This window comes from Pseudomonas sp. MWU12-2037 (assembly GCF_023242345.1).
In the GTDB taxonomy this organism is placed as follows: domain Bacteria; phylum Pseudomonadota; class Gammaproteobacteria; order Pseudomonadales; family Pseudomonadaceae; genus Aquipseudomonas; species Aquipseudomonas gingeri_D.
This window is the reverse complement of record NZ_JALLIZ010000021.1, coordinates 55,709-111,981: the sequence shown is the minus strand read 5'-3', so window position 1 is coordinate 111,981 and position 56,273 is coordinate 55,709. Positions and strand designations below refer to the sequence as shown.

54 protein-coding genes (2 of these 54 running past the window's edge) are annotated in these 56,273 nt (G+C 61.3%); 28 read left to right on the top strand and 26 right to left on the bottom strand.

Annotation, left to right across the window (positions count from 1 at the left end; genetic code table 11):
* From M5B42_RS27555 to M5B42_RS27545, 3 genes are all read right to left on the bottom strand, one after another.
* Positions 1-109: the start of an ABC transporter permease subunit gene (locus tag M5B42_RS27555; RefSeq protein WP_248747574.1), read on the bottom strand. The gene continues 755 nt to the left of window position 1, outside the view; the window shows 109 of its 864 coding nt (coding positions 1-109); it begins with the start codon at positions 107-109; its stop codon lies beyond the left edge, outside the window.
* Positions 88-894: an alkaline phosphatase family protein gene (locus M5B42_RS27550; protein WP_152737198.1), complete on the bottom strand. Its 807-nt coding sequence runs from the start codon at positions 892-894 to the stop codon at positions 88-90. Before M5B42_RS27550 ends, M5B42_RS27555 begins: the two co-directional genes overlap by 22 nt.
* Positions 895-1,080: 186 nt before the next feature.
* Entirely contained in the window at positions 1,081-2,148 is a 1,068-nt protein-coding gene (locus tag M5B42_RS27545; protein ID WP_103499360.1) for an ABC transporter substrate-binding protein, read from the bottom strand.
* 372 nt (positions 2,149-2,520) lie between these two features.
* Between M5B42_RS27545 and M5B42_RS27540 the strand changes: the two genes are divergently transcribed.
* A complete protein-coding gene (locus M5B42_RS27540) occupies positions 2,521-3,234 on the top strand; it encodes a UTRA domain-containing protein (protein ID WP_103499359.1) in 714 nt (237 codons plus the stop codon).
* Positions 3,235-3,285: 51 nt separating this feature from the next.
* Here the strand turns inward: M5B42_RS27540 and M5B42_RS27535 are convergent, their stop codons facing one another.
* From M5B42_RS27535 to minC, 7 genes are all read right to left on the bottom strand, one after another.
* Positions 3,286-5,457, bottom strand: a complete 2,172-nt coding sequence (locus M5B42_RS27535) for a mechanosensitive ion channel domain-containing protein (protein ID WP_248747584.1) — start codon at positions 5,455-5,457, stop codon at positions 3,286-3,288.
* A 63-nt stretch (positions 5,458-5,520) separates the two neighbouring features.
* A complete protein-coding gene (locus M5B42_RS27530; RefSeq protein WP_178129737.1) occupies positions 5,521-5,697 on the bottom strand; it encodes a hypothetical protein in 177 nt (58 codons plus the stop codon).
* 198 nt (positions 5,698-5,895) lie between these two features.
* The gene (locus M5B42_RS27525) at positions 5,896-7,185 is read right to left on the bottom strand and encodes a M18 family aminopeptidase (RefSeq protein WP_100940888.1); all 1,290 of its coding nucleotides are present in this window, start codon (positions 7,183-7,185) and stop codon (positions 5,896-5,898) included.
* Positions 7,186-7,244: 59 nt separating this feature from the next.
* On the bottom strand, positions 7,245-7,880 hold the full coding sequence (locus M5B42_RS27520; protein ID WP_248747573.1) for an RluA family pseudouridine synthase: 636 nt from the start codon (positions 7,878-7,880) through the stop codon (positions 7,245-7,247).
* Positions 7,881-8,071: 191 nt separating this feature from the next.
* Entirely contained in the window at positions 8,072-8,326 is a 255-nt protein-coding gene (minE, locus tag M5B42_RS27515) for a cell division topological specificity factor MinE (RefSeq protein WP_007898843.1), read from the bottom strand.
* A 3-nt stretch (positions 8,327-8,329) separates the two neighbouring features.
* Positions 8,330-9,142: a septum site-determining protein MinD gene (gene minD, locus M5B42_RS27510; RefSeq protein ID WP_100940886.1), complete on the bottom strand. Its 813-nt coding sequence runs from the start codon at positions 9,140-9,142 to the stop codon at positions 8,330-8,332.
* Between the two features lie 203 nt (positions 9,143-9,345).
* Positions 9,346-10,083, bottom strand: coding sequence for a septum site-determining protein MinC (minC, locus tag M5B42_RS27505; RefSeq protein ID WP_248747572.1), 738 nt, complete (start codon positions 10,081-10,083; stop codon positions 9,346-9,348).
* A gap of 121 nt (positions 10,084-10,204) precedes the next feature.
* On the opposite strand from minC, the gene M5B42_RS27500 reads away from it, so the two are divergent.
* Positions 10,205-11,137, top strand: a complete 933-nt coding sequence (locus M5B42_RS27500; protein ID WP_152737193.1) for a lipid A biosynthesis lauroyl acyltransferase — start codon at positions 10,205-10,207, stop codon at positions 11,135-11,137.
* Positions 11,138-11,207: 70 nt separating this feature from the next.
* Positions 11,208-12,386 carry a patatin-like phospholipase family protein gene (locus tag M5B42_RS27495; protein ID WP_103498751.1) on the top strand — a complete coding sequence of 393 codons (1,179 nt, stop codon included), beginning with the start codon at positions 11,208-11,210 and terminating at the stop codon, positions 12,384-12,386.
* Positions 12,387-12,521: 135 nt separating this feature from the next.
* Here the strand turns inward: M5B42_RS27495 and M5B42_RS27490 are convergent, their stop codons facing one another.
* The 3 genes from M5B42_RS27490 to M5B42_RS27480 all read right to left on the bottom strand — a co-directional run bounded on the left by M5B42_RS27490 (position 12,522) and on the right by M5B42_RS27480 (position 15,627).
* The gene (locus M5B42_RS27490) at positions 12,522-13,331 is read right to left on the bottom strand and encodes a Cof-type HAD-IIB family hydrolase (RefSeq protein ID WP_248747571.1); all 810 of its coding nucleotides are present in this window, start codon (positions 13,329-13,331) and stop codon (positions 12,522-12,524) included.
* Positions 13,332-13,547: 216 nt separating this feature from the next.
* A complete protein-coding gene (locus M5B42_RS27485; RefSeq protein ID WP_248747570.1) occupies positions 13,548-14,336 on the bottom strand; it encodes a VacJ family lipoprotein in 789 nt (262 codons plus the stop codon).
* Positions 14,329-15,627 carry a serine/threonine protein kinase gene (locus M5B42_RS27480; RefSeq protein ID WP_177100396.1) on the bottom strand — a complete coding sequence of 433 codons (1,299 nt, stop codon included), beginning with the start codon at positions 15,625-15,627 and terminating at the stop codon, positions 14,329-14,331. Before M5B42_RS27480 ends, M5B42_RS27485 begins: the two co-directional genes overlap by 8 nt.
* Positions 15,628-15,863: 236 nt before the next feature.
* On the opposite strand from M5B42_RS27480, the gene M5B42_RS27475 reads away from it, so the two are divergent.
* Positions 15,864-16,223 (top strand): hypothetical protein, encoded by a 360-nt coding sequence (locus tag M5B42_RS27475; protein WP_248747569.1) that lies wholly within the window; start codon positions 15,864-15,866, stop codon positions 16,221-16,223.
* 193 nt (positions 16,224-16,416) lie between these two features.
* On the opposite strand, the gene M5B42_RS27470 is transcribed toward M5B42_RS27475, so the two are convergent.
* Together M5B42_RS27470 and M5B42_RS27465 are read right to left on the bottom strand one after the other, a co-directional pair.
* Complete coding sequence (locus M5B42_RS27470) at positions 16,417-17,967, bottom strand: beta (1-6) glucans synthase (protein WP_248747568.1); 1,551 nt, start codon at positions 17,965-17,967, stop codon at positions 16,417-16,419.
* Between the two features lie 213 nt (positions 17,968-18,180).
* A complete protein-coding gene (locus tag M5B42_RS27465) occupies positions 18,181-18,741 on the bottom strand; it encodes a hypothetical protein (RefSeq protein ID WP_248747567.1) in 561 nt (186 codons plus the stop codon).
* 393 nt (positions 18,742-19,134) lie between these two features.
* Here M5B42_RS27465 and M5B42_RS27460 point away from each other — a divergent pair, with 393 nt between their 5' ends.
* From M5B42_RS27460 to M5B42_RS27450, 3 genes are all read left to right on the top strand, one after another.
* Positions 19,135-19,983 (top strand): glycine betaine ABC transporter substrate-binding protein, encoded by an 849-nt coding sequence (locus M5B42_RS27460; protein ID WP_248747566.1) that lies wholly within the window; start codon positions 19,135-19,137, stop codon positions 19,981-19,983.
* 225 nt (positions 19,984-20,208) lie between these two features.
* Positions 20,209-20,520, top strand: coding sequence for a DUF485 domain-containing protein (locus M5B42_RS27455; protein WP_103498758.1), 312 nt, complete (start codon positions 20,209-20,211; stop codon positions 20,518-20,520).
* A complete protein-coding gene (locus M5B42_RS27450; RefSeq protein WP_248747565.1) occupies positions 20,517-22,175 on the top strand; it encodes a cation acetate symporter in 1,659 nt (552 codons plus the stop codon). Before M5B42_RS27455 ends, M5B42_RS27450 begins: the two co-directional genes overlap by 4 nt.
* A gap of 192 nt (positions 22,176-22,367) precedes the next feature.
* Here the strand turns inward: M5B42_RS27450 and gltA are convergent, their stop codons facing one another.
* Positions 22,368-23,657 (bottom strand): citrate synthase, encoded by a 1,290-nt coding sequence (gene gltA, locus M5B42_RS27445; protein WP_103498760.1) that lies wholly within the window; start codon positions 23,655-23,657, stop codon positions 22,368-22,370.
* A gap of 363 nt (positions 23,658-24,020) precedes the next feature.
* Here gltA and sdhC point away from each other — a divergent pair, with 363 nt between their 5' ends.
* The 10 genes from sdhC to brnQ all read left to right on the top strand — a co-directional run bounded on the left by sdhC (position 24,021) and on the right by brnQ (position 37,039).
* Entirely contained in the window at positions 24,021-24,395 is a 375-nt protein-coding gene (gene sdhC, locus M5B42_RS27440; RefSeq protein ID WP_103498761.1) for a succinate dehydrogenase, cytochrome b556 subunit, read from the top strand.
* Entirely contained in the window at positions 24,389-24,757 is a 369-nt protein-coding gene (sdhD, locus tag M5B42_RS27435; protein ID WP_103498762.1) for a succinate dehydrogenase, hydrophobic membrane anchor protein, read from the top strand. Before sdhC ends, sdhD begins: the two co-directional genes overlap by 7 nt.
* Positions 24,758-24,760: 3 nt before the next feature.
* A complete protein-coding gene (gene sdhA, locus M5B42_RS27430; protein ID WP_100940872.1) occupies positions 24,761-26,533 on the top strand; it encodes a succinate dehydrogenase flavoprotein subunit in 1,773 nt (590 codons plus the stop codon).
* 12 nt (positions 26,534-26,545) lie between these two features.
* Positions 26,546-27,250, top strand: coding sequence for a succinate dehydrogenase iron-sulfur subunit (locus M5B42_RS27425; protein ID WP_100940979.1), 705 nt, complete (start codon positions 26,546-26,548; stop codon positions 27,248-27,250).
* Positions 27,251-27,543: 293 nt separating this feature from the next.
* Positions 27,544-30,375 (top strand): 2-oxoglutarate dehydrogenase E1 component, encoded by a 2,832-nt coding sequence (locus M5B42_RS27420; protein WP_103498763.1) that lies wholly within the window; start codon positions 27,544-27,546, stop codon positions 30,373-30,375.
* A 42-nt stretch (positions 30,376-30,417) separates the two neighbouring features.
* Positions 30,418-31,641 carry a 2-oxoglutarate dehydrogenase complex dihydrolipoyllysine-residue succinyltransferase gene (gene odhB / locus M5B42_RS27415; RefSeq protein ID WP_100940870.1) on the top strand — a complete coding sequence of 408 codons (1,224 nt, stop codon included), beginning with the start codon at positions 30,418-30,420 and terminating at the stop codon, positions 31,639-31,641.
* A gap of 110 nt (positions 31,642-31,751) precedes the next feature.
* Complete coding sequence (gene lpdA / locus M5B42_RS27410) at positions 31,752-33,191, top strand: dihydrolipoyl dehydrogenase (protein WP_103498764.1); 1,440 nt, start codon at positions 31,752-31,754, stop codon at positions 33,189-33,191.
* A gap of 197 nt (positions 33,192-33,388) precedes the next feature.
* The gene (gene sucC, locus M5B42_RS27405; RefSeq protein ID WP_103498765.1) at positions 33,389-34,555 is read left to right on the top strand and encodes an ADP-forming succinate--CoA ligase subunit beta; all 1,167 of its coding nucleotides are present in this window, start codon (positions 33,389-33,391) and stop codon (positions 34,553-34,555) included.
* The gene (gene sucD / locus M5B42_RS27400; RefSeq protein ID WP_019692317.1) at positions 34,555-35,436 is read left to right on the top strand and encodes a succinate--CoA ligase subunit alpha; all 882 of its coding nucleotides are present in this window, start codon (positions 34,555-34,557) and stop codon (positions 35,434-35,436) included. The genes sucC and sucD overlap by 1 nt, the downstream gene beginning before the upstream one ends.
* Positions 35,437-35,725: 289 nt before the next feature.
* Positions 35,726-37,039, top strand: a complete 1,314-nt coding sequence (gene brnQ, locus M5B42_RS27395) for a branched-chain amino acid transport system II carrier protein (RefSeq protein ID WP_177100388.1) — start codon at positions 35,726-35,728, stop codon at positions 37,037-37,039.
* Positions 37,040-37,310: 271 nt separating this feature from the next.
* Here brnQ and M5B42_RS27390 read toward each other — a convergent pair whose 3' ends face one another.
* The gene (locus M5B42_RS27390; RefSeq protein WP_152737183.1) at positions 37,311-37,556 is read right to left on the bottom strand and encodes a hypothetical protein; all 246 of its coding nucleotides are present in this window, start codon (positions 37,554-37,556) and stop codon (positions 37,311-37,313) included.
* Positions 37,557-37,722: 166 nt separating this feature from the next.
* Between M5B42_RS27390 and M5B42_RS27385 the strand changes: the two genes are divergently transcribed.
* From M5B42_RS27385 to M5B42_RS27370, 4 genes are all read left to right on the top strand, one after another.
* On the top strand, positions 37,723-38,199 hold the full coding sequence (locus tag M5B42_RS27385; protein WP_248747583.1) for a PaaI family thioesterase: 477 nt from the start codon (positions 37,723-37,725) through the stop codon (positions 38,197-38,199).
* Entirely contained in the window at positions 38,196-38,651 is a 456-nt protein-coding gene (locus M5B42_RS27380) for a PaaI family thioesterase (protein ID WP_248747564.1), read from the top strand. Before M5B42_RS27385 ends, M5B42_RS27380 begins: the two co-directional genes overlap by 4 nt.
* A gap of 89 nt (positions 38,652-38,740) precedes the next feature.
* Positions 38,741-40,645 (top strand): molecular chaperone HtpG, encoded by a 1,905-nt coding sequence (gene htpG, locus M5B42_RS27375; RefSeq protein ID WP_248747563.1) that lies wholly within the window; start codon positions 38,741-38,743, stop codon positions 40,643-40,645.
* A gap of 66 nt (positions 40,646-40,711) precedes the next feature.
* Positions 40,712-41,440: a dienelactone hydrolase family protein gene (locus M5B42_RS27370; RefSeq protein ID WP_152737181.1), complete on the top strand. Its 729-nt coding sequence runs from the start codon at positions 40,712-40,714 to the stop codon at positions 41,438-41,440.
* A 174-nt stretch (positions 41,441-41,614) separates the two neighbouring features.
* Here M5B42_RS27370 and M5B42_RS27365 read toward each other — a convergent pair whose 3' ends face one another.
* The 8 genes from M5B42_RS27365 to M5B42_RS27330 all read right to left on the bottom strand — a co-directional run bounded on the left by M5B42_RS27365 (position 41,615) and on the right by M5B42_RS27330 (position 50,598).
* Entirely contained in the window at positions 41,615-42,499 is an 885-nt protein-coding gene (locus M5B42_RS27365; protein WP_248747562.1) for a pirin family protein, read from the bottom strand.
* Positions 42,500-42,561: 62 nt separating this feature from the next.
* A complete protein-coding gene (locus M5B42_RS27360) occupies positions 42,562-42,978 on the bottom strand; it encodes an OsmC family protein (protein ID WP_248747561.1) in 417 nt (138 codons plus the stop codon).
* Between the two features lie 122 nt (positions 42,979-43,100).
* Complete coding sequence (locus tag M5B42_RS27355; protein ID WP_248747560.1) at positions 43,101-43,523, bottom strand: hypothetical protein; 423 nt, start codon at positions 43,521-43,523, stop codon at positions 43,101-43,103.
* A gap of 185 nt (positions 43,524-43,708) precedes the next feature.
* The gene (gene fabB, locus M5B42_RS27350) at positions 43,709-44,929 is read right to left on the bottom strand and encodes a beta-ketoacyl-ACP synthase I (protein WP_152737178.1); all 1,221 of its coding nucleotides are present in this window, start codon (positions 44,927-44,929) and stop codon (positions 43,709-43,711) included.
* Positions 44,930-44,940: 11 nt separating this feature from the next.
* Positions 44,941-45,456 (bottom strand): 3-hydroxyacyl-[acyl-carrier-protein] dehydratase FabA, encoded by a 516-nt coding sequence (fabA, locus tag M5B42_RS27345; RefSeq protein ID WP_027898655.1) that lies wholly within the window; start codon positions 45,454-45,456, stop codon positions 44,941-44,943.
* 236 nt (positions 45,457-45,692) lie between these two features.
* The gene (locus tag M5B42_RS27340) at positions 45,693-47,588 is read right to left on the bottom strand and encodes an ATP-binding protein (RefSeq protein ID WP_248747559.1); all 1,896 of its coding nucleotides are present in this window, start codon (positions 47,586-47,588) and stop codon (positions 45,693-45,695) included.
* Positions 47,585-48,496 carry an ABC transporter substrate-binding protein gene (locus M5B42_RS27335; RefSeq protein ID WP_248747558.1) on the bottom strand — a complete coding sequence of 304 codons (912 nt, stop codon included), beginning with the start codon at positions 48,494-48,496 and terminating at the stop codon, positions 47,585-47,587. The genes M5B42_RS27340 and M5B42_RS27335 overlap by 4 nt, the downstream gene beginning before the upstream one ends.
* A 23-nt stretch (positions 48,497-48,519) precedes the next feature.
* On the bottom strand, positions 48,520-50,598 hold the full coding sequence (locus M5B42_RS27330) for a TonB-dependent receptor (RefSeq protein WP_248747582.1): 2,079 nt from the start codon (positions 50,596-50,598) through the stop codon (positions 48,520-48,522).
* A 240-nt stretch (positions 50,599-50,838) separates the two neighbouring features.
* On the opposite strand from M5B42_RS27330, the gene M5B42_RS27325 reads away from it, so the two are divergent.
* The 3 genes from M5B42_RS27325 to sixA are packed head-to-tail and all read left to right on the top strand — an operon-like array spanning position 50,839 to position 52,670.
* A complete protein-coding gene (locus M5B42_RS27325) occupies positions 50,839-51,864 on the top strand; it encodes an NAD(P)H-dependent glycerol-3-phosphate dehydrogenase (RefSeq protein ID WP_177100378.1) in 1,026 nt (341 codons plus the stop codon).
* Positions 51,865-51,888: 24 nt separating this feature from the next.
* A complete protein-coding gene (locus M5B42_RS27320) occupies positions 51,889-52,224 on the top strand; it encodes a DUF4389 domain-containing protein (RefSeq protein WP_248747557.1) in 336 nt (111 codons plus the stop codon).
* The gene (gene sixA / locus M5B42_RS27315) at positions 52,221-52,670 is read left to right on the top strand and encodes a phosphohistidine phosphatase SixA (RefSeq protein ID WP_177100376.1); all 450 of its coding nucleotides are present in this window, start codon (positions 52,221-52,223) and stop codon (positions 52,668-52,670) included. Before M5B42_RS27320 ends, sixA begins: the two co-directional genes overlap by 4 nt.
* Before the next feature lie 3 nt (positions 52,671-52,673).
* On the opposite strand, the gene M5B42_RS27310 is transcribed toward sixA, so the two are convergent.
* On the bottom strand, positions 52,674-53,489 hold the full coding sequence (locus M5B42_RS27310; RefSeq protein ID WP_248747556.1) for a pentapeptide repeat-containing protein: 816 nt from the start codon (positions 53,487-53,489) through the stop codon (positions 52,674-52,676).
* A 222-nt stretch (positions 53,490-53,711) separates the two neighbouring features.
* Here M5B42_RS27310 and M5B42_RS27305 point away from each other — a divergent pair, with 222 nt between their 5' ends.
* The 4 genes from M5B42_RS27305 to M5B42_RS27290 form a co-directional block, all read left to right on the top strand.
* On the top strand, positions 53,712-54,155 hold the full coding sequence (locus M5B42_RS27305; protein WP_103498777.1) for a hotdog fold thioesterase: 444 nt from the start codon (positions 53,712-53,714) through the stop codon (positions 54,153-54,155).
* A 111-nt stretch (positions 54,156-54,266) separates the two neighbouring features.
* Positions 54,267-55,076, top strand: a complete 810-nt coding sequence (locus M5B42_RS27300; protein ID WP_177100372.1) for an alpha/beta hydrolase — start codon at positions 54,267-54,269, stop codon at positions 55,074-55,076.
* The gene (locus tag M5B42_RS27295; RefSeq protein ID WP_152737174.1) at positions 55,073-55,927 is read left to right on the top strand and encodes an alpha/beta hydrolase; all 855 of its coding nucleotides are present in this window, start codon (positions 55,073-55,075) and stop codon (positions 55,925-55,927) included. The genes M5B42_RS27300 and M5B42_RS27295 overlap by 4 nt, the downstream gene beginning before the upstream one ends.
* Before the next feature lie 147 nt (positions 55,928-56,074).
* A protein-coding gene (locus M5B42_RS27290) for a DUF4892 domain-containing protein (protein ID WP_248747581.1) crosses the window boundary here: on the top strand, positions 56,075-56,273 show its 5' portion. The gene runs 620 nt beyond the window's last position; the window shows 199 of its 819 coding nt (coding positions 1-199); the start codon lies at positions 56,075-56,077; the stop codon falls past the right edge of the window.

Sequence of the window (56,273 nt, the reverse complement as noted above, 5' to 3'; positions counted from 1 at the left end):
CCAGCGGCGCGATCTCGAACACGATAAAGAACAGGGCAAAGGGCACCAGGCAGAGCACGGCGAGCCATTTGCCACGGGTGAGTGAATTCACTTCAACAACTCCCGGCATACAGGTTTGTCATGGGGGACGCCCAGCAGCTCGCAGATCGTGCCGCAGAGCTGCGTCTGTAGGGGCGTGGCGTCGGGGTTGAAACTGAAGGCATCGCCGAGGACGAACAGCGGCACTTCGCGTTCTTCGGCCAGCAGGCCGTTGTGCGAGCGGTCGTTGTTCATGCCGTGGTCGGCGGTCACCAGCACCTGGTAGCCGGCGTCGAGCCAGCCTTGCAGGTAGTCGGCCAGGATGATGTCGGCGGAACGCGCGCTGTTGCGGTATTGCGCGGTGTCGAGGCCGTGCTTGTGACCGGCGTCGTCGATGTTCATCGGGTGCACCAGCAGGAAGTTCGGCGCGTGTTGCAGGCGCAGGCTTTCGGCATCGGCGAACAGATGGGAATCGGGGTAGTGGTCGACCCAGTAGAAATGGCCGTGCTGGATCGCCAGGTTTTCATCCCGGGTGTGCCGGTCACGGGCGGCGACGAAGGGCGTGCGGTTGTACAGCTCGCTGACCCAGTGATAGGCCGCCGCGGCGGTGCTCAGGCCGGCGTCGCGGGCGTAATGGAACACGCTGCGCTGGTTGGACAGGCGCGAGACGTGGTTGTGCACGATGCCGCTCCGGATCGGAGCCACACCGGTCAGAATGCATTCGTAGAGCGGTCTTGAGAGCGAGGGCAACTCGCATTCCAGTTTGTACAGCGCCGCGCGTCCTGCGCCTGCGTAAGCCTGGAGATGGCCCATGGCATGGCGGGCGACCTCATAGTTCAGGCCATCGAGCACGACCAGGATAACGTTGTGCGGCATAGACCGGGCCTCGTCATGAAGGGGAATATCAACCTCCCCCGGTAGGAGCGAGCTTGCTCGCGATGGACGTCAACGATAACGCGGGAAACCTGATGCCCCGCGGTGTACCGGCGACCCTCGCGAGCAAGCTCGCTCCTACAGGGGAGCCCATTGTTCCCGCTATCGTGCGGGAACAATGGTTGTGGGTTATTGCATGTTGATGATGACTTCTTCCTGCCACTTCTGCGGCAGTGCCTTGGAAGTTTTTTCCCATGCATCGGCGTCTTTGATCGGCGTGACTTTCTTGTACTGCTCGTTAGGCAGCAGCTTGGCCTTCACGTCTTCCGGCAGGGTCAGGTGTTCGGCACGGATCGGACGGGCGTTGCCGCGCGCCAGGTTGATCTGGCCGGCGTCGCTGAAGATGTACTCACGCGCCAGTTTGGCCGCGTTCGGGTGCTTGGCGTATTTGTTGATGATGGTGGTGTAGCCGGAGATCACCGAACCGTCCGATGGAATCAGCACCACGTAGTCATCCGGGTTGGCCATCTTGGCCTTGTAGCTCAGGCCGTTGAAGTCCCAGACCACGCCGACTTCGACTTCACCCTTTTCCATGGTGGCGATGGTCGGGTTGGCGAGCGACAGGCGACCCTGCTTGGCGATCTCGGCAAACATCAGCAGCGCGGGCTGGATGTTCTTCTCGTCACCACCGTTGGCCAGGGCAGCGGCCAGTACGCCGTTGGCGGCCTGGGCGGCGGTGCTCACGTCACCGATGGAAACCTTGTATTTACCGGTCTTGAGGTCAGACCAGCTTTTCGGCGCTTCGGAGCCGTGCAGCAGCTTCTTGTTGACGATGAACGCGATGGTGCCGGTGTAGGCCAGTGCCCAGTTGCCGTCCTTGTCCTTCGCCCAGGCCGGAACCTGTTCCCAGGTGCTTGGCTTGTAGGGTTGGGTCACGCCCTGCTTGACCGCGATCGGGCCGAAGGCGGCACCGACGTCGCCGATATCGGCGCTGGCGTTGTCTTTCTCGGCGGCGAACTTGGCCACTTCCTGGGCCGAGCTCATGTCGGTGTCGATGTGCTTGAGGCCGTACTTGTCGCTCAGGTCTTTCCAGGTGCCGGCCCAGTTCGCCCAGTCATCGGGCATGCCGACGCTGTTGACGGCGCCTTCTTGCTTGGCGGCGGTTTCCAGTGCTTTCAAATCGGTGCCAGCAGCCATGGCCGAGGTGCACAGGGCAATGGTCGAGCCTAACAGTGATGCCAGGAAAAGCTGTTTCATCCGAAGCTCCTTTGGGCGTTTTCAACGCGGCGATTTTTATAAAAAGTAGTGCGGTGGTTTGAATCGTTTGGTCTAGGTCAGCAATACCTGAGCCAATTTAAGCTTGCTGGATGACACTTTGATGTCGGCATCAGTCCTGCAAGGTTTTTTATCGGTGGTGTTCATGACCACCCCGTTAAGCGTAGACCATGGTTAACTAGCTGATATTAAAGGGTTTGATCATTATGGAACGACCGTCCACGTGCACCGTTTCGTCGCTTTGTCACATATCAGTCATCTGTATTGCCTAGGCTGGGCATTACAACTGGAGACCGCGATCCCGTGCGGTTGTGCCCTAAAACAGTGCTGGTCTAGTCCAGATAGGTAACGTTGATGCGTGAAGAGGCTCCAAAGGCGGTGACAGCCATCGGTCAGGCCCTGCATGAGCAGATCGGACACGGCTTGTTGCCACCGGGTAGCAAATTGCCCGCCGAGCGCAAACTCAGTGAGTTGTTCGGTACCACCCGGATCACCGTGCGTGAGGCCTTGTTGCAACTGGAGGCCCAGGGGCTGATCTATCGCGAGGAGCGCCGGGGCTGGTTTATTTCGCCGCCGCGCCTGGCCTATAACCTGATGCAGCGTAGCCACTTTCACGCAATGGTCAGTGCCCAGGGGCGGGTGCCGTCGACCCAGGTGATTTCGGCGCGTTTGCAGCCGGCGTCGGCGGCGGTGTGTGACTGGTTGCAGTTGCCGGCCTTGTCCAGCGTGATCCAGATCTGCCGGGCGCGGCGGATCGATGAGCGGCTGGTGCTGTATGTCGAGCATTACCTCAATCCGCAGTATTTCCCGGGGATTCTGGAGTTTGATTTGAACCAGTCGATCACCGAGCTGTACGCCCGGCATTACGACCTGCATTACGGGCGGGTCAGGTTCGAGATTGTGCCGACGTCACTGCAGGTCGAGGCGGCCGCGGCGTTGCGGGTGTCGGTGGGGAGCCCGGGCTTGCGGATTGCCCGGGTCAACTATGACCAGCATGAACGGCTGATCGACTGCGATCTGGAGTTCTGGCGACATGATGCGATTCATGTCGGGGTGGATGTGGTTTAGCTATTCCCCCCTGTAGGAGCGAGCAAGCTCGCTCCTACAGGTTCGTGGCGCTCAGGATTTCGGTGCGGCTTCCGTTTCCGGACCGCCACCGGCGGTCACCACCTGCACACTCAAGCGCGGGGTCGCCAGGTCCAGTCCGGCCTCATCCATGGTGCGCTTGAGCGCCAGGTTGAAGGCCCGGGAAACCTCCCACTGCCGGATCGGCGCGGTCTTGAAGCGGGCACGCAGGATCGCGCTGCCGGACTCGAAACTCTCTACCCCCTGGATCTCCAGCGGCGACCAGATATTGCGCCGTTGCAACGGGTCGCTGCGCATCTTCTGGCCGACATCGCGCATCAGCTTGATCGCGTTGTCGATGGGCATGTTGAACGGGATCGCCACCCGGAAGATCGCGTAGCCGAACTCCCGCGAGTAGTTCTTGATGCTCTTGATCTCGCTGAACGGAATGGTGTGGACGATCCCGTCGATATCCCGCAGCCGCACCGTGCGGATGGTCAGCCCCTCCACCGTGCCGAGGTGGCCGCCGACGTCGACGTAGTCGTCGATGGCCAGGGAGTCCTCGATAATGATGAACAGGCCGGTGATCAGGTCCGCCACCAGCGACTGCGCACCAAAGCCGATCGCCAAACCGATCACACCGGCACCGGCCAGCAGGGGCGTGACGTTCATGCCCATGTTCGCCAGGGCGACGATCAGCGCAATGATGAAGATCGCCACGAACAGCACGTTGCGGATCAGCGGCATCATGGTCTGCGCCCGGGCATTGGCCAGGCCTTTGCGCGAACGGGTCAGGGCATGATGCACGGCGGTGTCGCTGAGAATCCACACCAGCCAGGCGAAGATCAGCGTGCCGCCGAGGCTGAACAGCCTGACGCTGACCTCATGCCCCTCGCCCTCGGTGAAGCCGATCAGCGACATGCCCCAGACCCGCAGGCCCAGTTCGATAAACACCAGCCACACCGCCAGGTGCACCAGGGTGTAGCCGAAGTTGTTCAGGCGCTCGGAGTACAGGGCATGGCGCTTGTGGCCGCGATGGGGCTTGAGGGCGTGGCGGCGCACCAACCCGTTGATCACCATGCACAACACCACCAGCACGGTGCAGATCAGCGACTGGCGCAGGGCCGTGCTGGTGTCGCCGGCCGAGATGAAGGTGGCGAACAGCGAGATCGCCACCAGGATCAGCGCCGGGACGAACCAGAAGGTGCCGAGGATCGCCAGGGTGTCGCTCAGGGCGCGGCGGTTCAGGCGCCGGGACAGCGGCTGGTTGCGGATCAGGTGGGCGATGGGGCGGCGGAACCGCACGATGAACAGTCCAGTGGACAGCGCCGCCATGACATTGGCGAAGGTCGCGGCGGTGTGGGCCAGGTGGCTGCCGAGGCTGGCGATCATCCGTGGGTCGCTGAGGGCCTCGCCAAAGGCGGCGAAGCTGCCGATCAGCCACAGCGGCCGAAAGGCCCGGCGGCGGAGGATGTACAGGGCCTGATGGCGATGCTGGCCGTCGAGCACGGAGAAGGCGATCACGCAGATGGCCGAGAACAGGGTGCCGACCACCAGGGCGTAGGCCAGCACCATCGCCAGGTTCTTGCCCAGGGACGAGGGCAGGGCGTAGCTCATGTACACGGTGATGAGCAGGGCGATCAGCCAGGGCCCGAGCTTGCGCAGGGCGAAGCGCAGCAGGTCGACGGTGCGCGGGTGTTGTGGCAACTCCTCGCTGAGGCCGAAGCGCAGGCGCACCTGGCGCCCGAGCCAGATCATGGCCCAGGCGAGGAAGCTCCAGAGCGCAAGGATCAGGGCGAAGGCGAAGACCATCGGCACCCACTCGCTAGCGGGCAGCGTCAGGTCCATCAGTTCACCCTTGGCCAGGTCGAATTCTTCCGACCAGCGACTGAGGGGGCTGTCGTCACCGGAAAACTGTTTTTCGAAGCCGGCGAGGGTGCTGCCGATCAGCCCCAGCACGCCTTCTTCGGTGGCCGGTTGGGCTTTCCTGGTGCTGTCGCGCAGCTTCTTCAGGTCGCTCAGCAGCTTGGCGCGTTGCTGGTCGTTCTCCAGGTTCTTGATTACCTCATCCAGGGATTGCGCCAGGGGCTCGCTGGGGACCGGCTGGGTTTTTTCCGCGCTGGCCAGCAGGCTCGGCAGGCCGGCTGCGTCGGCGCTGACCGATGGCAGGAGGCTCAGCAGACAGATGAATAAAACGACGGGCAAGGCGAGAAGGCGGGCAAACACTGGGCAGTCAACCATGGACGATACGGGTCGACGAAGTGTACGTCAGCCGTGGGGCCAATGCATTTAATCGGTCAACTGGGCGAGGATCTTGTAGACCACGGTGCCGAGGATGAACAGCATCCCGACCCAGATCAGCAGGACCCCGGCGTTGCGCTCGCGAAAGTTGAAACCGACGGCCAACATCAGCATGCCACCCAGGATGGGAATCAGCATGGTGTGGAAAGCGAAGGGCGTGATCATGACAACGACCTGATCGAGGGGGATACCTTGAGTCTAGGTCGGTTTGGCGGGTGTGTATCAGACCTGGAGGATAACGCTGAACTGTAGGAGCAGGGCTTGCCCGCGAATCGCAAGGACGCCGCGGTGTATCAGGGTAACCGCGTTATCGTTCTTCGCGGGCAAGCCCTGCTCCTACAGGTGTTGTGTCGCTCTCGGGTTCTATGGCAACTCGCGGCTGGCGTAGAACGCGCTCAACACTTTCACCAGGTGCGCCAGGTCATGGCTGCCGGCCAGTTCGCGGATCGAGTGCATGGCGAAGGTCGGCAGGCCGATGTCCACCGTACGCACCCCCAGGTGGCTGGCGGTGATCGGGCCGATGGTCGAGCCGCAACCCATGTCGCTGCGCACCACGAAGCTTTGCACCGGCACTTCCTCGGCCATGCACAGATGACGGAAGAACCCGGCGGTTTCGCTGTTGGTGGCGTAGCGCTGGTTGCTGTTGACCTTGATCACCGGCCCGGCATTGAGCTTCGGACCGTGGTTGGCGTCGTGCTTGTCGGCATAGTTGGGGTGTACACCGTGGGCATTGTCCGCCGAGACCAGCAGGGATTTCTGGATGGTCCGTACGAACTCGTCGCCTTCGGGCAGCAGGCGGCGCAGGGTCTGTTCCAGCATCGGGCCGTCGGCGCCGCAGGCGGAGCAGGAACCGACTTCCTCATGGTCGTTGCAGACCAGCACGCAGGTTTCTTCGCTGTCGGCGGTGAGCAGCGCTTGCAGGCCGGCGTAGCAGGACAGCAGGTTGTCCAGGCGCGCACCGGCGATAAAGTCGCCGTTCAGGCCGATGACCGCGGCGGCCTGGGTGTCGTAGAAACTCAGCTCGTAATCGAGCACCACGTCGGCATTGAGGCCGTGTTCGCGGGCCAGTTGCTCGGTGAGCACGGCGCGGAAGTCGACCCGCTCATCACCGGCGAACTGCGCGAGGATCGGCGGCAGCTCGTTCTGCGCGTTGATCGCCCAGCCCTGGTTGGCCTCGCGATTGAGGTGGATCGCCAGGTTGGGGATGATGGCGATGGGCAACTTGAAGTCGATCAGTTGGCTCTCGACCTTGCCGTCGCGGCGGAAGGTCACGCGTCCGGCCAGGGACAGGTCGCGGTCGAACCAGGGGGCGAGCAGGGCGCCGCCGTAGACTTCGACACCCAGTTGCCAGAAGCCCTGGCGTTGCAGTTCCGGCTGCGGCTTGACCCGCAGGCACGGGCTGTCGGTGTGGGCGCCGACCAGGCGGATGCCGCCCAGCAGCGGCGAGGCACGGCCGAGCTTGATGGCGACAATCGAAGAGTCATTGCGGGTGACGTAGTAGCGACCGTTGGCCTCGGTGTGCCAGGTCTCGCGCTCGTCGAGACGCTGGTAACCCGCCGCTTCCAGGCGCTGAACCAGGCTGGAAGTGGCATGGAACGGGGTAGGGGAGGCCTTGAGGAAGTCGATCAGGCCTTGGTTCAACTCTTCGCGCATAAGTAGCTCCAGACAGCAGTGCCAAGAGTTTACCGTATTTGCGGAGGGTTCCCACACACTCAGAAGGGGGCCGGGCACTCGAAGCGCAGGCGTTCGCCGCTTTGCGGGTGGGTGAAACCCAGCATGCTGGCGTGCAGGCACAGCCGTGGCCAGGCGGCCAGGGCCTGTGGATGGGCGTACAAACCATCGCCCAGCAACGGGTGACCGATGGACAGCATATGCACCCGCAGTTGGTGCGAACGCCCGGTGATCGGGGTCAGTTCCACCCGGCACCAGTCGCCGCAACGCTCCAGGACTTTCCAGAAGGTCAGCGCGTGCTTGCCGAACTCGTGGTCGACCACGTGGCGCGGCTTGGTCGGCGGGTCGTAGCGCAGGGGCAGGTCGATGCTGCCGCTGTCCAGTTCCGGTTGGCCCCAGCAGAGTGCGGTGTAGGCCTTTTCGGTTTCCCGGTCGTGGAACTGGCGCGACAGTTCGCGGTGGCTGTCCGGGTCGCGGGCCAGCAGGATGATCCCCGAGGTTTCCCAGTCCAGGCGATGGACGATACGGGCTTCGGGGTAGCCGTTTTCCTGCAGGCGGGTAATCAGGCAGTCCTTGTTGTCATCGGCCCGGCCAGGGACGGAGAGCAACAGGGTCGGCTTGTTCACCACCAGTACGGCGGCATCCTGATGGAGGATATGGATATTGGACAGCGGCATTAAAACAGTCTCGTAACAAACGCCAACGGCGACCCGAGGCCTAGCCTCCTGTAGGAGCGAGCTTGCTCGCGATGGTAGCCGGGACACCGCTGGGCATCAGCTGCCCCGCGTTATCGTTGACGTCCATCGCGAGCAAGCTCGCTCCTACAGAAAGGCCAGGTCCCGGGCCGCCGTGGCTCCGGCCGGATCGATCAACGATCGGGCAGGGTGATATTGAGTTCCAGGATCGAGCAGCTGCCCTGGTTTTCCAGCGCCACGTGCACGTCGTCGGACCCGATATTGACGTACTTGCGGATGACCTCCACCAGTTCCTTCTGCAAGGCCGGCAGGTAATCCGGGGTGCTGCGTTGGCCGCGTTCGTGCGCCACGATGATCTGCAGACGCTCTTTCGCGACCGACGCGGTGCTTACTTTTTTGCTGGCACGAAAGAAGTCAAAAAGGTTCATTGCTTAGTTGCCTCCAAACAGGCGCTCGAAGAGTCCTTTCTTCTTCACATCGAGGAAGCGATGTTCCACGGTCTTGCCCAGCAGGCGGTCGACCGCGTCGCTGTAGGCCTGGCCCGCATCGCTCTGGTCGTCGAGAATCACCGGCACGCCCTGGTTGGAGGCCTTGAGCACCGCCTGGGATTCGGGGATCACGCCCAGCAGGGTCACCGCGAGGATGTCCTTGACGTCTTCGACGCCGAGCATCTCGCCGTTGCTGACGCGCTCGGGGTTGTAGCGGGTCAGCAGCAGGTGTTCCTTGATCGGCTCTTCGTTGTTCTCGGCGCGGCGCGATTTGCTCGCCAGCAGGCCGAGCATACGGTCGGAGTCACGCACCGAGGACACTTCGGGGTTGGTCACGACGATGGCTTCGTCGGCGAAGTACATGGCCAGGTGGGCACCGGTCTCGATACCGGCCGGGGAGTCGCAGACGACGAACTCGAAATCTTCCTTGAGGGCCATCAGGACCTTTTCCACGCCTTCCTTGGTCAGCGCGTCCTTGTCCCGGGTCTGGCTGGCGGCCAGCACGTAGAGGTTTTCCAGGCGCTTGTCCTTGATCAGGGCTTGCTGCAGGTTGGCTTCGCCCTGGACGACGTTGACGAAGTCATACACCACGCGACGCTCGCAGCCCATGATCAGGTCGAGGTTACGCAGGCCGACGTCGAAGTCGACGATCACTGTCTTGTGGCCCCGCAGCGCGAGGCCGGTACCGATGGCGGCGCTGGTGGTGGTCTTACCCACACCACCCTTGCCGGATGTAACCACGAGAATCTTGGCCAAGGTGTATCACCCCTAAAGGAAAAAAGGACTTTCAGCCCCTGAAGAACGTCACTAAAAAATAACTGTAGTCGTGTAGCGTCGGTTGGAAATCGAGGAAAAGTCTGAAGAGCCTCGGGTTATTCTTACCTTTCGCGATTTCCCACACCGTTCGAGCTGTTTTCGCTACGAGAAGGTGACATTTTGGAAATGGCGGCAAGTATCCGTTAAAGCCGGATGATGTTCAACACGTCGCCCGACAAGCTGACCTGAACAGCGGTGCCCCACAAGGGATCGCGGCGCAAATCCTCGGAAACCTTGTACTGGCCGGCGATGGAGATCAGTTCGGCACTCAGTTGCTGGCAGAAAATCCGCGCCTTGGTATCGCCCTTGATGCCGGCCAGGGCGCGACCGCGCATGGGGCCATAAACATGGATGTTGCCATCGGCGAGAAGTTCCGCGCCGGGGCTGACGGAAGAGATCACCACCAGGTCGCCGCCCTGGGCGTAGATCTGCTGGCCGCCGCGTACCGGCGAGGTGATGATCTTCGTCGGTTTGATGGTCGGCTCGGGTGGTTTTTCCGGTTTTTTCTTTTCCAGGCCTTCAGTCGGGTCGACCGGCCGTTCGCGGGCGCCGGACGGCGGCAGTACCGGCAGGTCAATGGCAATCGCGGCGGCAATGTCTTCGATGCGGTTGGCGCGGATCGCCAGGGTGCGCAGGCCATGCTGGCGGCAGACGCGCATCAGCCCGGGCAGGTCGATGGGGCCCTGGCCGTCCGGCAGTTTGTCCAGCGCCAGCACCAGTGGGGTATTGCTGAAGAAGTTCGGGGCCTGGGCGACCTTGGCCGCCAGTTGCCGATCGAGGGCATCGAGGTTGTTCTGCGCCAGCTCCAGCACCGTGATGGCGAGCATACTGCCCTTCAGCTGGAACACGGGATCCTGGTCTAGCAGTTCGGTTTGGCTCATGGTCGGGATAACGCAGCTTGTCACTAAAAGTGCCGAGACTTATAACGAGAACGCCCTCGGGCCGCAAGCCGCCGCGAACCGTTGTAGAATGCGCGGCCTTGTTGTCTGTCCGGAATCACCCATGGATCGCCCGCGTTTTCGAGCTGCTTTTCTTCATCCCCGCTACTGGCTGCTATGGCTGGGGTTGGGCTTGCTGTGGCTGATTGTCCAGTTGCCCTATGGGCTCCTGTTGTGGCTGGGACGTTTTCTCGGGGCGGTGATGTATCGGGTGTCCGCCGACCGACGGACCATTGCCGCGCGTAATCTGCAATTGTGTTTTCCGGCGTTGTCCGACGCCGAGCGCGACCAACTGCTGCGGAAAAATCTCGCGTCCACCGGGATCGCCTTTTTCGAAATGGCCATGAGCTGGTGGTGGTCCAAGCCGCGCCTGGCACGGCTGGCTCATATCGAAGGCCTCGAACATCTGCAGAACGCTCAGCGTGAGGGCAAGGGCGTGATCCTGATGGCCCTGCATTTCACCACCCTGGAGATCGGCGCGGCCTTGCTCGGCCAGCGCCATACCATCGACGGCATGTACCGCGAGCACAGCAATGCGCTGTTCGATTTTATCCAGCGCCGTGGTCGTGAGCGGCACAACCTCGATTCCCTGGCGGTCGAGCGCGACGATGTGCGTGGCATGCTCAAGTTGCTGCGCGCCGGTCGGGCGATCTGGTACGCGCCGGACCAGGACTACGGGATCAAGCAGAGCGTGTTTGTGCCATTGTTCGGTATCCAGGCGGCCACGGTTACCGCCACCAGCAAGTTCGCCCGCCTGGGCAAGGCGCTGGTGGTGCCGTTCACCCAGCAGCGCCTGGCCGACGGCAGTGGTTATCGACTGGTGATTCATCCACCGCTGACGGACTTCCCAGGGGAAACCGAAGAGGCTGACTGCCTGCGGATCAATCAATGGGTCGAGGTGGCGCTGCGCGAATGCCCGGAGCAGTACCTCTGGGCCCATCGCCGTTTCAAGAGCCGGCCGCCGGGTGAGCCCAAACTCTATCCAAAACGCCGATAAAACCCTCCGGGTGTTGCGGCGGGGGGCAGGCGTGGTGTATCAGGATGTTACTGATTAATGGAGTGTCGCGATGAGCCCAGCTGAACCGGTCACCGGCCTGATTCTCTCTGGAGGGGGCGCGCGCGCGGCCTATCAGGTGGGGGTGCTGGCGGCGATTGCCGAGCTCTTGCCCGAGGGGGCGCCTAATCCCTTTCCGGTGATCGTCGGCACTTCGGCCGGGGCGATCAATGCGGTCAGCCTGGCCAGCGGGGCGATGGATTTCACCGCCTCGATCGAGCGCCTGACCGCGTTCTGGCAAGGGTTTCGCAGCCATCTGGTGCTGCGTAGCGATTGGCCGGGTGTGATACGCCAGGCCAGCCGTTTTGTCGGTCACAGCCTGTTGGGCATGGGTGCGCAAGTACCGGTGGCGTTGCTCGACAGCTCGCCCTTGCGCGACCTGCTCAATGACAAACTGCATCTTCCGGGTATCGACCACGCCATCGAGCAACAGCAGTTGCACGCCGTGGCGGTGACCGCGTTTGGTTATGAGTCCGGCCAGGCGGTGACCTTTTATCAGGGCAAGGGCGCTATCGACTCCTGGTTGCGCCATCGCCGGGTTGGCGTGCCGACCCGGCTGACGGTGGAGCACTTGCTGGCGAGTTCGGCGATCCCGCTGCTGTTTGCCCCGGTCAAGCTGGACCAGGAGTACTTCGGTGACGGTGCGGTGCGTCAGTCGGCGCCCATCAGTCCGGCGCTGCATCTGGGGGCGACCCGGGTGTTGGTGGTGGGGGTCAGTGGCAACCCGCGGGGTGTCGACACCGCCACGGAGCGGACGTATAGCGGACAGCAACCGAGCCTGGCGCAGATTGGCGGGCATATGCTCAACAGTACGTTTATCGACAGCCTGGAAAGCGATATCGAGTTGTTGCAGCGCTTGAATCAGTTCAGTCGGATGTTGCCGACACAACCGCGCAGCCTGGGCCTGGCGCCGGTGGATGTGCTGGTGATCGCACCGAGCCAGCCGATCGATGAAATCGCCGCGCGCCATCGTCATGAGTTGCCGGCGGCGTTGCGCTTTTTCCTGCGCGGGCCGGGGGCGACCCGGACCAGTGGCGCCGGGGTGCTGAGTTACCTGCTGTTCGAGGCGTCTTATTGCAGCGAGTTGATCGAGCTGGGGCGTCGTGATGCGCTGGCCAAGCGCGATGAGCTGTGCCGGTTCCTCGGGTTGCCGCAGGTCTCGCTGGTGGCACAGACGGCATCGGCGCTCTAGTTCCCGAGAACACGACACTACCTTGTAGGAGCCGGCTTGCTGGCGATGCGATCTGGTAGCCGACATCGTTGTTGCCTGGATAACCGCTATCGCCAGCAAGCCGGCTCCTACAGGGGACCGTGTTCAGTCTGTGGATTACGCTGTCAGCAGGTTCGCCGCCAGATAACGGGCCACTGATTCCTCGCTGCAACTGCCCAGGGTTTCATGCCCGGGCAGGGCCTGGAACACCTTGGCGTGAGCTGTGCCCATGACCAGCCCCTTGCCGATGCTCGAGAGCATTTCCACGTCGTTCATCCCGTCGCCAAATGCGATGCACTGGCTCAGCGGCACTTGCAGGAAGTCCGCGAGTTTCTTCAGGGCACTGCCCTTGGACACGCTGCTGGCCATCATTTCCAGGCAGAAGGGCGAGGAAAAGGTGCTGTGCACCTGATCGCCCACCAGGCGCTTGAGCTGTTCATCCAGGATCGCCAGGGCCTCATGGTCCTTGTCCTTGTGGATAAAGAAGACTTTCTCCACCGCCTCGATGGGGAACTCATCGCCAGTCACTACCGTGGGAGGAAAGCCTTCGTTCTGCATGAATCTCTTCAGCAACTGGCTATCGGCATTGGTGAACCATTGGGACTGGCCATACAGGTTGGTCACCAGGTTCGGGTCGTGCCGGGTGGCATCCAGCAGCGCTCGCACCGCCTGAGGTGACAGATGCTCGCTGGCGTCCAGGGTCTTGCAGGCACTGCTGACCCGTGCGCCGTTGGCGGTGATCAGGTGAACCTTCAGGTTGTAGGGCCGCAGGATCGCCTCGACATCGGGCTGGCTGCGCCCGGTGGCGATAACCACATGCTTGCCGGCCTCCAATAGGCGCTTGAGCACCCCATGGGAATAGTCGCCGATGCGGTCATCCGGTAGCAGCAGGGTGCCGTCCAGGTCGGTGGCGATCAGGTGGTACATGCTTATGTCCTTGTCAGGCCTGTTATCTGCAATCTTGAGAGCACCGTGCGCCTTGTAGGAGCCCGGCTTGCCGGCGATGGCGGCCGTAAGGGCAATGCAAGGCTTGAGGGCCTCATCGCCGGCAAGCCAGCTCCTACAGGTTTTGTGGCGCTTTAAAGGGTTTGTTATCTCAGCTTACCGGCAGCGCGACAGGTCCATCACCTGTAACATCCTGGCTTATTCGGCAATCTGCAACTTGCGCGCCTCGGTGTACACGTAGCGGACTTTCTCGTATTCGAACGGCGAGTTCAACTGACCGTAACGGAAGCTGGTGGTGTAGCGCTTGTCGATGGCCTCCAGCAGATAGATTTCCGGGTGGTCGGAACTGACCTGGGAAACGTTGAGGAAGTTGATCTGTGATTCGGCGGCGAAGTCGAACACCAGCCCCGTGGTATCGCGCAGGTTCGACGGCCCGAAGAACGGCAGCACCAGGTACGCCCCGCCCGGTACACCATAGAAGCCCAGGGTCTGGCCGAAGTCTTCGGTCTGGCGTGGCAGGCCCATCCTGGTCGCCGGGTCCCACAGGCCGGCGACGCCGATGGTGGTGTTGAGCAGCAGGCGCCCGGTGGTTTCCAGCGCGCGCTTGCCTTTGAACTGGAACAGGCTGTTGAGCAGGTTGGAAACGTCCCCCAGGTTACTGAAGAAGTGGCTCACCCCCTCGCGCAGGAAGGTCGGCGTGACGTAGCGGTAGCCATCGACCGCCGGCAGGAACACCCACTCGTCGAAGCGGTAGTTGAAGTGATAGACGTGGCGGTTCCAGGACTCCAACGGGTCGTAGACACTCAGGGCGTTGAGGGTCGAACGTTCGAATTCGCGCTGGTCCAGGCCCGGGTTGAACTTGAGCTTGGTCAATGGCTCGGTGAAACCGTCCGAGTCATGTATCACGGGGTCGTGGGCCTTGCTGTTGTCGGCCAGGGCAGGGGTTGCGCAGAGCAAGGCTGCGATCAACAAAAGAGATTTAGCCACGGAAGAACTCCAGCATGGCGTCGGCGTTGACGCGGTAATTGAGGTTGCCGCAGTGGCCGCCATGGGGGTAGACCGTCAGACGATTGCCAAAGGTGCTGCGCAGGAAACCCAGGTCGCCAGGGCCGAGGATGACGTCGTCGGCGTTGTGCATCACGGCGATTTTCGGGCTGTCGTGCAGGTAGTCCTTGAGGGCGTAGAGGCTGACCTGGTCGATCAGTTGCAGCAGGCTGCCGCCGTCGCTGCGGGCGCGCCACATCGGGATCACCTGTTCGGTCAGGTAGCAGTCGAAATCACACTGCAGGGCGCGCTTGAACATCGGCGTGAGGCTGGTGCCTTCGCTGATCGGGTATTTCGGCGGGGTGATCAGGCCGCGGCGGTTGATCAGGTCCGAGGTAAAGGCGATGTCCGCCGCCGAAAAGCGGAAGGTGGTGCCGATCAACATGGCCATCTGTTCATTGGTCAGGTGCTGCTTGGAATGCTGGAAGTCGTAGACCAGGGCGTCGTTGAGGTCGATGTAGCCCTTCTGCTGGAAGTAGCGGGTCAGCTTGCCCAGCACCAGCTCATAGAAGGTGGTGGTGTTGTTGATGCCCTTGACCTCGGTCTGGACCAGCTTGTCGAGGTTGGTGACCGAGGTGTAGAGGTTGACCGGCGGGTTGAGCAGCAGGACTTTCTTGAAGTTGAAGCTGCGCCGGGTTTCATCCAGCTTGCTGACGAAAGCGGCATCCAGGGCGCCGAGGCTGTAGCCGGTGAGGTAGTACTCGGTCACCGGCAGTTTCGGTTGTTGGGCGCGTACCGCCTGCATGACCCGGTACATGTCCTCGGCGTCTTCCTGGCTGATACCGGGGGTGGCGAAGCGCGAGGCGGCACTCATAAAGTCGAAGCTGGTGGGCGATGACAGCTGCACGACGTGGTAGCCGGCCTGGTAATAGAGCTTTTTCAGGTACTCGTTGATGCTGCTGTCATAACGTGCGCCGGTGCCGGAGATCAGGAAGATCAGCGGTGCCGGGTGATCCTGCTGGGCCAGGCGGTAGGTGAGTTTCTTCACCGCCCAGAAATTGTCCGGAAGGATGAAGTCGCGCTCGGGGCGCAACTTGAGGCTGTAGTCGGCCTGGTGGATGCTGTCGTCGTCGGGCAGTTTCGGCCGTAGCGCCGGTGGCGTGGTGGCGATGGTCGCTTCAAACGGGTTGGTCAGCGGGTAGCCATAACTGGCGGCGTCGACATCGACTGCCAGGGCGGACGCACTCAAGATGAGACCGCCGATAAAGGCAGCGAGGCGCAGAGAACGGAGCATGACTACATCCCTTTGAAGGAAAGCACTGAATGAGGTTCGCAGGCTATGACCATCGGGGTACTGCCGAAGTGCCATGTCCCGACGCTAAAAAAGCATTTTAGATGGGGGGGCGACGGGTAATTGCCTGGCAACGATACACTTTGCCGCAGTTTGCCGAACAGTTATATGTGGTGAGCGCTTGCATAGGTGGTTCTGGCGATTATGCTGGGCGCCGTTTTCGCTTATCGGAGTTGTCCATGTCTCGCCGTTTGCCGCTGGTTCTGCTGCTTATTGTCCTGCCGTTGTGGCTGGCTGCCAGTTATGGCGTGCGTTATGGATTGATGGAGGACGGGCAGTGGGTCGGGCTGTGCCTGGACGAGGCGTCGCGCTGGCAGTGCCAGGCGCGCTCCAACCTGGGCTGGTTGATCCACTTCAAGGCGCTGGGCTGGACGGCGTTGGTGGCGGCAGTGTTGGCTTTTGTCGCGCCGGGGCGTTTGGGTCGAGGCCTGGCGGTGCTGGCGCTGCTGGCCGGATTTCCGGCGCTGGCGTTGTACAACACCAGTCTGGCGGTGTTTGCGCTGGTGATGGCGGGGTTGCGGTTGGTGCGGGCGGCTTGATGGGGTGGTGGATACCGTCTTGACCCTTGCCTCATCGTTACGGTCAATGCGGTCATTGTGGGAGCTGGCTTGCCGGCGATGGCGTTCCCACGAACGGTGCAAGGCTTGAGGGCCTCATCGCCGGCAAGCCAGCTCCTACAAGGACGGTGTTTCAGCGCGCAATAGCGTCGAGCCCTGAAGTCGGGTTTGTCTGTTATTTGCGAACCCGCACACTACGCCACAGCGCGGCCACCATCAGCACGCAGACCAGCGCCCAACCCCAGGCCTGCTGGTTGGCCAGGCCTTCACGGTACAGCTGCGGGGCAATACCGGCGCCGATGATCAGCGCCAGCAGCCCCATCTCCCGACGCGGGCCGCGCACCGGACGCACCAGGAACACCAGCGCCGGCAACAGCAAGGCTGCGCTCGGGAAGCTGCGGTAGCGTGGATCGAATACCAACTCCAGCATCATCACCGCCACTGCAAAGCCCGAGCCTGCCAGCAGCCAGCCGGCGCGTTGCTCCAGGGATTTGGACAGGCCGGCGCGCCAGCCGGCCTGGCTACCCAGGGTCAGTGCCGCATGGGCCAGCACCAGCAGGTTCAACAGCACCAGCAGGCCGGCCCAGACCCACTCGCTGGTAAACCGGCTGGTGACCCACGCCAATTCGCCCCAGGCACCTATGGAGCAACCTGCCAGCGCCCCCAGCAGCGGCAACAACAGCGCCGCCCGGGTATTGCGCACTAGCCCGGCCAGCAGCAAGGTACCGAGGAATATCACCCCACCGAAACCCAACCACAGCGGCCATTGCGGCAGGTTCGAAACCGGCCCGGCCAACACGCCCTTGTCCTGGCGGTCGGCATCGAACAGCCCCCAGTAACCGCCGACCGCACCTTCGCTGCCGCGTTTCCACGGTTGGTCGAAGGCCTCGATCAGGTTGTAGTGCCAACCGTTCTGCTCGGCCAGGGTGACAAAACCGCGAATGAACTTCGCTTCGTTGACCCGGCTCGGCAGGGCGGTTTCACGCTGGCGGCCTTCGCTCGGCCAGCCGGTTTCACCGATCAGGATGTCCTTGGGGGCGAACCGCTTGCCGAATACCTCGCGGACCTGGGCGACATGTTCGATCGCGCGGTCGATCCCGGCAGGGTCATCTTCCCAGTACGGCAGCAGGTGAATGGTCAGGAAGTCCACGGCCGGGGCGACCTGCGGATGCTTGAGCCAGAATTCCCAGACGTCGGCATAGGTCACCGGCTGCTTCACGTTGGCCTTGACCTTGTGGATCAGCTTGACCAGTTGCGACTCGGTGATTTCCTTGCGCAGCAAGGCTTCGTTACCGACGATCACCGCGCTGACCACATCGGCGTTGGCGTTCGCCGAGGCGATCAGGGCGTCGACTTCCTGCTCCGTGGCCACGGGATCGCTGCTGACCCAGGCGCCGATCATCATTTTCAGACCATGCTTGCGTGCCAGTTCGGGAAGCTGTTCCAGGCCGGCCTGGGAATAGGTGCGAATACACTCGAAGTTCGTCGCCAGCAGCGCCAGGTCGGCATCCATGCGTTCGACACGAGGCTTGAACGGCTGGTCGAACGGCGATTGGTCCTTGGCGAACGGCGTATAGGAGGCGCATTGCAGCTTGTGGGTCGGCGTCGCCGCATCGGGCAGGATCACCGGCTGGCCGAGGCCATACCAGAAGCCGCAAAGTGCAAGAAGTCCGAGCAGGCTGGCGAACAAGAACGGGAGGAGCGGGAAACGGGCAGTGGCGGACATGGTCGGGCCGTATGGGAACAAAGCCGCGCATGTTACCCGGATTTCTCCGGGTCGAGGGCCCTCGCAGTATTTTGTCATGCAAAGTTTTGGCGCAGTAACGGCAGAAGTGAACTTGTGGTACGGGTTTCACGGCGAACTATCCGACATGGACTACATGGCGCCCGCTTTTATCTATCGCGGGCGCCATATTCTACGTCTTGTGGACAGGCGCTCTTATTGGGCTGAATCCGTTGGCGTCGAGCCTCCACTTGCAGGGCTATCAAATTTATACAGTTTGGAACATTTTGTATCATGAAACGAGTCGTCGAATATATATTCGATCTCAATAAGGCCCTGCCAGTCTGTTGCCGTATTTCTTGATACGTTAAGGCTATGCCACTGCGCATCCTGTATCATGGCGTCTGGAGACTTATACCAGGCGAGATACCCTGTTCCATTCGAGTCGTATTTTCCGATGCGAAAATTGATGTTTCCTTTGTTTCTTCCGTTGTTGGGGCTGATTTTATAAGCAATCGTCTCGACAAGAAAAGTATAGTGCCCATTGCTAGGTAAAAATCGAGCACTGACCTGCATATCCCCGTTATATCCATTGGCGGAGCACGGGATAGACCACTGAGTTTTACCGTCACGCGATTTGGACAGTAAAGCCTTGATTGCGCCACCAGGTGGTTCAGGCATGCCAGGTTTGGCAGACTCTTCTGCGTGGACGCTGAGCACAAGTGCAGAAGCACTGATGAATGATAGAAAGTAAGACAGTACTCTGATGATTTTCATTTTTTTCGCCCTTTTCATTGAGAGATATCCCCCCAAACTTGAGCGTCTGAATCCTGAATTGCTCGGCTTGATAGCGCGAAATCAACAGACTTACTCTTTTGATAGCAGGCTGTAGGGGTTCTGTCTAGGCTGAACGGTGTCAGTTTGTCATATTCATTTAATGACGGGATTTCCCCCAGCCCCCGATTGCTGGCGTTCTGATGTCGTTTCTCGTTGCCTTGAGGTCGCTGTCAGAGCAGGTCGATGGGCGAGGCGGGTTGATGATCAGGGTATCAGTACTCCGCTGATGATCGAACGGGTTTGGCGGTGAGGCGTGATGGGGGCGCTGTGCACCATAACAATACGTTGACGTCGCCCGGCAGTCGTCGGGTGCAGCATTTCGGGGAAGTAACGATGAAGATGCGACGACTCTTAGGCGCAGGTGCCGCTCTGGTACTGGCGATCAGTTCCAACCTGGCCGGTGCGGCGGCCAAGGAAGTATCCATCGGTTATGTCGATGGTTGGTCTGACAGCGTGGCCACTACCAACGTGGCGGCCGAGATCATCCGGCAGAAACTGGGTTATGACGTCAAGCTGCAAGCCGTCGCGACCGGGATCATGTGGGAGGGGGTTGCCACCGGCAAGCTCGATGCCATGCTTTCGGCCTGGTTGCCCGTGACCCATGGTGAGTACTGGGCCAAGAACAAGGACAAGGTGGTTGACTACGGCCCCAACTTCAAGGATGCCAAGATCGGTCTGATCGTGCCGGAGTACGTCACGGCCAAGTCCATCGCCGACCTGAAGACTGACACCACCTACAAGAACAAGATCGTCGGCATCGACGCCGGTTCAGGCGTGATGCTCAAGACCGACCAGGCCATCAAGGACTACGGTCTGGACTACAAGCTGCAAGCCAGCTCGGGGGCGGGGATGATCGCCGAACTGACCCGTGCCGAGAAGAAGAACGAATCCATTGTCGTCACCGGCTGGGTGCCGCACTGGATGTTCGCCAAGTGGAAACTGCGCTTCCTGGACGATCCGAAGGGCGTCTATGGCGCCGCTGAAACCGTGAACAGCATCGGCAGCTTGAAGCTGGAAGCCAAGGCGCCGGAAGTGGCGGCGTTCCTGAAGAAGTTCCAGTGGGCCTCCAAGGATGAGATCGGCGAAGTCATGCTGGCGATCCAGGACGGCGCCAAGCCGGATGTTGCGGCCAAGGACTGGGTCGCCAAGCACCCGGACCGCGTAGCCGAGTGGACCCAGTAACCCACCTGCCCGCGTAGTACCCCGAAAAGGCCGCATGATATTCCGTCATGCGGCCTTTTTGCGTCTGGGTGTCTGTCATCACCGCCTACACTGATTCAGAGCGTCTTCGCCTGAAAACTGGCGAAACGGTAATGTCGTTCTAATACTAAGGTCGTCTGGTTTCGCTTCCCCAGCCGCCTAAAGTGAAAAAGGTTTCATCTCATCTGTGCTGCGAGGATAAAAACAATGAACGACAGCATTTACCTCTCGATTCAAAACAGCCCCCGCTTCAAGGAGCTGGTCAGGAAACGGGAACGCTTCGCCTGGACACTGTCGGCGATCATGCTCGGACTTTACTCGGGTTTCATTCTGTTGATCGCCTATGGGCCACAGATCCTGGGCGCCAAACTCAGTCCCGGCTCTTCCATTACCTGGGGCATCCCGTTGGGTGTCGGACTGATCGTTTCGGCGTTCGTCCTGACGGCCATCTATGTGCGTCGCGCCAATGGCGAGTTCGACGACCTGAACAACGCGATTCTCAAGGAGGCCCAACAATGATCCGGCGTCTATTGGCAGTATTGGCCGGCTCGGCTTTCGCGCCCCTGGTCCTGGCGGCTGACGCCCTGACCGGCGAAGTGCACAAGCAACCTCTCAATCTGGCGGCCATCGCGATGTTCGTGGTGTTCGTCGGCGCCACCCTGTGCATCACCTACTGGGCCTCCAAGCGCAACAAGTCGGCTGCCGACTACTACGCGGCGGGCGGCAAGATCACCGGTTTGCAGAACGGCCTGGCGATTGCCGGCGACTATATGTCGGCGGCGTCCTTCCTGGGGATTTCCGCGCTGGTCTATGCCTCGGGTTATGACGGCCTGATCTACTCCATCGGCTTCCTGGTGGGCTGGCCGATCATCCTGTTCCTGATCGCCGAGCGCCTGCGCAACCTGGGCAAGTACACCTTTGCCGATGTGGCGTCCTACCGCCTCGGGCAAACCCAGATCCGTTCGCTGTCGGCCTGCGGTTCGCTGGTGGTGGTGTCCTTCTACCTGATCGCCCAGATGGTCGGTGCCGGCAAGCTGATCCAGCTGCTGTTCGGCCTGGACTACTACGTGGCGGTGATCCTGGTGGGGATCCTGATGTGCCTCTATGTGCTGTTCGGCGGCATGCTGGCCACCACCTGGGTGCAGATCATCAAGGCGGTGCTGTTGCTGTCCGGTGCCTCGTTCATGGCGCTGATGGTGATGAAGCACGTCAACTTCGACTTCAACATGCTGTTTTCCGAAGCGGTCAAGGTTCACCCCAAGGGTGAAGCGATCATGAGCCCCGGCGGCCTGGTGAAGGATCCGATCTCGGCCTTCTCGCTGGGCCTGGCGCTGATGTTCGGTACTGCCGGGCTGCCCCACATCCTGATGCGTTTCTTCACCGTGAGTGATGCGAAGGAAGCGCGCAAGAGCGTGTTGTACGCCACCGGGTTCATCGGCTACTTCTATATCCTGACCTTTATCATCGGTTTTGGCGCGATCCTGCTGGTCAGCACCAACCCGGCGTTCAAGGATGCGGCGGGCGCGCTGCTCGGTGGCAACAACATGGCGGCGGTGCACCTGGCCAACGCGGTGGGTGGCAACATCTTCCTCGGCTTTATCTCGGCCGTGGCCTTTGCCACCATCCTCGCGGTGGTGGCCGGTCTGACCCTGGCCGGCGCCTCGGCGGTGTCCCATGACCTGTATGCCAGCGTGATCAAGAAGGGCAAGGCCAACGAAAAGGATGAGATCCGCGTCTCGAAGATCACCACCATCGCCCTTGGTGTGCTGGCGATCGGCCTGGGCATCCTGTTCGAAAGCCAGAACATCGCGTTCATGGTCGGCCTGGCGTTCTCGATTGCCGCCAGCTGCAACTTCCCGGTGCTGCTGCTTTCCATGTACTGGAAGAAGCTGACCACCCGTGGCGCGATGATCGGCGGCTGGATGGGCCTGGTCAGTGCGGTAGGGCTGATGATCCTCGGCCCGACCATCTGGGTGCAGATCATGCATCACGAGAAGGCGATCTTCCCGTATGAGTACCCGGCGCTGTTCTCGATGATCATTGCGTTCGTCGGGATCTGGTTCTTCTCCATTACCGACAAGTCGGTGGCGGCGGAGAAGGAGCGGGCGCTGTTCTTCCCGCAGTTCGTGCGTTCGCAGACCGGTCTGGGGGCGAGTGGGGCGGTTTCTCACTAAGGGTTGTATAGGCTTCTCTATATAAGCTGTGTTGCAACGAAATGCCCCGGTCGAGAGGCCGGGGCATTTTTGTTGGCTGTCTCGGTCATTGTAGGAGCAGCCGGCATTGGGCAACCGGATGTCCACAAACAGAAACGGCCTCTATCAAGAGGCCGTTTCCGGTGCAGCTAAGGTGTCAGCGCGAGGCAAACCTTACTTGCGGTCTTCCAGCTTGGTGATGTCACGCGACTCGTAGCCGGTGTACAGCTGGCGCGGACGGCCAATCTTGTACGGGCTGGAGAGCATTTCCTTCCAGTGGGAGATCCAGCCCACGGTCCGCGCCAGGGCGAAGATCACGGTGAACATGCTGGTTGGAATGCCGATCGCCTTGAGGATGATCCCCGAGTAGAAGTCGACGTTCGGGTACAGCGAACGCTCGATGAAGTACGGGTCGGTCAGGGCGATCTCTTCGAGACGCATGGCCAGTTCCAGCTGCGGATCGTTGTTGATGCCCAGCTCTTTCAGGACTTCGTCGCAGGTCTGCTTCATCACGGTGGCGCGTGGGTCGCGGTTCTTGTAGACCCGGTGACCGAAGCCCATCAGCTTGAACGGATCGTTCTTGTCCTTGGCCTTGGCGATGAACTTGTCGATGTTCGAGACATCGCCGATTTCATCGAGCATGGTCAGGACCGCTTCGTTCGCGCCGCCGTGGGCAGGGCCCCAGAGCGCGGCGATACCGGCGGCGATACAGGCGAACGGGTTGGCACCCGAAGAGCCCGCCAGGCGCACGGTGGAGGTCGAAGCATTCTGCTCGTGGTCGGCATGGAGGATGAAGATCCGGTCCATGGCCTTGGCGAGCACCGGGCTGATCGGTTTGATCTCGCACGGGGTGTTGAACATCATGTGCAGGAAGTTTTCCGCATACGACAGGTCGTTGCGCGGGTACATCATGGGTTGACCCATGGAGTACTTGTACACCATCGCGGCCAGGGTCGGCATCTTGGCGACCAGGCGAATGGCGGAAATCTCGCGGTGCTGGGCGTTATTGATGTCCAGGGAGTCGTGGTAGAAGGCCGACAGGGCGCCAACCACGCCGCACATCACGGCCATCGGGTGGGCGTCGCGACGGAAACCGTTGAAGAAGGTCTTCAACTGCTCGTGCACCATGGTGTGATTCTTCACGGTGCTGACGAACTGGGCCTTCTGCTCGACTGTCGGCAGTTCGCCGTTGAGCAGCAGGTAGCAGGTTTCCAGGTAGTCGGATTTCTCGGCGAGTTGCTCGATCGGGTAGCCGCGGTGCAGCAGGATGCCGTTATCGCCGTCGATATAGGTGATCTTCGACTCGCAGGAAGCGGTCGACATGAAGCCAGGGTCGAATGTGAACCGGCCCGTGGCCGTCAGGCCCCGCACGTCGATTACATCGGGACCAACGGTGCCGGTTAAAATGGGCAGCTCGACGGGGGCTGCGCCCTCGATGATCAACTGCGCTTTTTTGTCAGCCATGTGGCCTCCTATTTATGCTTGAAATCATCAGACAGGCCCCCCACGCAGGGCCCGCACCACTATAGTGAGATAAATTCGAATGTCAATTTGCCAAAAGTCTTGTCGTAGGCGGCTTTGGGCGGACCTTTTCCTCGAAATTGACGGCTATTTACGCCTTTTATCCGGCTAACGCAATGCGCTATTAGGGGTAGTCCTTTGCGTTGTCATTAGTAGCCTAACTGTCTATACTCGGCACCCGACCGCCAGGGGCTTTTGGGCCTGTTTTACTGGGGGTCGTCACTCCCTGGGTGGTGGGTACCTGACCAGTGCACTTGCCCAACAACTTTGCCCTGATCGTTAGGGCTCATCAGTGAAAAAAAAGCCGTGAAAAGCCAACGACCTGTAAACCTAGACCTAAGGACCATCAAACTCCCCATAACCGGCGTTACGTCGTTTCTTCACCGTGTATCCGGCATCATTCTCTTCCTGGGCCTTGGCTTCATGCTGTATGCATTGGGCAAATCCCTGGGTTCGGAGGAAGGTTTCGCCGAGGTGAAGGCGTGCTTGACCAGCCCGCTGGCCAAGTTCATTGGATGGGGGCTTCTGTCCGCCTTGCTGTATCACATGGTGGCTGGTGTGCGCCATCTGATCATGGATATGGGCATCGGTGAAACGCTGGAAGGCGGCAAACTGGGCTCTAAAATCGTCATCGCCATTTCCGTGGTGCTGATCGTTCTGGCGGGAGTTTGGATATGGTAACCAGCGTTACGAACCTATCGCGTTCGGGCCTCTACGACTGGATGGCGCAGCGCGTATCTGCTGTCGTTCTCGCGGCTTACTTCATCTTCCTGATCGGATACGTCGTTGCGAATCCGGGCCTGGGCTACGCCCAGTGGCACGGGCTGTTCGCCCACAACGGGATGCGCATCTTCAGTCTGTTGGCCCTGGTGGCCCTGGGCGCTCACGCCTGGGTCGGCATGTGGACCATTTCGACCGACTACCTGACGCCGATGGCGCTGGGCAAGTCCGCGACAGCAGTGCGTTTCCTTTTCCAGGCAGTATGCGGCGTTGCGATGTTCGCCTACTTCGTCTGGGGTGTGCAGATTCTCTGGGGTATCTGATTCATGGCTAACATTCCAACGATTTCTTTCGACGCCATCATCATTGGCGGCGGCGGTGCGGGCATGCGTGCCGCGCTGCAACTGGCCCAGGGTGGTCACAAGACGGCCGTGATCACCAAGGTGTTCCCGACCCGTTCGCACACCGTATCGGCCCAGGGTGGCATCACCTGCGCCATCGCGTCCGCCGACCCGAACGATGACTGGCGCTGGCACATGTACGATACCGTCAAGGGTTCCGACTATATCGGTGACCAGGACGCTATCGAATACATGTGTCAGGAAGGCCCGGCTGCCGTTTACGAGCTGGACCACATGGGCATGCCGTTCTCGCGTACCGAGCAGGGTCGTATCTACCAGCGTCCATTCGGCGGTCAGTCGAAGGATTACGGTAAAGGCGGTCAGGCCGCACGGACTTGCGCCGCTTCCGACCGTACCGGTCACGCGCTGCTGCACACCCTTTATCAGGGCAACCTGAAAGCCGGGACCGTGTTCCTGAACGAGTACTACGCTGTCGATCTGGTGAAGAACCAGGACGGCGCGTTTGTCGGTGTGATCGCGATCTGCATCGAAACCGGCGAAACCAGCTACATCCGCGCCAAGGCCACCGTCCTGGCCACCGGCGGTGCCGGTCGTATCTACTCGTCCACCACCAATGCCCTGATCAACACCGGTGACGGCGTCGGCATGGCCCTGCGTGCTGGCGTGCCGGTACAAGATATCGAAATGTGGCAGTTCCACCCGACCGGCATCGCCGGCGCCGGTGTACTGGTCACCGAAGGTTGCCGCGGTGAAGGCGGTTACCTGATCAACAAGCATGGCGAGCGTTTCATGGAGCGTTATGCTCCGAACGCGAAAGACCTGGCCGGTCGTGACGTGGTAGCACGTTCGATGGTCAAGGAAATCATCGCCGGCAACGGCTGTGGCCCGAATGGCGACCACGTGCTGCTCAAGCTCGACCACCTCGGCGAGGAAGTGCTGCACAGCCGCCTGCCAGGTATCTGCGAACTGTCCAAGACCTTCGCCCACGTCGACCCGGTCGTTGCCCCGGTTCCGGTCGTTCCAACCTGCCACTACATGATGGGCGGCGTTGCCACCAACATCCATGGCCAGGCGATCACCCAGGACGCCGAAGGCGTCGACACCATCATCCCGGGCCTGTTCGCGGTCGGTGAAGTGGCGTGCGTATCGGTTCACGGTGCCAACCGCCTGGGCGGCAACTCGCTGCTCGACCTGGTGGTCTTCGGCCGTGCGGCCGGCCTGCACCTGGAAAAAGCCCTGACCGACGGTATCGACTACGACGACGCCACCGACGCCAACATCACGGCGGCACTGGCACGTCTGTCCGCTCTGAACGAACGTACCGACGGCGAAGACGTGGCGACTCTGCGTCGCGAGCTGCAAAGCTGCATGCAGAACTACTTCGGTGTATTCCGTACCGGCGAATACATGCAGAAGGGCATCGCCCAGTTGGCTGACCTGCGCACTCGTATTGCCAACGTCAAGATCAACGACAAGTCCCAGGCCTTCAACACCGCGCGTATCGAAGCCCTCGAGCTGCAAAACCTGCTGGAAGTGGCCGAAGCCACGGCGATTGCCGCTGAGCATCGCAAAGAGTCCCGCGGCGCCCACGCCCGTGAAGACTTCGAAGAGCGCGACGACGAAAACTGGCTGTGCCATACCCTGTTCTTCCCGGGTGAGAAGCGTGTGACCAAGCGTGCCGTTAACTTCTCGCCGAAGACCGTTCCGACTTTCGAACCAAAAGTCCGGACTTACTAAAGGGTGATCGATATGTTGCAAGTCGAAGTTTATCGTTACAACCCTGACACCGACGCCGCGCCGAAAACCCAGGTTTTCCAGGTCGACACCGGTGGCAAGGACTTGATGGTGCTGGACGTACTGGCCCTGATCAAGGAACAGGACGAAGGTTTCTCCTATCGTCGCTCGTGCCGTGAAGGCGTGTGCGGTTCCGACGGCATGAATATCAACGGCAAGAACGGCCTGGCGTGCATCACGCCGCTGTCCGCCGTGGTCAAGGGCAACAAGCTGGTGGTGCGTCCGCTGCCTGGTTTGCCGGTGATCCGTGACTTGGTCGTCGATATGAGCATCTTCTACAAGCAATACGAGAAGGTGAAGCCATTCCTGCAGAACGACACGCCGGCGCCGGCCATCGAACGTCTGCAGACGCCGGAAGAGCGCGAGAAGCTGGACGGTCTGTACGAGTGCATCCTGTGCGCTTGCTGCTCGACTTCCTGCCCGTCCTTCTGGTGGAACCCCGACAAGTTCCTGGGCCCGGCCGCCCTGCTGCAAGCGTACCGCTTCCTGGCAGACAGCCGCGACACCAAGACCACCGAGCGTCTGGCTTCGCTGGATGACCCGTTCAGCGTATTCCGCTGCCGCGGGATCATGAACTGCGTCAACGTCTGTCCGAAAGGCCTGAATCCGACCAAGGCCATCGGTCACATCCGTAACATGTTGCTGCAAAGCGGCGTGTGATTCAGCGGCTGTAACCTGGCTGTTGTAAAACGGCAGTTGTAAATAGTGGCACCGCTGTAACCGTAGAAAGGCCAGGGCGCGGGCTTCAACCCGCGCCCCGGCTATAACCAGAGCAACGGCTCATAAAGCTGTGGCTCTTATTTTTGAAGAAATGAGACCAGCAGGGGCATCCGGGCTGGTACCCGGACTATCAGCGTGATCCCAAGTGGCTTGTTCTGGTCTCGGCATTCGGACTGTTGCAAGCGTGCGTGGTGTTTTCGCCGGTGGTGTCCCCTAACCGAGGGTGACCAAGCATGCAAGAAAGCGTGATGCAGCGCATGTGGAACAGCGGCTATCTTTCAGGTGGTAACGCTGCCTATGTGGAAGAGCTCTACGAGCTCTACCTGCACGACCCTAACGCTGTGCCAGAAGAGTGGCGCACCAAATTTCAGACGTTGCCCGCTGACGGCAACGCTGCCACCGATGTTTCGCACTCGACAATCCGCGACCATTTCGTCTTGCTGGCAAAGAACCAGCGCCGCGCCCAACCGGTTTCCGCCGGCAGCGTGAGCAGTGAGCACGAGAAGAAGCAGGTTGAAGTGCTGCGATTGATCCAGGCCTACAGGATGCGTGGCCACCAAGCAGCCCAGCTCGACCCGCTGGGACTGTGGCAGCGTCCTGCACCCGCAGACCTGTCGATCAATCATTACGGCTTGACCAATGCCGATCTTGATACGACCTTCCGTGCCGGCGACCTGTTCATCGGCAAAGAGGAAGCGAGCCTACGCGAAATTCACGAAGCGTTGCAGCAGACATATTGCCGCACCATCGGCGCTGAATTCACGCATATCGTCGATACCGAGCAACGCCACTGGTTCCAGCAGCGTCTGGAAAGCGTGCGCGGCCGTCCGATCTTTTCCGCGGAAATCAAGAGCCACCTGCTTGAGCGCGTCACCGCCGCCGAAGGCCTGGAAAAGTACCTGGGCACCAAGTACCCGGGCACCAAGCGTTTCGGTCTGGAAGGCGGCGAGAGCCTGATTCCGATGCTCGACGAGCTGATCCAGCGTTCCGGTTCCTACGGCACCAAGGAAATCGTCATCGGCATGGCCCACCGTGGCCGTCTGAACGTGCTGGTCAACACCTTCGGCAAGAACCCGCGCGAGCTGTTCGACGAGTTCGAAGGCAAGAAGAAGGTCGAGCTGGGTTCCGGTGACGTGAAATACCACCAGGGCTTCTCGTCCAACGTGATGACCACCGGCGGTGAAGTTCACCTGGCGATGGCGTTCAACCCGTCCCACCTGGAAATCGTTTCCCCGGTGGTCGAAGGTTCGGTTCGCGCCCGTCAGGACCGTCGCAACGATGCGGCCGGTGACAAGGTTCTGCCGATTTCCCTCCACGGTGACGCGGCGTTCGCCGGTCAAGGCGTGGTCATGGAAACCTTCCAGATGTCGCAGACCCGCGGTTTCAAGACCGGCGGCACCGTGCACATCGTGATCAACAACCAGGTCGGTTTCACCATCAGCAACCCGCTGGACTCGCGTTCCACCGAGTACGCCACCGACGTTGCGAAGATGATCCAGGCGCCGATCCTCCATGTGAATGGCGATGATCCGGAAGCCGTCCTGTTCGTGACCCAGCTGGCCATCGACTACCGCATGCAGTACAAGCGCGACGTGGTGATCGATCTGGTCTGCTACCGTCGTCGTGGTCACAACGAAGCGGATGAGCCTAGCGGCACCCAGCCGTTGATGTATCAGCAGATCACCAAGCAGCGCACCACCCGTGAGCTTTACGCCGAGCGCCTGGTTCAGGCCAAGGTGCTGGACGAAGAGCGTGTCCAGGCGAAGATCGACGAGTACCGCAACGCCCTGGACAACGGTCTGCACGTGGTAAAAAGCCTGGTCAAGGAGCCGAACAAGGAGTTGTTCGTCGACTGGCGCCCATACCTGGGTCACGCGTGGACCGCACGTCACGACACCCGCTTCGATCTGAAGACCTTGCAGGAACTGTCCGCCAAGCTGCTGGAAATTCCGGAAGGCTTCGTGGTCCAGCGCCAGGTCGCGAAGATCTACGAAGACCGTCAGAAGATGCAAGCCGGCGGCCTGCCGATCAACTGGGGTTACGCCGAAACCATGGCGTACGCGACCCTGGCGTTCGAAGGTCACCCGATCCGCATGACCGGCCAGGACATCGGCCGCGGTACGTTCTCGCACCGTCATGCCGTGCTGCACAACCAGAAAGACGCGGGCACCTACATTCCGCTGCAGAACCTGTACGAAGGTCAGCCACGCTTCGACCTGTACGACTCGTTCCTGTCGGAAGAAGCCGTGCTGGCGTTCGAATACGGTTACTCGACCACCACGCCTGAGGCGCTGGTGATCTGGGAAGCCCAGTTCGGCGACTTCGCCAACGGTGCCCAGGTGGTTGTCGACCAGTTCATCACCAGTGGCGAGCACAAGTGGGGCCGTCTGTGCGGTCTGACCATGCTGCTGCCGCACGGTTATGAAGGCCAGGGTCCGGAGCACTCCTCGGCCCGTCTGGAACGCTACCTGCAGCTGTGCGCCGAGCACAACGTCCAGGTCTGCGTGCCGACTACCCCGGCACAGATCTACCACCTGCTGCGTCGTCAGGTCATCCGTCCGCTGCGCAAGCCGCTGATCGTGCTGACTCCGAAGTCGCTGCTGCGTCACAAGCTGGCAATCTCCACGCTGGAAGATCTGGCCGAGGGTTCGTTCCAGACCGTTATCCCGGAAATCGACGCCCTGGACCCGAAAAAGGTCAGCCGTCTGATTCTGTGCAGCGGCAAGGTCTACTACGACCTGCTGGAAAAACGCCGTGCCGAAGGCCGTGACGACATCGCTGTGGTGCGTATCGAGCAACTGTATCCGTTCCCGGAAGACGACCTGATCGAAATCCTGGCGCCGTACAAACACCTCAAGCACATCGTCTGGTGTCAGGAAGAGCCGATGAACCAGGGCGCCTGGTACAGCAGTCAGCATCACATGCGTCGCATCGTTGGCGGACACAACAAGTCGCTGGTACTTGAGTACGCCGGCCGTGACGCCTCTGCCGCACCGGCTTGTGGTTATGCATCGATGCACGCTGAGCAGCAGGAAAAACTGCTGCAAGATGCCTTTACTGTTTAACGCCTTCGCGCACCTGAAACCGAATTTAAGGAACCACAGATAATGGCTATCGAGATCAAAGCCCCCACTTTCCCGGAATCGGTTGCCGATGGCACCGTTGCCACCTGGCACAAAAAACCGGGCGAAGCTGTCAAGCGTGACGACCTGATCGTCGACATCGAAACCGACAAAGTGGTCCTGGAAGTACTGGCTACCGCTGACGGCGTGCTGGGCGCTATCGTCAAGAACGAAGGCGACACCGTTCTGTCCGACGAAGTCCTGGGCTCCATCGTTGAAGGCGGCGCTGCTGCTGCCGCTCCTGCCGCCGCCGCTGCTCCTGCGGCTGCCCAGGCTGCTGCTCCGGCCGCTGCTGGCGAAGACGATCCCGTGGCCGCACCGGCGGCTCGCAAGTTGGCTGAAGAAAACGGCATCAACATCGCTTCCGTTGCCGGCACCGGCAAGGGCGGTCGTGTGACCAAGGAAGACGTGGTGGCTGCTGTTGCCGCCAAGAAAGCCGCGCCTGCCGCTGCTCCAGCCAAGGCTGCTGCTCCGGCTGCCGCCGCCCCGGTGTTCGCTGCCGGCGACCGCGTCGAGAAGCGTGTGCCGATGACCCGCGTTCGCGCCACCGTGGCCAAGCGCCTGGTTGAAGCACAGTCGAACATGGCGATGCTGACCACGTTCAACGAAGTGAACATGAAGCCGATCATGGACCTGCGTTCGAAGTACAAGGACCTGTTCGAGAAGACCCACAACGGCGTGCGCCTGGGCTTCATGTCGTTCTTCGTGAAAGCGGCCACCGAAGCGCTGAAACGCTTCCCGGCAGTCAACGCTTCCATCGACGGCGCCGATATCGTCTACCACGGCTACTCCGACGTCGGTGTCGCGGTGTCCAGCGATCGTGGCCTGGTGGTCCCGGTCCTGCGCAACGCCGAGCTGATGAGCCTGGCCGAGATCGAAAACGGCATCGCCACCTACGGCAAGAAAGCCCGTGACGGCAAGCTGTCCATCGACGAGATGACCGGTGGTACGTTCACCATCACCAACGGTGGTACATTCGGTTCCCTGCTGTCGACGCCGATCGTCAACCCGCCACAAGCCGCCATCCTGGGCATGCACAACATCAACGAGCGCCCGATGGCGGTCAAAGGTGAAGTGGTGATCCTGCCGATGATGTACCTGGCGCTGTCCTACGATCACCGCCTGATCGACGGTAAGGAAGCGGTGTCTTTCCTGGTGACTATCAAGAACCTGCTGGAAGACCCGGCTCGTCTGCTGCTGGATATCTGATTGCGCCCAGGGGGGCAGGGCGCTGGCGCCTTGCCCGCTTGAACGATCAGCTTCGTCCCACGACGGTCCCCATGCGGGGCCGTCCGGTTTGATTCGATAAGGAATGACACATGACTCAGAAATTCGACGTGGTAGTGATTGGCGCGGGCCCTGGCGGCTATGTAGCCGCCATCAAGGCAGCGCAACTTGGTCTCAAGACTGCCTGCATCGAGAAGTACCAGGATAAAGAGGGCAAGCTGGCCCTCGGCGGTACTTGCCTGAACGTTGGCTGCATTCCATCCAAGGCGCTGCTGGACAGCTCCTGGAAGTACCATGAAGCCAAGGATGGGTTCGCCATCCACGGTATCTCCACCGGCGCCGTGAAAATGGACGTCGCCGCGATGGTTGGCCGCAAGGCCGGTATCGTGAAGAACCTGACCGGCGGCGTGGCCATGCTGTTCAAGGCCAATGGCGTGACTTCGATCGAAGGCCACGGCAAGCTGCTGGCCGGCAAGAAAGTCGAAGTGACCAAGCCTGATGGCACGGTTGAAGTGATCGAAGCCGAGAACGTGATCCTGGCTCCAGGTTCGCGTCCGATCGACATTCCACCGGCCCCGGTTGACCAGAACGTGATCGTCGATTCGACCGGCGCCCTGGAATTCCAATCCGTACCGAAGCGCCTCGGCGTGATCGGCGCGGGCGTGATCGGTCTGGAACTGGGTTCCGTCTGGTCCCGTCTGGGTTCTGAAGTGACCGTGCTGGAAGCCCTGGATACTTTCCTGATGGCTGCCGACACCGCCGTCTCCAAGGAAGCGCTGAAAACCCTGACCAAACAGGGTCTGGACATCAAGCTGGGCGCTCGCGTGACCGGTTCCAAGGTAAACAAGGGCAAGGAAGTGGTGGTGACCTACACCAACTCCGAAGGCGAACAGACCATTACTTTCGACAAACTGATCGTGGCCGTTGGCCGTCGCCCAGTGACCACCGACCTGCTGTCCGCTGATTGCGGCGTGACCCTCGACGAGCGCGGTTTCGTCCACGTTGACGATCACTGCGCCACCACCGTGCCGGGCGTCTACGCCATCGGTGACGTGGTTCGCGGCATGATGCTGGCACACAAGGCCTCGGAAGAGGGCATCATGGTTGTCGAGCGCATCAAGGGCCACAAAGCCCAGATGAACTACGACCTGATCCCGTCGGTTATCTACACCCACCCGGAAATTGCATGGGTCGGTAAAACCGAACAGGCTTTGAAAGCCGAAGGCGTTGAAGTTAACATCGGCACCTTCCCGTTCGCCGCCAGTGGCCGTGCCATGGCAGCCAACGATACCGGCGGTTTCGTCAAGGTCATCGCTGATGCCAAGACCGACCGCATCCTGGGCGTCCACGTGATTGGCCCAAGCGCTGCCGAGCTGGTACAGCAAGGCGCGATCGGTATGGAATTCGGCACCAGCGCCGAAGACATCGGCATGATGGTTTTCTCCCATCCGACCCTGTCCGAAGCGTTGCACGAAGCGGCGTTGGCAGTGAATGGCGGCGCCATCCACATTGCCAACAAGAAAAAACGCTAAGTAGATAATAAGAAACCACGGCGGTCTGCCCGTCGTGAGCCTTGTGCGCAAGACTCACCGCGGAACGTCCGCTGGACGCAGTCTTGCGTCGTCGGGCCGGGCAACCGGAAAACGACGCAAGCAGCAGTCACAGGTGGTGCGGCACTGCAATCAGTGCAGCACCGAATGCGCAGTACCTAACGAAGACGGTAAAAAGCATGAATCTTCACGAGTATCAGGGTAAGCAGCTGTTCGCTGAGTACGGCCTGCCAGTATCCCAGGGTTTTGCGGTAGATACCCCGGAAGCAGCAGCAGAAGCTTGCGACAAGATCGGTGGGACCGAGTGGGTTGTCAAAGCCCAGGTCCACGCTGGTGGTCGCGGTAAAGCGGGCGGCGTTAAGCTGGTTCGCAGCAAAGAAGACGCTAAAGCCTTCGCACAGCAGTGGCTGGGCAAGCGTCTGGTGACCTATCAGACTGATGCCAATGGCCAGCCTGTCACCAAGATCCTGGTTGAATCGTGCACTGATATCGCTAAAGAGCTGTACCTGGGCGCTGTCGTTGACCGTTCGAGCCGTCGCATCGTGTTCATGGCTTCCACCGAAGGTGGCGTGGACATCGAGAAAATCGCTCACGACACCCCTGAGAAAATCCTCAAGGCCACTATCGATCCACTGGTTGGCGCTCAGCCATTCCAGGGTCGCGAGCTGGCATTCCAGCTGGGTCTGGAAGGCAAGCAAGTGACTCAGTTCGCCAAGATCTTCGTTGGTCTGGCCAAACTGTTCAAGGATCACGACCTGGCCCTGCTGGAAGTGAACCCGCTGGTGATCAAGGCCGACGGCGATCTGCATTGCCTCGATGCCAAGATCAACATCGACGCCAACGCCATGTACCGTCAGCCCAAGCTGAAAACCTTCCACGATCCGTCCCAGGACGATCCGCGCGAAGCGCACGCTGCCAAGTTCGAACTGAACTACGTAGCCCTGGAAGGCAACATCGGTTGCATGGTCAACGGTGCCGGCCTGGCCATGGGTACCATGGACATCGTCAACCTGCATGGCGGCAAACCAGCCAACTTCCTCGACGTGGGCGGTGGTGCAACCAAGGAACGCGTAACTGAAGCGTTCAAGATCATTCTGTCCGACACCAACGTCGCGGCCGTACTGGTCAACATCTTCGGCGGCATCGTTCGCTGCGACATGATTGCCGAAGGCATCATCGGCGCTGTGAAAGAAGTCGGCGTGAAAATCCCGGTTGTTGTTCGCCTTGAAGGCAACAACGCTGAGCTGGGCGCTAAAGTACTGGCAGAAAGCGGTTTGAACATCATCGCGGCTACCAGCCTGACCGACGCTGCTCAACAAGTTGTCAAAGCTGCGGAGGGCAAATAATGAGCGTCCTGATCAATAAAGACACCAAGGTTATCTGCCAGGGTATCACCGGTTCGCAGGGTAGCTTCCACACCCAGCAAGCCATCGAATACGGCACCAAGATGGTTGGTGGCGTAACTCCGGGCAAAGGCGGCACCGAGCACCTGGGCCTGCCCGTGTTCAACACCGTGAAAGACGCTGTAGCCGCTACTGGCGCCACCGCCAGCGTGATCTACGTTCCAGCTCCTTTCTGCAAGGACTCGATCCTGGAAGCAGCATTCGGCGGCATCAAGCTGATCGTCTGCATCACCGAAGGCATTCCGACCCTGGACATGCTGGACGCCAAGGTCAAGTGCGACGAGCTGGGCGTGATCCTGATCGGCCCTAACTGCCCAGGCGTGATCACTCCAGGCGAATGCAAGATCGGCATCATGCCAGGTCACATTCACTTGCCAGGCAAGGTCGGTATCGTTTCCCGTTCCGGCACCCTGACCTACGAAGCTGTGAAGCAGACCACTGACGCCGGTTTCGGTCAGTCGACTTGCGTCGGCATCGGCGGTGACCCGATCCCGGGTTCGAACTTCATCGACATCCTGAAGCTGTTCCAGGAAGACCCGAAGACCGAAGCGATCGTCATGATCGGTGAGATCGGCGGTTCGGCTGAAGAAGAAGCGGCGGCCTACATCAAGGCCCACGTGACCAAGCCGGTTGTTTCCTACATCGCTGGTGTGACTGCCCCTGCGGGCAAGCGCATGGGCCATGCGGGCGCAATCATCTCCGGCGGCAAGGGCACTGCGGACGAGAAGTTCGCGGCTCTGCAAGACGCAGGCGTGAAAACCGTGCGTTCGCTGGCAGACATCGGCAAGGCCCTGGCCGAGCTGACCGGTTGGGCGGTCAAGTAAGCCTCGCGCTTAGCTGACGCAATACCGGCAAAGGCCACCTTCGGGTGGCCTTTGTGCTTTCTGGGTTTCATATGAAAACGCGACCCGAAAGTGTCGCTCGCAGGACATGATCGCCCTCAAATAGTGCGCCTTGCACCTGAGTTTGCTAGGATGCCCGCCTCTTTGCGTCCGCTGCCCACAAGGCCGCCGCGCGCTAAACGGGTCAACCCCATACGGGTCGACAGCATTTCCCTCACCCCACGGGAAATCCCTCTCTAAATTCCGATTCAGCAGTGTGGTATTTCCTGAAATGAAAGTGTTGAAAGGCCAGGACATCCTGGCACTTGGCTTTATGACCTTCGCCCTGTTCGTCGGGGCCGGCAACATCATCTTCCCCCCGATCGTCGGTTTGCAGTCCGGACCCCATGTCTGGATGGCGGCGTTGGGCTTCCTGATCACCGCGGTCGGCCTGCCGGTCATCACCGTGGTCGCGCTGGCCAAGGTCGGCGGTGCCATGGATGCCCTGAGCAGCCCCATCGGCAAGGTCGCCGGCGGTTTGTTGGCCGCGGCCTGCTACCTGGCGGTCGGCCCGCTGTTCGCCACCCCGCGCACGGCCACTGTGTCCTTCGAAGTCGGCCTGGCGCCGTTGACCGGTGAAAGCCCACTGGCGCTGCTGCTCTACAGCTCGGTGTACTTCCTGCTGGTGTTCTTCATCTCCCTGTACCCCGGGCGCCTGCTGGACACTGTCGGGCGTTTCCTCGCACCGCTGAAGATCATTGCCCTGGCGGCCCTGGGCATCGCGGCGTTTGCCTTGCCGGCCGGCGATATCGGCACGGCCACCCCCGAGTATGTCGCGGCTCCGTTCTCCCAGGGTTTCATCAATGGCTACCTGACCATGGATACCCTCGGCGCCCTGGTGTTCGGTATCGTCATCGTCAATGCCATCCGTTCCCGCGGTGTCGATTCGCCCCGGCTGATCACCCGCTACGCGATCATTGCCGGGTTGATTGCCGGGCTCGGCCTGGCGCTGGTGTATATCAGCCTGTTCCGCCTGGGTTCGGGCAGCCATGAAATCGCGGCCGGTGCCAGCAATGGCGCGGCGGTGCTGCACGCCTATGTGCAACATACCTTCGGCTCCCTGGGCAGCGGTTTCCTCGCGGTGCTGATCTCCCTGGCGTGCCTGGTGACGGCGGTGGGCCTGACCTGCGCCTGCGCCGAGTACTTCAGCCGTGTCCTGCCGCTGTCCTACAAGAGCCTGGTGATCATCCTGGCGGCGTTCTCGCTGCTGGTGTCGAACCTGGGGCTGACCAAGCTGATTGCCTTCTCGATCCCGGTCCTGACCGCGATCTACCCGCCGTGCATCGCCCTGGTGGCCCTGAGCTTCTGCCAGTCGTTCTGGCATGCCCAGGGGCGGATCGTCGGGCCGGTGATGCTGGTGTCGTTGCTGTTCGGCATGATCGACGCCCTCAAGGGCGCCGGGCTGGCGGACTGGATGCCGGCGCAGCTGTCGCACCTGCCGCTGAGCGAGCAGGGCCTGGCCTGGCTGGTGCCGTCGGTGGTGATGCTGGCGATTGCGGTGGTGATCGATCGCCTGCTCGGCAAGCCTGACGAAGTCCTGGCCTGATCGGCTCCCTTGCTGGCGATTGCGGTCTTGGGGTCTGCGTCGCCCAAGCTGGCCTCTTCGCGGGCAAGCCCTGCTCCTACAGTACGTCGTCGTCCACCGATTTTGCGAACGACACAACACTGTAGGAGCAGGGCTTGTCGGGACGCCGCACCGCCGCGAAGAGGCCCCAGAGTCTTCTACAGATTCCAGGCAAAATAAAACCCGCACTTGGCGGGTTTTATTTTGCGTGAAGGTTTTTGCCGGTGAGTCCTGGCAAGAACCTCCAGGGCAATCAGGAGCCGGTGGCTTCCTTGGATTGCTCTTCAACCGCCGCTTTGTTGGATTCAGCCTGAGCTTTGGCAGCTTCGGCGTTTTCCTTGGCGGCCTCGTTCACCTTATCCTGAGCTTCGTTCATGCTCTTCTGAGCTTCCTGAGCATGTTGGTTGGCGTCTTGAGCTTTGTCCTCGGATTTTTTATCGCAGGCGGCGAGACCGAGGGTAGCGGTCAACATCAAGGCAATAGCTAAAGTCTTACGCATGGGGGTGTTGCTCCTGTGTGGATATCACTGACTACTGGCCTTCAGAACACAGCCCCAAGGGATTAGTTCCTTGATTTTAAAAGATATATAAGTGCCGACCGAGCGGAACTTTTTCCTGATGTTTCGTTTTTATGGACGTTTTTCTCCGGATGAGAGCTATCAGTTCATGAGCCAGAACCCGATTTTCGAGCGTGCCACACGCTTTCTCAGCGCCATCCGCCACTGCCAGGTCCTCGGGCTGCGTTTGCACAGCGCCGATGCCACGGGGTTGACTGTGATCCTGCCCTACAGCGCCGAGATCGTCGGCGACCCGAACTCCGGGGTGATCCACGGCGGGGTGCTGACGACCCTGATGGACACCGCCTGCGGCATGGCCACCCTGTGTGTCCTGCCCGAGTTCGAGGTCTGTCCGACCCTGGACCTGCGCATCGACTACATGCACCTGGCGGCACCGCACAAGGACGTCTACGGTTTCGCTGAATGTTATCGGGTGACCCGCGACATCATCTTCGCCCGCGGTTTTGCCTATCAGGATGATCCCCAGCAACCCATCGCCCACGTGGTCGGCACCTTCATGCGCATGGGCAAGGGCATCAAGGGTGCCCACAGCTTCAGCGGCTCGCTCAACGGCGGTGCGGCATGAGCAACGACTTCAAGAAAATGTTGCAACAAGCCCATCAGCAGGGCGACTACGGGCAATTGCTGGAGCTTATCCCCTACGCCAAGTTGATCGGTATCCAGTGCTCACGCCAGGGCGACGAGCTGTTGTTCTGCCTGCCGGCAAACAAGGACAATATCGGCAACCCGTTGCTGCCGGCGATTCACGGTGGCGTGATCGCCGGTTTCATGGAACTGGCCGCCGCCCTGCACCTGCTGGTGTTTACCGGTTCGCCGGGGGTGCCCAAGGTCATCGACTTTTCCGTCGACTATCTGCGCGCCGGGCAATATCGCGACACCTACGCCCGATGCGATCTCTGTCGCCAGGGCCGGCGGGTGGCGAACGTCGCCATCACCGCCTGGCAAAGTACCGAGGCCGAGCCGATTGCCACCGCCCGGGCTCACTTCAAGATCGAGGAAACACTTCCGGGCACTTGAAATCCCCGTCATAGCCCCCAACTTTGATGACAACCCGCCGCCAACCCTTTCGGGGGCGGTCACTGCCATCCAATTGGAGTTTGATGACCATGAGTGTGGAAACTCAAAAGGAAACCCTGGGCTTCCAGACCGAGGTGAAGCAACTGCTGCACCTCATGATCCATTCGCTGTATTCCAACAAGGAAATTTTCCTTCGCGAATTGATCTCCAACGCCTCCGACGCTGTCGACAAATTACGTTTCGAAGCCCTGTCCAAGCCTGAGTTGCTGGAAGGTGGCGCGGAACTGAAAATCCGTGTGAGCTTCGACAAGGACGCCAACACCGTCACCCTCGAAGACAACGGTATCGGCATGAGCCGCGACGATGTGATCACCCACCTGGGGACCATCGCCAAATCCGGCACCGCCGATTTCATGAAGAACCTCTCGGGCGACCAGAAGAAGGACTCGCACCTGATCGGTCAGTTCGGCGTGGGCTTCTACTCGGCCTTTATCGTCGCCGACCAGGTTGAAGTGTTCAGCCGTCGCGCCGGCCTTTCCGCCAGCGAAGGCGTGCACTGGTCGTCCAAGGGCGAGGGCGAGTTCGAAGTCGCCACCGTCGAGAAAGCCGACCGTGGTACCCGCATCGTCCTGCACCTGAAGTCCGGTGAGAACGAGTTCGCCGATGGCTGGCGTCTGCGCAATATCATCAAGAAGTACTCCGACCATATCGCTTTGCCGATCGAGCTGCCGAAAGAAGTGGCCGCTGTCGAAGGCGAAGAGAAACCTGCCCCGGAATGGGAAACCGTCAACCGCGCCAGTGCCCTGTGGACCCGTCCGCGCACTGAAGTGACGGATACGGAATACCAGGAGTTCTACAAGCACATCGCCCATGACTTCGAGAACCCGCTGAGCTGGAGCCACAACAAGGTCGAAGGCAAGCTGGAATACAGCTCGTTGCTCTACGTACCGGCCCGTGCCCCGTTCGACCTGTACCAGCGTGAAGCGCCGAAAGGCCTCAAGCTCTACGTGCAGCGCGTGTTCGTCATGGACCAGGCCGAGTCCTTCCTGCCGCTGTACCTGCGCTTCATCAAGGGTGTGGTCGACTCCAACGACCTGTCCCTGAACGTGTCACGGGAAATCCTGCAGAAAGACCCGATCATCGACTCGATGAAGTCGGCGCTGACCAAGCGTGTCCTCGACATGCTGGAAAAACTGGCGAAGAACGAGCCCGAGCAATACAAGGGCTTCTGGAAAAACTTCGGCCAGGTCATGAAAGAAGGCCCGGCTGAAGATTTCGCCAACAAGGAAAAAATTGCCGGCCTGCTGCGCTTCGCCTCCACCCAAGGTGACGACGGCGAGCAAGTGGTGTCCCTGGCCGAGTACCTGGCCCGCGCCAAGGAAGGCCAGGACAAGATCTACTTCCTGACCGGCGAAACCTACGCCCAGGTCAAGAACAGCCCGCACCTGGAAGTCTTCCGCAAGAAAGGCATCGAAGTGCTGCTGCTGACCGACCGTATCGACGAGTGGCTGATGAGCTACCTCAACGAGTTCGACGGCAAGAGCTTTGTCGACGTGGCCCGCGGTGACCTGGACCTGGGCAACCTGGACTCGGAAGAGGACAAGAAGGCTGCCGAGGAAGTCGCCAAGACCAAAGAGGGCCTGGTTGAGCGCATCAAGACCGCCCTGGGCGACGCTGTCAGCGAAGTGCGGGTTTCCCACCGCCTGACCGACTCCCCGGCAATCCTGGCCATCGGTGAGCAGGACCTGGGCTTGCAGATGCGCCAGATCCTCGAAGCGAGCGGGCAGAAGGTGCCGGACTCCAAGCCGATCTTCGAATTCAACCCGACGCACCCGCTGATCGAGAAGCTCGATGGCGAGCCGGACGAAGACCGCTTTGGCGACCTGTCGCACATCCTCCTCGACCAGGCAGCCCTGGCGGCCGGTGACAGCCTGAAGGATCCGGCGGCTTATGTGCGCCGCCTGAACAAGCTGTTGGTTGAGTTGTCGGTTTAAACTGGTTGTACGAAAACCCGCTTCGGCGGGTTTTTTTATCCTTGGATGTTTTTATCGGAGTCCGAAATGAGCCAAGTTACTGTGAGTTCGGTGGTCTATCAGATCGATGGCCAATCCTATGAGAGCCGTCTGGCCTTTGATGCCGGCCACAAGGGGCCACGTCCGGGCCTGCTGATGGCGCCGAACTGGATGGGCGTCAGCGCCGGTGCCGAGACGATCGCCCAGGCGGTCGCGGCCAAGGGGTATGTGGTGTTGATCGCCGACCTGTACGGTCAATCGGTTCGTCCGAGCAATGGCGATGAGGCTGGCGCGGCGATGATGCCGTTGAAAAATGACCGTGCCTTGTTGCGCAAGCGCATGCAGGCGGCGTTTGAAGCGCTGCAAAGCCAGGGGCTGGCCGTGGTGGATCCGGCGCAGCTGGCGACCTTCGGTTTCTGCTTCGGCGGTTGCTGCTCGCTGGAACTGGCTCGCACCGGCGCGCCGTTGAAAGCGACGGTGTCGTTCCACGGCACGCTGGATACGCCGAATCCGGCGGATGCACAGAACATCAAGGGCTCGGTGCTGGTGCTGCATGGCGCCTCCGACCCGTTGGTGCCGAAAGAGCAACTGCCGGCATTCGAAGAGGAAATGAATGCCGCGGGTATCGATTGGCAGCTGTTGAGCTACGGCGGCGCGGTGCATTCCTTCACCGACCCGCATGCCAATGTGCCGGGCATGATGATGTATGACGCGAAGACGGCCGGCCGTGCGTTTGTGTCGATGCACAATCTGCTGGAAGAAGTGTTCAAGGGTTAAGCGTTCTGGCGGTCTTGAGGGCCTCTTCGCGGGCAAGCCCTGCTCCTACAGGGTGGTGTCGTGCACAAATCTTGTGAACGACAAAAAACTGTAGGAGCAGGGCTTGCCCGCGAAAGCGTCCTCAAGCACGCCGCAGACTTCGCTGATAAACCCGACTCGTAAGGTTTCTCTGATTCAGATTTTTTCCGCCGCGGGCTTGCGCGGCAACTCGATCCGCTCGCTTTCCCCCGGCACCGTCGGCCAATCCCTGGCCGCCCAGCGTGCCCGTGCCTGATCGATCAACACCGGATCACTGGCCACGAAGTTCCAGTTCATCCGTCGTGGCCCATCCAGCGGCGCCCCGCCGATCACCACCAGATGACATTCACCCTCGGCGAACAGCGTGAGGCTTTCCCCGGTCGGCAGCACCACCAGGCTGCGCGGCTCCAGCGCTTCACCCTCCAGCTGTGCCTCGCCTGCCAGCACATAGACCGCACGCTCCTCATACTCATCCGCAATCAGCAGGGTGGTCCCGCTTTCCATGTGGATATCGGCATACAGCGTCGGCGACAGCACCGGCACCGGTGAGGTCAGGCAAAAGCCGCTACCGGCCACCAGGCGGATGCGCACCCCCAGATTGTCACTGACGGGCAGGCTGGCCGCCGGGTGATGGCTGTAATGCCCTGGCCCCTGTTCCAGCGCCTTGGGTGACGCCAGCCAGATCTGCAAGCCATGCAGGCTGGAACCACTGGCGACCAGGTCGGCCGGGGTCCGTTCGACATGGGCGATGGCGCTGCCGGCGGTCATCCAGCTGACATCGCCAGGCTTGACGTGCTGCTCGGAGCCGAGACTGTCCTTGTGCACAATCTCGCCGTCGAACAGGTAGGTCAGGGTCGACAGGCCGATATGCGGGTGCTGCCGCACATTCATCCCGTGCCCCGGTGGATAGCGGGTTTCCAGCATATGGTCGAAAAACACGAAGGGTCCGACGCTGCGGCACTGGGCCGAGGGCAGGGGCCGCAGGATCGGTTGGCCTTCGACCTCCTCGGCGCGAGGACGGATCACCAGTGGTGTGTTCATGGCAGGGCTTCCTGGCTCAGCGGGCGATGCGCAGAGCATAACCCGCTTTTTCGCCGCTGCCCTTACTGGCTGAACGCACCTTCGGACAACAGGGTTTCGATGCTGACTTCGGTGGTGGTCATCAACTTGTGGATCGGGCAGCGATCCGCGACTTTGTGCAGCTCTTCGCGCTGGGCATCGCTGAGCACGCCCTTGAGGGTCAGTTTGACCAGCAGGCCGTACTTGCCTTTCTGTTCCTGGCTGTTGTCGCGCTTGACCTCGACGGTGACCCCGGTCAGCGGGATGCCTTTCTTCTGGGCATAGAGCTTGAGGGTCAGGGCCTTGCAGGTCCCCAGGGCGGCGTCGAAGTAGTCGTGGGGTTCCGGTGCGGAGCCTTCGCCCCCCGCGCTCTTGGGCACATCGGCAAACAACTGGTGGTCATCGATCTGCACGCTGTGACGAAAACCTTCGCTGGATTCGGTATTGATGGTGATGGTCATGACAAACCTCGTGGACAGTGGCGGGAAAAGACCCTGAACTTTATAGATCACTACGCCTGAGTGATGTTCAGCTTTTTTCCCGCTCACGCCCGCGGCCTTTCACGTTGTGGGCATCGACCTGATCAAGGACGAGGTCTTCCACCATGCCCGCCATCGCCTGCTGGAGGCTTATGAGGGGGTTTATGAGGCGGCTTGTGATGGGGTGGCTTATGAGGCGGCTTATGGTGTTGGGGTGGCCGATGGTGGCTCCACCCTGGTTTTTGAAAATGCCAACCGTGGGGCCCGTGCACCCAACGCGCAGGGGTGTAGGTGTACCCAGGTCGGGCGGGTACCCAGAAACCGTTTACCCATACACGGTGACCGCCTACCAGATTCCAGTACCCGGGTGCCCAGATATACCCGGGGCGCGGTGGCGGAACAACATAACTCGGTGGGGGAGGTGCCCCCAAATTGATATGAATACCCACTTGGGCATTTGCAAGGGAAGGCAGGCCACTTACAGCGCAGATGACAAGGAAGGCGAGGGAGCGGAGAAGACGTTTCATGTTGGCTCCTTTTCAGGAGATTTGCTCACAGTGAGTATAGAGCAACGGCATTGTTTGCAAGTATCTGGCGGGATCTGCTGCAGAACTTGCGCAAAACCGCTCGCCACAGAACCGTGTTCCCTTACAGCAGGTAAAAAAAAGCCCCGAACCGGTCGGGGCTTTTTTATCTCGCGATCAAGCCGGGCTTACTTGCCCTGCCAGCGCTTCAGGACCAGGGTGGCGTTGGTGCCGCCGAAGCCGAAGCTGTTGCTCATCACGTTGTTCAATTCAACGTTTTCGCGGGTCTTGGTCAGTACCGGCATGTCAGCGACTTCCGGGTCCAGCTCTTCGATGTTGGCGGAGCCGGCAATGAACTTGCCTTCCATCATCAGCAGGCAGTAGATCGCTTCGTGAACGCCGGCGGCGCCCAGGGAGTGACCGGACAGGCTCTTGGTCGAACTGATGACCGGGGCCTTGTCGCCGAAGACTTCACGTACACCTTTCATTTCCGCGACATCGCCAACCGGAGTCGAGGTGCCGTGGGTGTTCAGGTAGTCGATCGGACCGTCGACAGTGGCCATGGCCATCTGCATGCAACGGACCGCGCCTTCGCCGCTTGGCGCGACCATGTCGTAGCCGTCGGAAGTTGCACCGTAGCCGACGATTTCCGCGTAGATCTTCGCGCCACGGGCCAGAGCGTGTTCCAGCTCCTCGACCACCACCATGCCGCCACCGCCGGCGATGACAAAACCGTCACGCTTGGCGTCGTAGGCGCGGGAGGCCTTTTCCGGGGTTTCGTTGTACTGGGTGGACAGCGCGCCCATGGCGTCGAACAGGAACGACTGGCTCCAATGTTCTTCTTCACCGCCACCGGCGAAGACGATGTCCTGCTTGCCCATCTGGATCTGCTCCAGGGCGGTGCCGATGCAGTGAGCGCTGGTGGCGCAGGCGGAGGAGATCGAGTAGTTCAGGCCCTTGATCTTGAACGGAGTGGCCAGGCAGGCGGAAACGGTGCTGCCCATGGTCCGGGTCACACGGTACGGACCGACGCGCTTGACGCCTTTTTCGCGCAGGATATCCAGCGCTTCCATCTGGTTCAGGGTCGAGGCGCCGCCCGAGCCGGCCACCAGGCCGGTACGCGGGTTGGACACCTGCTCTTCGCTCAGACCGGAGTCGGCGATGGCGTCTTTCATGGCCAGGTAGGCGTAAGCCGCCGCGTGGCCGACGAAGCGATAGATCTTGCGATCGATCAGCTCCTCGAGATTGAGGTCAATGGAGCCGGAAACCTGGCTACGCAGACCCATTTCGGCATATTCCGGGTTGAAGCGGATGCCAGGGCGGCTTGCACGCAGGTTAGCGGAGACGGTCTCTTTGTCATTGCCCAGGCACGAAACGATGCCCAGACCAGTGATAACGACGCGGCGCATGCGAATAACCCTTAGAAGTTGTCAGTGGAGGTGAAAACGCCGACCCGCAGGCCTTCGGCGGTGTAGATCTCGCGACCGTCGACCGTTACCGAACCGTCGGCAATGGCCAGGTTCAGCTTGCCTTTGAGGACGCGTTTGATCTGAATGTTGTAGGTGACTTTCTTGGCGGTCGGCAGGACCTGGCCGAAGAATTTCACTTCGCCCGAGCCCAGCGCGCGGCCACGGCCCGGCAGACCCTGCCAGCCGAGGAAGAAGCCGACCAATTGCCACATGGCATCGAGGCCCAGGCAGCCTGGCATCACCGGATCGCCTTCGAAGTGGCACGCGAAGAACCACAGGTCCGGGTTGATATCCAGTTCGGCGACCAATTCACCTTTGCCGTACTTGCCGCCTTCTTCGCTGATATGGGTGATGCGATCCACCATCAGCATGTTCGGGGCGGGCAGTTGCGCGTTACCTGGGCCGAACAGCTCGCCGCGACTGCAGCGCAGCAGATCTTCCCGGGTAAAGGCGTTTTGTTTGGTCATGCGAGCTCCTCAATAGTCCCATGCGGCAGGTGGGGCAAATCTTCCCGGCCGATCGAAGCGTTCATGCCTCGAAGCGACAGCCTACTCATAGACTATTGCGTTGTGGTGAAAGTCACAGCACCAAGGACATGAATGTACACTTGTGCACTGAAATTTTTATTCAAGCCGGTTTTCCAGCTCATTCGGGTGCCTAAGACTGCCGCACTTTCGTCTTTCACGCCAGTCGCACATCGTATTCAGGGCAGCCATTGCTGGAGAACCTGTTGTAAATCCACGCGTTTGAAGGGCTTGGACAGGTAGTCGTTCATGCCCGCGCGCAGGCAGCTTTCGCGGTCGCCCTGCAAGGCGTTGGCGGTCAGGGCGATGATCGGTACCTGAGCGTACTCCGGCAACTGGCGGATTTGCCGGGTGGCTTCGTAGCCGTCGACGATCGGTAGCCGGCAGTCCATCAGGATCGCCGCGAACAGGCCGTTGCGGGCCCGGTCGATGGCCTGGGCACCGTCGGTGGCCAGGCTGACATCGAAGCCCAGGCCACGCAACATGGCGTCGATGACCGTCTGGTTGACCGGGTTGTCCTCCACCAGCAGCACCTTGCGTCCTTCGCCATGGCCGCTGGGCGCGGGCGCCAGGACGGCGGCTTGGGTCGGGTGGTGCAGGGCCAGGGGGATTTCCAGGGTGAACACCGAGCCCCGGCCTTCTTCGCTGCGGGCATGCAGGGTGCCGCCCATGCGCTCGGCCAGGGTCCGCGCAATCGGCAGGCCCAGGCCGGTGCCGCCGTAGCGCCGGGAGATCGAGCTGTCGGCCTGCTGGAAGGCGTCGAACATCAGTTCCAGGCGTTCGCTGGAAATACCGATGCCGCTGTCGCGCACCGTGCAGGTGAACCACAGCACATCGTCGTCCAGCGCCTGCCAGTGCGGCTCGATGCCGACGCTGCCATGTTCGGTGAATTTCAGCGCATTGCCGATCAGGTTGACCAGGATCTGGCGGATCCGCGTCGGGTCGCCCTTGACCTGCAAGGCCTGCATGTCCGTGGGGATCTGCAGGTCCAGCTCCAGGCCGCGCTGGCTGGCGTTGTGCTGGAAGGCCTGGGCGCAACTGCCGATCAGCTCGGCGAGGTTGAACGGAATATGTTCCAGCTCCAGGGCCGAACGTTCGATCCGCGAGAAATCGAGGATGTCGTTGATCACCTTGAGCAGGTGTTCGGTGGACTCCGAGGCCAGGGCCGCGTATTCGCTCTGTTCCTCGGTCATTTCGGTGGTTTCGAGCAGTTGCAGCATACCCAGTACACCGTTCATCGGCGTGCGCAGTTCGTGGCTCATCATGGCCAGGAAGTCCGACTTGGCATTGTTCGCCCGCTCCGCCTCTTCACGGGTCTGTATCAGTTGGGCGATGGCCTGGTGCTGTTCGCGACTGGCCTGGTCGAGGGCGCCGGCGAGGTTGTTGATATGCCGCGCCAGGGCGCCGAGCTCGGCGTCGTCGACCACTGGCAACTGGGTCTTGTAGTCACCCTGTTGAATCGCCTTGACCGCCAGGCCCATGGCGCTGATCGGCTGCGCCAGGCTGGCCGCCAGGCGCCGCGCGAGGAGAAAGGTGAAGATCAGGGCGAACAGCGCGAGGATCCCGGCCTTGAGCAGTATTTCCTGTTGCCGCTGGCTGAAGGCGTCATTGGACATGCCGACAATCACCCGCCCCAGGTAGTCCTCGCTCTGCGTTACGCCGGGTGCGCTGCCTTCCTGCAGGAAGTCATTTTCCAACTGAATCCGTTGCAGGCGTACCGGCGCCTGGAACAATTTCACCGACTGCAGCCGGAAGTGTTCCTGGGAGGGCTGCTCGACATACACCAGGATATTGTTGCTGCGGTCCTGAACCTCGAGGAAACGCACGTGGGGGGTGGCCAGGGTCGCCCGCATCAGGCTTTCGAGGACTTCGTTGTTGCCGGAAATCACCCCGTATTCGGTGGCCGGCGCCAGTTGGTTGGCGATCAGTTGACCGGTGTGGTCGAGTTCCTGGCGCAGGTCCTGGATCCGCACGAAGGTGAAGAAACTGATCAGCAGCAAGGTCAGCAACAGCGCGGGGCCGAGGCTGATCATCTGGGTCCGGGCGCTGATGCCCCAATACCGTCGCAGGGTCATGGGCGGGTCTCTCCTTCGGCCAGCCGGGAGGCGAGCGAGGCTTCGTCGATCGGTTCGATACCCAGGGAGCGGGCGACTTGCGGGTTGCTCAGGACCTTGAAGCGTTGCGGGTACAGGCTGCCCGGCCAACTGGACGGGGCGCGGTCGAGCAACTGGTCGAGAACCGCCAGCCAGTCGGTCTGGTCGCTGAAGGTGCTGGCCAGGCTGCCGGCCTTGACGAAGCCGGCATTGGGGCCGATCAGTGCCAGTTGCCGGGCATAGCTGCTGAGCAGCAGGTTCTTCGCGGTCCTGGGGTTGTACAAGGTCGGGTCGTCCAGCCCGAGCAGCACGTCGCAGCTCTTGAGCAGGGTTTGCAGGGGCCGGCTGTCGCCGGTGTCGTCCCAGCGCTGGGGGACGATCTCCAGTCCCAGGGGGCGGGCCGCCTGGTTCAGTTCGGCCAGCAGGAATTCGCTGTCGCGGGTATAGAGCACGCCAATCCGCCGTGCCTGGGGCATCACTTCGCGGATCAGGCGCAGTTGGCGTGACAGCGGCGGGTCGCTCCAGAGCAGGCTGAGATTGGCGGTCGCTGCGCTGTCCAGGCGTTGCATGGCCTGCAGGCGGCTGATACGCAGGACCAGGGTCGCCGGCCCCTGTTTATCCTTCAGCCGCCAGTCCAGGCTGGGTGGGTCCAGCAGGATCAGGCGGGTGGCCGGGGGCAGGCGGCTGGGTTCGGGCATCTGCGCCAGGGGCACGAAGCGTATCTGGTCGTGCGGGCGCTGTTGCGCCAGGGCGGCGGTAAAGGCCTGGACCCCGGGGCTGTCCTCGACGCCGGTCAGCAGCACCTCGGCCGAGCGAGCCGGGAGGCTCGCCAGCAGCACGAGCAGGGCCAGGCCCAGTCGCCTCAGGCGCCAGCTCCATGCCGATGTCATCCTTGACCCCAGGCGGCTCATGTTCAGAACTCCAGTTCTGCGCTGAAGTACAGGGCACTGCGCTGGTTGTAGTTGTTGTCGGGCCAGGTGATGGGCTGGTCGTCGAGACGTTGTTGCAGCATCCCGGCCAGTTCCAGGCTGGCCCGGCGAAAGGGAATCCGCTTGGCCAGGCGCAGGTCGACCCGTTCGAAGCGATACTGGTTGATGGCGTCGTCGCCATAGTAGAAGACCGAACTCGACCAGCCGCCGCCCCAGTCGCGCATCCAGCCGGCCGAGCCACTGTTGCGGGCGGTGAACTGCTTGTCGACCGGGTTGCTGGCCTGGACATCGACATAGGCATAGGTCAGGCGCAGGCGGTCGGCATTGTCCAGGCGCCAGTCGAACTGGGCTTCGCTGCCGGTGAAGCGGGAGCTGTTGGCGTTGCTGGCGATAAACTGGTTGTTGCGCAACGGCGTGCTGATCATGTCGCTGATTTCGTCATAGAACAGCTTCACGTCCAGGCTCAGGCCGATCTCGGCGAAGAAACCGTTGTAGCCCAGTTCCCGCGAGCGCATCCGCTCCTTGTCCAGGTTTCCCGGGCCACGGGTCTGGACGAAATACTGGCCGCTGGTCTGGCCGTAGGTCGGCGAGCTCAGGTTGGTGACCTTGTAGCTCCAGTTGACGTTGTTCTCGAACATGTCCGGCGAGCGGATCGCTTCGGAATAGACCGCGCGCAAGCCGTGCCGGGGATTGATCAGGTAGTTGACTGCAAAGCGCGGGGTCAGGGAGGCGCCGGTCAGTTGCGCGTCTTCGTACATGGCACCACCCTGCACCAGCCAATGCTCGCTGGCGCGCCATTCGAGCTGGCCGAACAGGCGCCAGGTACTGTCGTCGATGGTGCCGTTGAAATAGGTCTCGGAGTCGGCCTTGTCATAACGATAGTTCATGCCGCTGACCAGGCGCAGGCTGTCCGAGAGGCTCAGGGTGTCCTGCAGTTCGAGGTCATAGCGGGTCTCGCGGGTGCTCTGGTCGATATTGCCGCAGACCGTCTGGCTGGCGCCCTGATTGAACCATTGGTCCAGAACCTGATTGGCCAGTGCCTGTTCCGAGACGCCACCCGGAGGGGGCCTGCCGACTGCGTACTGGGTCATGTTACGTGCCAGGTTTTCGGCATAGTTGGGGTTCAACTGCCACAACTGAGTCAGTTGTGGGCTGAATGACACCTTGGCATCACAGGCTTGCCAGACCTGCTGGCGATCCCAATGTTGGGCCGAACCCTGGATATACAGGCTGTGTTGGGGATTGATATCCAGGTTCCAGCGCAGGGAACCGGCGTAGTCCTTGGCCAGCACATCGGAGTTGTCGCCGGCCGCGGTGATCCCGGGGAACACCGCCTGGTAGGTATAGGGCCGCTGGTTGGTGCCGTCCTTGACGTTCAACTGCCAGTCGATGCTCTGTTGTTCGTTGAGCATCTGGCTGACCGAGAGGCTGACCCGGGTGACACGCCGGCCGTCGCGGTAGTCATTGCCCAAGTGGTCGCTCTGGAACCCCTCGTCCTCCTCGCCGGACATCGACAGGCGCAGGTCGCCGGTACCCCAGCCGGTGCCCTGGCTGGCGTACCAGTCATTGATGCCGCGCTCGCCGCGGGTGATCTTCAGGGTTGAGCCATGGGTGCTGCCCGGTGACTTGGTGAGGATATTGACCACCGCCATCAGCGCATTGGCGCCATAGCTGACGGTGTTCGGGCCGCGAAATACCTCGATGCGCTCGATATCCTCGAGGGCTACCGGGATATCGCTCCAGTCCACGGTCGCCAGGCCCGCGCGATAGACCGAGCGGCCATCGATCAGCACCTGCATGCGCCGGGCGTTGGAGGCATCGGTGCCATGGTAGTTGATGCTGGCCTGGTTGCCGTTGGTGTAGCCGACCATCATCCCCGGCACCAGGCGCAGCAGCTCGCTGATATCCCGGGCGCCGCTGGCCTTGATCAGTTCGTTGTCGATGACCGTCATGCTGCCGGGTACCGCGGCCGGCGATTGTTTCAGGCGGGTGGCCGTCAGCACCTCGGGCAGGGGCTGGTTTTCCATAAACAGGTCGTCAGCCAGCAACGGGCCGCTGAACATCAGGGCCAGGACGAAGGAGGAACGCGTGGTGGGAGGGCCAAAAGACACGGCACAGCCTTGAAAAAAATAATAGCCGTGCATGTTAACCGAGCTTGCCGGGTTTGCCATGGCGTATGGCCGTCATTGTATAGGCTGAATCGGTCAAGCGCTCAGGCCAGGGGATTCGTATTGGGGCTGGCTGCCGGTGGCGTGCTCCGTATAATGCAGCCATCGCCATTGGTAGGGATAGACGGGTTACATATGACTGAACAGTACCCAATCGCGGTTCTGGGGGGCGGAAGTTTCGGCACCGCCATCGCCAATCTGCTGGCCGAGAACGGTCACCGGGTGCGCCAATGGATGCGCGATCCCGAGCAGGCCGAGTCCATTCGCGTCAATCGTGAGAATCCGCGTTACCTCAAGGGCATCAAGGTGCATCCGGCGGTCGAGCCAGTCACCGACCTGGTCGCGACCCTCGAGGACTGTGAACTGTTTTTTGTCGCCTTGCCCTCCAGCGCCTTGCGCAGTGTGCTGGCGCCCCATGCCGGGCGCCTGGTGGGCAAGCTGCTGGTGAGCTTGACCAAAGGCATCGAGGCCCACACCTTCAAGCTGATGAGCGAGATCCTCGAAGATATCGCCCCGCAAGCACGGATCGGCGTGTTGTCCGGGCCGAACCTGGCCCGCGAAGTGGCCGAGCACGCCTTGACCGCCACGGTGGTCGCCAGCGAGGACGAAGAGCTTTGCAGCCGTGTCCAGGCCGCGTTGCATGGGCGGACCTTCCGCGTCTATGCCAGCGCCGACCGCTTCGGCGTCGAGCTGGGCGGAGCGTTGAAGAACGTCTACGCGATCATTGCCGGCATGGCGGTGGCGCTGGACATGGGCGAGAACACCAAGAGCATGCTGATTACCCGGGCCCTGGCGGAAATGACCCGCTTTGCCGTCAGCCAGGGCGCCAACCCCATGACCTTCCTCGGCCTGGCCGGGGTCGGCGACCTGATCGTCACCTGTTCCTCGCCGAAGAGCCGCAACTATCAGGTCGGCTTTGCCCTCGGCCAGGGCCTGAGCCTGGAAGAGGCGGTCACCCGCCTGGGTGAAGTCGCCGAAGGGGTCAATACTCTCAAGGTGCTGAAGGTCAAGGCGCAGGAAGTCGGAGTCTATATGCCCCTGGTGGCCGGTTTGCATGCCATTCTGTTTGAAGGGCGAACCCTGACCCAGGTGATCGAGCTATTGATGCGCGGCGAGCCGAAAACCGATGTCGATTTTATTTCCACCAGCGGTTTCAACTGATATTCAGCGCCACGGGAGCGAGCCATGAACGAGTCCAAGTACGAATCCATTGTGTTGCGCATTGTCTGGATGCTGGTGTTCCTGCTGGTCTGGCAGGTCGCGCAGTTCATCCTCGGCGGGGTGGTGCTGGTGCAGCTGGGTTACAGATTGTTCTACGGCGCGCCAAGCGCCAACCTGATGAACTTCGGCGACAGCCTGAGCCAGTTCCTGGCCCAGATCGGTCGCTTCGGCAGTTTCCATACCGAACAGAAGCCTTGGCCGTTCGCCGATTGGCCGAGCCCACGGGCTCCGGAAGGCGAAGCCCCGCATGTGGTGCCGCCAGCGCCGCATCCGGCCCGTGATGAGGAGCCCAAGCTATGAAAGTCTGGGTTCTGCGTCATGGTGAAGCCGAACCCCAGGCCCGCAGCGACGCCGAACGGGCGTTGACCGCCCACGGCCGCGAGCAGGTCCTGCGCAGTGCCGCGCACCTGATCGGCCAGCCGTTGCAGGCGATCTACGCCAGTCCTTACCTGAGGGCGCAGCAAACCGCGCAGCTGGTACGTGATGCGCTCGGTTTCGATGCAGAGATCATCACCGTGCCCTGGCTGACCCCCGAGGGTAATCCGCGGGATGTCAGCCAGCGGCTCGACACCGGCGAGAACCTGTTGCTGGTCAGCCATCAGCCGTTGGTGGGCAATCTGCTCAGCCTGTTGCAGCACGGCCATGTGCGCCAGCCGGAGCCCATGGGCACGGCCAGCCTGGCCGAGCTGGAAGGGGAGTTGCCGCTGGACGGGGCGATGACGCTGCTGGGCGTCAGGCACCCCTGAGGTTCAGTGACTCAACACCGCGCCGAGCAGGTCGGTGCGGGTGTTTTTCAAGGTCGCGGCGTTGACCTTGGCGCCCTTGAACAGACAGGCTTCAAAGTGACCTGAGAGCACCGCATTCCTCAGGTCGCAATGGCTGAAGTCGTTGCTTTTGAAACCACTCGAGAGCAACGCGCCGTTAAGGTTGGCCGCCCTGAAGTCGGCCTCCTGGTATTGCCCGAAAAATCTCACCCCGCGTAAATCGCCACCGCTCAGGTCGACGCCGATCATATTGACGTTGGTCACCTGCAAGGTCCGTAACGCCTGGCAGATGGAAGCCTTGCTCCAGTACCTGAACGCGCGACGGGTTTCGTCGTCCTGGAATGGCAGGCACGCGACGGCTTGATGATCCTTGGTGGCAATGTTCTGGGCGCAGCGCTTCAGGGCGTTGGTCAGTTGCGGTGACAGCGAGGGCGGCACCCGCAAGTCGAAGAGTTTCTTCTGCACATGCAGGGATACCCGGCCGCCACCGTCCAGGTGAACGCCGTCCCAACTGTTGAGGATGCCGGTAAAGCGCGCGGCGGCGGCCACCATCAATTCCAGCAGGTCGGCCAACGGGTACTGGCGCAGGGATGGCGCGCTGCCGAGGAACACCCGAGCCTGGGCCAGTGAGTCCTTCAAACCCAGCAGGGTCAGGTCCCGTTCGATCTGCGAGAAATCGTCTGGCATCAGCTCGCAGATCGTGCGGCTGTGCAGCTCGCTCGGGTGGGGGGTTGAGAGAACGGGGACCTGGGGGTCACCCGAGGGCATGAAGCGACGAAGAAGACGGCCTATCGTTGCCATGGAGATCTCTTGCAAGGGCTGGAAGGCGGAAATTCGACGCGATATGCCCCTTGGCGACTATCAGATTCCGCCCGGATTTCCTCGTGTGGGCTGTTGCCTCCTGCGTGCCGCGGGGCCTTTTTCAGCTTGCGAGCTTCTGTTCTTCCGTGAAATAGTCGACCGAGCGTCTGCTTGGTTGGCTGGCCGCCGGCATGACGAACAACCACAGTAGGGGAATCAACCATGGCTTTGTGGCGCACCGTACCGAATCTCGAACAACTCAATGCCTCGCAGAAAAACACCATCGGCGAACTGCTGGATATTCGCTTCGAAGCCTTTGACGATGAATCGCTGACCGCCAGCATGGTGATCGATCATCGCACCCACCAACCCTACGGGCTGCTGCACGGCGGCGCCTCGGTGGTGCTGGCCGAAAGCGTCGGCTCGATGGCCAGCTACCTGTGCATCGACGCGAGCAAATTCTATTGCGTGGGCCTGGAAATCAACGCCAACCACCTGCGCGGCTTGCGCAGCGGGCGGGTGACCGCCGTGGCCAAGGCCATTCATATCGGTCGCACCACCCATGTCTGGGATATCCGCCTGAGCAGTGACGAGGGCAAGGCCAGCTGCGTGTCGCGCCTGACCATGGCCGTGGTGCCGCTGGGGCAAACACCGCCGGCGCGCTGAGCCGGGTCATAGCCATGGCCGGACTGTCATCATTCCTGGCAGTTACGGTCATTGCTGTGGGACCCGTGCGTGCCGACAATGAACACTTGTTTTTTTCGAGATGCTCCCGGTATGTCGCAGCCCGTGTTCTTTGCCCACGCCAACGGTTTTCCCTCGGGGACCTACGGCAAGTTGTTCGCCGCGCTGGCCCCGGAATATCAGGTGGCGCATCTGCAACAGCATGCCCACGACCCGCGTTTCCCGGCGGACGATAACTGGCACAATCTGGTCGACGAACTGATCCACCATCTGGAGCAGCAGCCCGAACCGGTCTGGGGTGTCGGCCATTCCCTGGGCGGCGTTCTGCATCTGCACGCGGCCCTGCGTCGCCCGCAGCTCTACAGGGGCGTGGTGATGCTTGACTCACCGGTGCTGACCCGTGCCGACCAGTGGGTGATCCGCGCCGCCAAGCGCCTGGGTTTTATCGATCGGCTGACGCCGGCCGGGCGCACCCTGGGGCGTCGGGAAGAGTTCACCGACCTCGCCGCCGCGCGTCAGTACTTTGCCGGCAAGACCCTGTTTCGCGGCTTTGATCCGGAGTGCTTCGACGCGTACCTGCAACATGGTCTGCGCCAGGACGGCGGGCGCTTGCGCCTGAGCTTCGATCCGGCCACGGAAATCAGCATCTATCGTGGTGTGCCGCACACCAGCCCGGGCCTGGCCCGGCATTTGAAGGTGCCGCTGGCGGTGGTCCGTGGCCAGCAGAGCCGGGTGGTCATGCCCCATCACACCCGCAGTGTCGGCCGCCTGCCCCATGGCGAATCCCTGAGCATGCCCGGCGGTCACATGTTTCCCCTGGAGCGTCCGCAGGACACCGCGCGTTTGCTCAAGGATATTTTCGCCCGCTGGGAACGCCAGGACGGGCAGGGACGTTGCGCATGAGCCATCCGGTCGAAGAGGTACGCCTGAGCCTGCCGCATATCGAGTTGGCGGCTCATCTGTTCGGTCCCGAGGACGGGCAGCCGGTGATTGCCCTGCATGGTTGGCTGGACAACGCCAACAGCTTCGCGCGCCTGGCGCCGAAGCTGCACGGCCTGCGTATCGTCGCCCTGGACATGGCCGGGCACGGGCATTCCGGACATCGACCGGTGGGCGCCGGGTATGCGTTGTGGGACTACGTCTACGATGTCTTGCAGGTGGCCGAACAGTTGGGCTGGAAGCGCTTCAGCCTGTTGGGGCATTCGTTGGGCGCGATTGTCTCGATCGTGCTGGCCGGTGCCTTGCCGGAGCGGGTGACGCGCCTGGCCCTGATCGACGGCGTGATTCCCCCTACCAGCAGTGGCGAAAACGCCGCCGAACGCCTGGGCATGGCCTTGCAGGCGCAGTTGGAATTACAGGACAAGCGCAAGTCGGTGCATGGGACCCTGGACCGGGCCATCGAAGCGCGCATGAAAGGGATGGTGGCGGTCAGCCGTGAAGCCGCTGAGTTGCTGGCCCAGCGCGGACTGATGCCGGTGCCCGGCGGCTACACCTGGCGCAGCGACAACCGCCTGACCCTGCCGTCGCCGTTGCGCCTGACCGAGGAGCAGGCCATGGCCTTTATCCGTCGTATCGCCTGCCCGGCGCAGTTGGTGGTGGCCGAGCAAGGCATACTGGCCCAGCACAAGGACTTGCTCGATCGTCTACCCTTTAGCCTGGAGCACCTGCCGGGTGGGCACCATCTGCACTTGAACGACGAGGCCGGGGCCATCCTTGTCGCAGACTGTTTCAATCGCTTTTTCTCCACGCCTTGACTTGTCGCCTGCAACTGTCGAGGCTTGGTGGGTTGAAAGGGAGACAACCATGCCAGACCTCGACCTCCACACGACCTTGAGTCGTCCTGTTCCGGCACGTTCTGTTCCGGTTATCGCGCTTACCGTTCAGGCCCTGTCTATCCGATGATGAAGTTATCCACAGCCCTGGCCTGCGCCTTTGGGATGGCCTGCTGCAGTTCGCCGCTTTTCGCCGCCGATGTACCAGGCAGTCATGACCTGGCGCTGGTGCCGCGTCTGGCCGATGCGCAGATCGTCGACTATCGGGCGCCGGCCGAGCTGGAACGGATTTATCCACAGAGCGCGATCCGCAAGATCAGCAACCGCC

Bases quoted from the DNA above. Each gene is read 5' to 3' on its own strand.
- minC (WP_248747572.1), bottom strand. From the start codon at position 10,083: ATGAGCCAAACCGAACTGCTAGACCAGGATCCCGTGTTCCAGCTGAAG.
- gltA (WP_103498760.1), bottom strand. From the start codon at position 23,657: ATGGCTGACAAAAAAGCGCAGTTGATCATCGAGGGCGCAGCCCCCGTC.
- M5B42_RS27330 (WP_248747582.1), bottom strand. From the start codon at position 50,598: ATGTTCAGCGGCCCGTTGCTGGCTGACGACCTGTTTATGGAAAACCAG.
- lpdA (WP_103498764.1), top strand. From the start codon at position 31,752: ATGACTCAGAAATTCGACGTGGTAGTGATTGGCGCGGGCCCTGGCGGC.
- M5B42_RS27300 (WP_177100372.1), top strand. From the start codon at position 54,267: ATGTCGCAGCCCGTGTTCTTTGCCCACGCCAACGGTTTTCCCTCGGGG.
- sucD (WP_019692317.1), top strand. From the start codon at position 34,555: ATGAGCGTCCTGATCAATAAAGACACCAAGGTTATCTGCCAGGGTATC.
- M5B42_RS27470 (WP_248747568.1), bottom strand. From the start codon at position 17,967: ATGTCCGCCACTGCCCGTTTCCCGCTCCTCCCGTTCTTGTTCGCCAGC.
- M5B42_RS27370 (WP_152737181.1), top strand. From the start codon at position 40,712: ATGAGCCAAGTTACTGTGAGTTCGGTGGTCTATCAGATCGATGGCCAA.
- M5B42_RS27355 (WP_248747560.1), bottom strand. From the start codon at position 43,523: ATGAAACGTCTTCTCCGCTCCCTCGCCTTCCTTGTCATCTGCGCTGTA.
- M5B42_RS27325 (WP_177100378.1), top strand. From the start codon at position 50,839: ATGACTGAACAGTACCCAATCGCGGTTCTGGGGGGCGGAAGTTTCGGC.
- minE (WP_007898843.1), bottom strand. From the start codon at position 8,326: ATGAACCTTTTTGACTTCTTTCGTGCCAGCAAAAAAGTAAGCACCGCG.
- M5B42_RS27335 (WP_248747558.1), bottom strand. From the start codon at position 48,496: ATGACATCGGCATGGAGCTGGCGCCTGAGGCGACTGGGCCTGGCCCTG.
- M5B42_RS27530 (WP_178129737.1), bottom strand. From the start codon at position 5,697: ATGATCACGCCCTTCGCTTTCCACACCATGCTGATTCCCATCCTGGGT.
- M5B42_RS27480 (WP_177100396.1), bottom strand. From the start codon at position 15,627: ATGCTCCGTTCTCTGCGCCTCGCTGCCTTTATCGGCGGTCTCATCTTG.
- M5B42_RS27520 (WP_248747573.1), bottom strand. From the start codon at position 7,880: ATGCCGCTGTCCAATATCCATATCCTCCATCAGGATGCCGCCGTACTG.
- brnQ (WP_177100388.1), top strand. From the start codon at position 35,726: ATGAAAGTGTTGAAAGGCCAGGACATCCTGGCACTTGGCTTTATGACC.
- M5B42_RS27390 (WP_152737183.1), bottom strand. From the start codon at position 37,556: ATGCGTAAGACTTTAGCTATTGCCTTGATGTTGACCGCTACCCTCGGT.
- M5B42_RS27465 (WP_248747567.1), bottom strand. From the start codon at position 18,741: ATGAAAATCATCAGAGTACTGTCTTACTTTCTATCATTCATCAGTGCT.
- sucC (WP_103498765.1), top strand. From the start codon at position 33,389: ATGAATCTTCACGAGTATCAGGGTAAGCAGCTGTTCGCTGAGTACGGC.
- M5B42_RS27305 (WP_103498777.1), top strand. From the start codon at position 53,712: ATGGCTTTGTGGCGCACCGTACCGAATCTCGAACAACTCAATGCCTCG.
- M5B42_RS27450 (WP_248747565.1), top strand. From the start codon at position 20,517: ATGATCCGGCGTCTATTGGCAGTATTGGCCGGCTCGGCTTTCGCGCCC.
- sixA (WP_177100376.1), top strand. From the start codon at position 52,221: ATGAAAGTCTGGGTTCTGCGTCATGGTGAAGCCGAACCCCAGGCCCGC.
- htpG (WP_248747563.1), top strand. From the start codon at position 38,741: ATGAGTGTGGAAACTCAAAAGGAAACCCTGGGCTTCCAGACCGAGGTG.
- M5B42_RS27500 (WP_152737193.1), top strand. From the start codon at position 10,205: ATGGATCGCCCGCGTTTTCGAGCTGCTTTTCTTCATCCCCGCTACTGG.
- M5B42_RS27360 (WP_248747561.1), bottom strand. From the start codon at position 42,978: ATGACCATCACCATCAATACCGAATCCAGCGAAGGTTTTCGTCACAGC.
- M5B42_RS27295 (WP_152737174.1), top strand. From the start codon at position 55,073: ATGAGCCATCCGGTCGAAGAGGTACGCCTGAGCCTGCCGCATATCGAG.
- M5B42_RS27385 (WP_248747583.1), top strand. From the start codon at position 37,723: ATGAGCCAGAACCCGATTTTCGAGCGTGCCACACGCTTTCTCAGCGCC.
- M5B42_RS27425 (WP_100940979.1), top strand. From the start codon at position 26,546: ATGTTGCAAGTCGAAGTTTATCGTTACAACCCTGACACCGACGCCGCG.
- M5B42_RS27540 (WP_103499359.1), top strand. From the start codon at position 2,521: ATGCGTGAAGAGGCTCCAAAGGCGGTGACAGCCATCGGTCAGGCCCTG.
- sdhA (WP_100940872.1), top strand. From the start codon at position 24,761: ATGGCTAACATTCCAACGATTTCTTTCGACGCCATCATCATTGGCGGC.
- M5B42_RS27475 (WP_248747569.1), top strand. From the start codon at position 15,864: ATGTCTCGCCGTTTGCCGCTGGTTCTGCTGCTTATTGTCCTGCCGTTG.
- odhB (WP_100940870.1), top strand. From the start codon at position 30,418: ATGGCTATCGAGATCAAAGCCCCCACTTTCCCGGAATCGGTTGCCGAT.
- fabB (WP_152737178.1), bottom strand. From the start codon at position 44,929: ATGCGCCGCGTCGTTATCACTGGTCTGGGCATCGTTTCGTGCCTGGGC.
- M5B42_RS27320 (WP_248747557.1), top strand. From the start codon at position 51,889: ATGAACGAGTCCAAGTACGAATCCATTGTGTTGCGCATTGTCTGGATG.
- M5B42_RS27380 (WP_248747564.1), top strand. From the start codon at position 38,196: ATGAGCAACGACTTCAAGAAAATGTTGCAACAAGCCCATCAGCAGGGC.
- M5B42_RS27525 (WP_100940888.1), bottom strand. From the start codon at position 7,185: ATGCGCGAAGAGTTGAACCAAGGCCTGATCGACTTCCTCAAGGCCTCC.
- fabA (WP_027898655.1), bottom strand. From the start codon at position 45,456: ATGACCAAACAAAACGCCTTTACCCGGGAAGATCTGCTGCGCTGCAGT.
- M5B42_RS27455 (WP_103498758.1), top strand. From the start codon at position 20,209: ATGAACGACAGCATTTACCTCTCGATTCAAAACAGCCCCCGCTTCAAG.
- M5B42_RS27310 (WP_248747556.1), bottom strand. From the start codon at position 53,489: ATGGCAACGATAGGCCGTCTTCTTCGTCGCTTCATGCCCTCGGGTGAC.
- M5B42_RS27490 (WP_248747571.1), bottom strand. From the start codon at position 13,331: ATGTACCACCTGATCGCCACCGACCTGGACGGCACCCTGCTGCTACCG.
- M5B42_RS27340 (WP_248747559.1), bottom strand. From the start codon at position 47,588: ATGACCCTGCGACGGTATTGGGGCATCAGCGCCCGGACCCAGATGATC.
- M5B42_RS27460 (WP_248747566.1), top strand. From the start codon at position 19,135: ATGAAGATGCGACGACTCTTAGGCGCAGGTGCCGCTCTGGTACTGGCG.
- sdhD (WP_103498762.1), top strand. From the start codon at position 24,389: ATGGTAACCAGCGTTACGAACCTATCGCGTTCGGGCCTCTACGACTGG.
- M5B42_RS27365 (WP_248747562.1), bottom strand. From the start codon at position 42,499: ATGAACACACCACTGGTGATCCGTCCTCGCGCCGAGGAGGTCGAAGGC.
- M5B42_RS27420 (WP_103498763.1), top strand. From the start codon at position 27,544: ATGCAAGAAAGCGTGATGCAGCGCATGTGGAACAGCGGCTATCTTTCA.
- M5B42_RS27495 (WP_103498751.1), top strand. From the start codon at position 11,208: ATGAGCCCAGCTGAACCGGTCACCGGCCTGATTCTCTCTGGAGGGGGC.
- M5B42_RS27550 (WP_152737198.1), bottom strand. From the start codon at position 894: ATGCCGCACAACGTTATCCTGGTCGTGCTCGATGGCCTGAACTATGAG.
- M5B42_RS27545 (WP_103499360.1), bottom strand. From the start codon at position 2,148: ATGAAACAGCTTTTCCTGGCATCACTGTTAGGCTCGACCATTGCCCTG.